Below are 56,267 nucleotides of genomic sequence, written 5' to 3' on the forward strand. Positions count from 1 at the left end.
TGATGCTGTCCAGAGACGATCAAGTCAGCATCTGGTTGCCCCGACCGGATTGCCCCTGCTCGTAGACGGATCGGCCGAAGTTCGGGCATCGCGAACATGCGCGCGCCAGTAATGCGCTTGTGGCCCACCCAAAGAACCTTCTGTGTTCCGTTGTCGCGCGTCTGCAACTCATCGCCTTCGCGCAACTCTTCGACGCAAATTTCGCTATCTGGCGTGCGCAGACGCGTACCATTTGAAAAGCAAATCACGCCCGAGGGTTGATCCATCAAACGATTTTGCCGGGTTGGGATCATGTTTTCCCGCACAACCCAGAAATCGGTGTTGGCTGGTGGCGTTTCCCCAACAAACATCAATAGTGTCTGGCCCTGCTGTCCAAATATCGCCGAAATCACATAGCTCGCGTATCCGTCTGTGACCTCGAACCCCAGATTTAGCTGTGCTTCATCAACTTGATGGGATCCCAAGGGTCGCGATGGGTCGACCGCCGCTCCGACCAGTTTGTGCACGCTATGTGCCGCGCGTTTGCGTAGGTCTTGTTCTCCGCTTGTGCTCTCTAGGTCCAGAATTTCGCGCGGCCCGTCGACGCGGAGCGGTTCACCCGTCCAGCGCCAATTCGATCCCACGCCAAGCGACGCCACCGGTGCTCCCGGCAATCCGTCCACTTCTGTTTGCGTCCAAGAGATGACAAACGTGCCATTAAAGCCCGTTTCCATGCCCGTTAACCTGCCATTTTTTGTTTTTTATTGCCGCCACGCTAGCACGGGTGATTCGCTTTGTTAAGAAATTTGTCCTGTGCCCGAATCGGCTCCAGCAAGGCGCGATCAAAACGCAACACCGCTACGCTGGAACAGTCCGCTAACGCTGTTTGCAATGGCGCGCCATTTAGATGGTCGGCTCAGAACAGACCCTGATTGCGTTGTATGAGCTCTAGTGGTAATAATTTCTTACCAATTTTTTCAGGAGCCACTCATGCCCGTCATCACCGAGATCGAAGACCTGCGCCGTATCTACAAACGACGGGTGCCGAAAATGTTCTATGACTACGCAGAAAGCGGCAGCTGGACTGAACAAACATTTCGCGAAAATAGTTCTGATTTCGACAAGCTCTATTTCCGCCAAAGGGTCGCTGTGGATATGGACAACCGATCCACACACACAAAGATGATTGGCGAGGACGTGGCAATGCCTGTTGCACTGGCGCCGGTTGGCCTAACGGGGATGCAATGCGCAGACGGCGAGATCAAAGCTGCGCGTGCCGCCGAGGCATATGGCGTGCCTTACACTCTGTCGACAATGTCTATCTGCTCGATCGAGGATGTCGCCGAGAACACGACCAAACCGTTCTGGTTTCAGGTTTACACCCTGAAAGATGATGATTTCATGCAACGGCTTTTTGATCGCGCACGCGCGGCCAACTGTTCCGCTATCGTTATCACAGTTGATCTTCAGGTGCTGGGCCAACGCCACAAAGATCTAAAAAACGGGCTTTCAGCCCCGCCCAAGCTGACAGCTGCCTCGGTTGCAAACATGATGACCAAAGTGAATTGGGGGCTGGGTATGTTGGGAACCAAACGGCGCTTCTTCGGCAACATTGTTGGACATGCCCAAGGGGTCGAGGACCCCTCTTCGCTCAGCACTTGGACGGCCCAAGCCTTCGACCCCTCACTGGATTGGGATCGCATTCGGCAATTCAAGAAGATGTGGGGCGGACCCATGATCATCAAAGGTATCATCGAGCCCGAAGATGCCATTGCCGCTGCAAATGTCGGCGCGGATGCCATCATCGTGTCAAATCATGGGGGGCGGCAATTGGACGGCGCGCTCAGTTCCATTCGGGCACTTCCGGCAATCCTCGATGCCGTTGGCGATAAGGTCGAGGTCCATCTGGACAGCGGCATTCGATCCGGCCAGGACGCCCTGAAGGCCATCGCAATGGGGGCTAAGGGCACTTATATTGGGCGCGCATACACTTACGGACTGGGTGCATTGGGCGAAGCGGGTGTGACCAAAGCGCTTGAAGTTATCCACAGAGAGATGGATGTCTCGATGGCATTCTGCGGCCATACCGACATAAACACGGTGGACCGATCTATCCTTCACGTTCCAAAAGGTTTCTCTGGGGATTGGGAATAACGGATCACCAACGTCGGCTAGAAATAGCTTCGAACCAGCGCGCCTGATATTAACGTCCACCCGTCTGCCACCACGAAAAACGCGAGCTTGAATGGCAGCGATACAATGGCGGGCGGCACCATCATCATGCCCATCGACATCAATACGGCCGCAACCACCAGATCGATCACCAGAAATGGTAGGAAGACAAGAAAGCCGATCTGGAAGGCGCGTTCTATTTCGGACAGTAGAAACGAGGGCACTAACAACGAAAGCGGGGCGTCCTTTGCCAAGGTGCTATCGGTTGTTTGCTCTCTCAGCAACGCCAGATGTTCAAAGGTTTCGGGATCAATGCGCGCCGCCATGAACACCCGAAACGGGTCAATTGCCGCCATGAAGGCGGGCTCAAGTTCCATTTGCCCCTCAGAAAACGGTTTGCCGCCCAGCGCCCAAGCATCGATGAAAACCGGCTCCATGATGAAATAGGTCAAAAACAACGCCAGACTGACGATCAACATGTTCGGCGGGGATTGTTGAAGCCCGATGGCTTGTCGCAAGATCGACAGAACTGTGACGATAAATGGAAAGCAGGTCACCATAACAGCCAAGCCAGGCACTAGGCTAAGAACCGTCAACAAAACGAATACTTGGATCGTCCGCGTGGCTAGCGACCCGTCATCGCCAAACGACATGGTGAACTCTTGCGCTGTAGCCAGCCCGGCCGAGCCAAAAACAATGCTGAGCAACAGCACAAAGCCCAAAATGATTTGGGAAGACGTCATCCGCACGCGCATTCAGAGGTCCGATTTTAGATCAGCGATTTCCGTCAGGCGGACGGCCATTTGGCCTTGTGTGTCCCCCTCCAGTTCTTCTAGCTGACCGCGTGCGATTAACTTGTCGCCGACATACAACTCCACTGGGTCTTCGATCCGTTTGTCGAGCGGCAGCACCTTGTCTTGCGACAATTGCAACAACTCGCGCACTGTTGGACGCGCTCGCCCGACCGAGACCGTGACTTCAATCGGCACTTGCACGAATGGGTTGTTTTCATTTGCGATATCTGGGGTCTCGTCGGGCTCAGCCATGTTCGAACGCCTTGTCATTGATGTCGTATAGGGCGGCCACTGCATCCCGAATTCGGGACAAGGCCGCAGAAAAATCGATGCATCGCTCCGCCGTTGCAGATCGGAGGAAAACCTGTCCATCAGGCAACGTATCATCCTCTCGAATTTCAAGCGGACTGGTTGGGACACGAATCATCAGCGGATCGAGCACACTGCGGCTTTTGCTCGAAACCCGAAGCTCGATTGGCCTGTCTGCGGCCTCAGCCGCCAGCGGCATGATCTCTTCGTTGACTACGTGTATTAGGGTGTCTTGCAGCACCTCAGGCAGCAGGGTCTCGACCAACGCGTTCAGCATAGGTTCAAGAGAACCAAGAACGTGGCTTCTGGCCTCGTGAAATGTGAAGCCGAGATCTTCTAGATTGCGCGCGAACGCAGCATCGATCCGGTCCTTATCTTCGTCCACCCCTTGCAGGGCATCATCCCATCCAGCGCTGTAGCCTGTTTCGTAAGACGCTAGCCTGGCGGCCTCGATCTCGGCAGCCGTGCGACTGGTCTGGCCGAGCACGCCCGAGACCTCGGCGAACTCAAAATCTTCGAGTGGTACTGGCTTGTTCATCGCGCCGTCTCCTCATCATCTTCCATCCATCCGCGCAGAATCTCGACCGTGTCTGATTGACGCTCCGCAATTAGATTACGCAATCGCTCAACTGGATCGGGTCGCATATCCTGATCGGCCTCGATTAGGTTGCTACCGGGGGTATTGGTAAGTGCGCCGGAAGAATTCATCGCGTTGGCCGCGATTGCCGGTAGCACGGTTGACCCTCTGTCCTGAGCCGCAGCCTCTGGTGCCACTTGCCGCTCTTCACCCGCGGGCAAAGCGAGTGCCCCCGCGGTAGAGGTCACAGATGTGGCGGGCTGGGATGCAAGGATAGGGCGCACGACAAACAACCCCAGCAAAAGTGCCACCAACGCTAGTATCCCCATTTGGGCAAGCAGCATGACATTGATATTTGCGCCATCAAATAATCCGGCGGCTGGGCCAGTTCCGTCGATGGCAATCGGCTCAAACTCCAATTGCTTGATGGTGATCGAGTCTCCCCGGTCCTCGTTGAACCCGACTGCCCCCGCAACAAGTTCGCGCAAGCTGAGCAATTCTTCCTCGCCACGCGGGGTCCAGACCATGGTGTTGTCATCTCCTTTTGAGCGGATGCCATCTACCAGAACGGCAACCGTCAAACGCTTCACGGCACCCGGTGAACGCACCACCTCGCGCGTCGTCTCGGACACCTCATAGTTTACCCGTTCCCGGGTCTCGGAATTGTTCGAAGAAGAGCTTCCACCCGCCGCCGCATCACCGTCGGGCAGGTTTGAGGCCACCGTGACGCCTTCGCTGTTGCTGTCTTTAGCGGTATTTGTAGTTTCCTGCGTGTCTGTCGACACCGCAACACGGCTTTCCGGATCAAACCGCCGCTCCAGTATCGATTCTTGTTCCGTAGCGGTTTCAAGATTCAACTCAACCACCGCGTTACCAAAGCCAACTCTTGCCTCGAGCAAACGCTCAACATTTTGCTTCAACGCTAACGCCCGGTCCGACGCCTGCCCGGACAGATCAATTTGTTCGTCCCCGCCAGCAACCAACCCGCCGCGACTGTCGATGATGGATACACGATCCGGAGACAGCCCGGGCACAGCCGACGCCACCAGAAACTTTAGCGCTTTGGCCTGTACACCCGGCAAGGTTCCACTTGTTGTTGTCACTGTCACCGAGGCGGTTGGCGCATTTCTTTGTCGGTATTGCTGCGCAGGCGATACGCTAATATGCACGCGCGCATTCTGAATAAGGGGGCTCGCCACGATTGTTCTGGCCAGCTCGCCTTCCTTGGCTCGCCAATAAGCCGCGTCGAACATCTGAGAGGTCGTACCGAAACCGCTGAGCCCGTCCAACAATTCATACCCTTTGCCGCTATTAGCAGGCAGGCCTTCGCTGGCAAGCGTCATACGCAGGCCGTCGCGTTGCGATGTGTCGACGAAGATAGAGCCACCCTTGATCTCGAACGGCACACCGCGCGCTTCGAGTGCCTTTACGACGTCTCCCGCAGCGCTACTGTCCAATCCCGCGTAAAGCAGTGTCATAGGCGTTGTGGCTGCCATACGCGACAGGCCAATGACGGCTGCGAACATCGCGAGCGTTGACACGACCACGATGAGGCGCTTCCGCATATCTAATTTTGCCCAAATCGAAGTGATCTGCTGCACGACGCAACTCCTTATACCGAGTGGGCTTCTGCCCCCGTCACACCCTCAGTCTTCGCCGATCGCCCTTAATAATTGGTTAGTGCCCGGCGGCTTATAACGATTCGAGCAAAATTCTATTGGACCCATCATGACCACAGTCGAAGACACCGATGCACTCGAGGCCGACGCGCCCAAGAAATCGTCCAAGAAGGGCTTCTTGATCGGCCTGATTCTAGCCCTGGTGCTTGGCGGGGGGGCGTTCTTCGCGACGTATTCCGGCATGTTGGGCGGTGGAAAAACCACCGAAGAAGACGCCGAGACAGAGCTGCCCGTAGCCGCACTTCCCGATGTCTCATTCGTTGATCTCGACCCGCTGGTGATCTCCTTAGGCACCCCAGGACGAAACCGCCACTTACGATTTCGCGGCTCGCTGGAGCTTGTGCCCGGCTACGAAGAAGAAGTCACCAAGCTGCTGCCGCGCGTGATCGACGTCCTCAACTCCTACTTACGCGCGGTCGACATTGAGGTGCTGGCCGACCCTCCAGCGCTGATTAAGCTGCGCGCCCAGATGCTTAGGCGTATTCAGCTCGTCACCGGCGAAGGCCGGGTACGCGACCTACTGATCCTAGAGTTCGTTCTCAACTAAGTAAGAAAGGCCATCACATGGATATTCTGGCTGACATAATGTTGGGCGTCGGCGCCATCGGCGCAGCGATCTATTGCATGGTTCTGTCTAGGCGGCTGAGACGGTTCAACAACTTGCAAAACGGCATGGGCGGCGCGGTCGCGGTCCTGTCTGCACAGGTGGATGATATGACCAAAATGCTGGACAATGCTCAGGACGCAGCAGGTCAAAGTGCGACCATCTTAACCGATCTGACGGAAAGAGCAGAAGCATCGGCACAGAAATTGGAATTGATGATGGCAAGCTTGCATGACCTGCCCGACATCCCCGCTCCGCTGGTGCCTACCAACGATGAAGGTCTGAACAGTGCCACCCCCCCTTCCCCGACGAGCAACGAGGCCGCTCAACCACTCTTCTTCAGCCACCGCGTCGCAGGAGCACCCCAACAATGAGCCGGCGCGACGGAAAACAAAGATATCGACGCAGCGCCGCCGGGCGTCGGGTGCTTGTCACAATTGCCCTGATGCTCGGCGTCTCGGGCGTCATGCGGTTGGGTGATTTAGGCATCGCAGTGGCCGACGATATGGGCGGACTGCTTGCGGGCACATCGGCCGAGAACGAGGCCAGTGCGGCGTGTACCAGCGAAGCGGATATCGAGATCGTCCTTGCAGCTTTGCGAGGCCGTGAAGCGAATATCGCAGAGCAAGAAAACCAGATTAGGGCTCGGCTAGACGCCTTGGCGCTGGCGGACACCGAGATTAATGAAAAGATGCAGGCACTCGAGGTGGCTGAAAGGAAGCTCGCAGCCACAATAGCCACCGCAGAAACGGCCGCATCAGATGACATGCAACGTCTGACCGCGCTGTATGAAAACATGAAGCCAAAACAAGCCATCCCGCTGTTTGCAACCATGGAGCCTCAATTCGCCGCTGGCTTCCTAGCGCGGATGAACCCTTCAGATGCGGCACAGATCATGGCAGGCCTAGATCCTCAAACGGCCTACGCCATCAGTGTCGTGCTTGTCGGACGCAACGCGCAAGTGCCAACAAACTGACGCTTGGTGGCAATTTATTAACTCCAAACCGCCATAGTCGAGCGTGTCTGTAACCGGTTGTCGAAGGTGAATTATGGTCGGAATAGTCGGTATTGCTCTGATCTTCGTAATGGTGTTCGGTGGCTACCTTGCTGCGGGTGGCAAAATGGGGATCATCCTCAAATCCCTCCCCTTCGAATTCACCATGATCGGGGGGGCGGCGGCCGGCGCGTTCGTCATTTCAAACGACGTTGCTGCGATCAAGCATACCCTCAAAGACCTCGGGAAGGTCTTTAAAGGCCCGAAGTGGAAGCCGGACGATTATCGCGATCTGCTGTGTCTATTGTTCGAATTGATCCGGCAAGCGCGCCAAAATGCAGTCGCGTTGGAAGAGCATATCGAAAACCCACAAGAAAGCGCGATCTTCGCGCGTTATCCGGCTATTTTAGCTGATCGTGAAGCAATTGAACTGATTTGCGACACTCTGAGGTCCGCATCGATGAATTACGACGACCCTCATCAAGTGGAAGAAGTGCTCGAAAAACGCATGGAGGCCAACCTACATCATGCGCTACATTCGAGCCACGCCCTTCAAACAGTCGCTGATGGACTACCCGCATTGGGAATTGTTGCCGCGGTTTTGGGCGTGATTAAGACGATGGGATCCATCGATCAGCCCCCAGAAATTCTTGGCAAGATGATCGGCGGCGCATTGGTCGGAACGTTCTTGGGCGTCTTCCTCGCCTACGGGTTGGTTGGTCCGTTTTCCTCTAAATTGAAAACCGTGGTAGAAGAGGACGCGCATTTTTATCAACTTATCCGAGAGGTTTTGATCGCCAACCTCCACAACCATTCGGTCAATATCTGCATTGAAGTTGGGCGCCAGAACACACCGGGCCATCACCGACCCAGTTTCTCGGATCTCGAAGGTGCGTTGAAAGAAGTTAAGCAGGCTGCATGATGCGTGTGCTGATCCATGCCTTTCTGCTTTGTTGCTTACTGCCAACCAGCTTGTCGGCCCGTGACATCCGCGTAAAGTCAGGCGAGCATGAAAGTTATTCACGCCTCGTTATCTACACTGATGGGCAGGACACCCCCAGTTTGAAACAATCTGGGCCCCAACTACGTGTCACGACAGGTAATCAATCAGACACATTCAACGTCTCGGGGGTCTTCGATCTGATCCCGAAGACGCGAATCCAGTCTGTCTCGACAGACAGTGAAGGCGCATTACGGATCGCTCTCGCTTGCGACTGCGAAATCGAAACACAACAACTGCCGGGCGGCCAATTCGTTGTGGACGTGGCAGACGCTTCATCACCATCCTCAAGGAGTACCCCAAAAGTGACGGAGGGCCCGACAACGCCTTCCGCTCGCCACCAACCACGCCACTCGCGGTTGGGTCTGCCGATTGCTCCAGGCATCGCGATGTCCGAAGATCGGATACCGTCTGAGCCGGACAATACCGTCGCAAGAAACAATCTGCCCCAAACCTCAATCCAAATCCTGGATGAAGAAAAACTACTCACACAATTGTCACGTGCGGCATCACAGGGTTTGTTATCGCCAAGCGTCAGCCCGCCGCCCGATAAAGTCGTCGTGACCATTCAAGGCGAAGACGTCGAAATCTTGGACGATGAGATGCCAACTTTGACCGATCCAGCGGCGAAGGATCACCTCAAAGTACAAACGGTTGTGGATCGCGACACTGCGCATCTTCGTTCATCCCAAGTGGCCGATATAGTGGATGTATCCTGCTTGCCGGACCAGTCCTTTTCTATCGCGAGCTGGGGAACTGGGAGCGATAACCGCCTCGATTTCTCCTTTGGTCATTTAGACTTAGTGACCGAGTTTGATAATCTGGACCCAGCAACCTTCTTGCGCTTCCTCAGGCACCAGCTTTACCTCACATTAGGTGCTGAAACTTTAACGCAGCTGAATGCATATACCGACGAGTTGCCCGAACGATCAAATCTGGCTCTGATTGCGCGGGTCATGGAGGGCACCGAACAACCGGCTGCACTTCGCATCGCCGACCAGATCCATTGCGACGGACCAAGCGCGCTTTGGGCGATACTGTCTGTTCCGCGCCTGCAACGTGATGCCTTGCCAAACACCGCTGCCATTCTGACAGAGTTTTCGGCGCTGCCGCGTCACCTGCGCTCGCATCTTGGCCCTATGCTCATGAGAAAGTACCTGTCCATAGGCGACACCGATAACGCGATGGAAATCAACAGGATAACGGAACGCGGTGCGACGTTAACTGCTGCTGTGGATTCTCTCTCAGATGCGCGGCTTTCGCTGGCCTCAAGCGAAGCGGATAAAGCAACGACCATTCTCGCCAAGATCGTCGACAATGACGATCAGGACGCAATTGACGCGGCCACACTTTTGATTGAAGCGAGCATTGAAAATCAACAGGGAATTCCCGACCGTACGCTTGAGCTGCTAGAATCGCTCGCACATGAACATAGAGCAACGCACGAAGGTTACCGCCTAGCCTTGGCGGAAATCGACGCCTTCGTCCACACTGCCCGCTTCATGGAACTTCCTGAGCGCATGGTTGCGCTGCGAGAGTTCGCGGATTTCGATCAAACTGACTATGTTACCCGCCTAGCGGCTTGGGGCGATGCTTTGGTCATGAATGCCTCAAACGCCTCCTTTCTGCGGAGCACCCTCGGGCAATCTATTTGGCCGGCTGCGCCAGAAAAAACACGCACTGGATTGGCCGAACGGCTGATCGACTTGGGCTTTGCATCTGAAGCCCGAAACCTCTTATTGACGGAAGCAAATCCGCCGGGTCGCACCGCCAGATTGCTGATCGCGCAAATCGCCTTGGCGCAGGACGACGCGAAGGTCGCGCTAGGCTATCTTGCAGGACTTGATAGCGAGCAGACGCAATCGTTGCGTGATGCAGCCCTGCACGAGCTAGACCTCAAATCAACGGCACAAGCCAAGCCCAAAGGGCAAATTGATGCAATCCAGAAAGTTCGCGAAGCTCCTCCCTCCCTTGCGGATTATCGTGCGCTGCTGGACCAAAGTGAAGTTACCAGACAACAAGTTGAAACCAGATTAGATTCAGCACCTGCTCCACTGGCTGGTTTGTAGTTACGGATTATTAAGCATGCGGCCCTAGGCTTCTGACAGTTAACATCAGAATGTGAGCCTATGCCCGAGAATTTATCTGCGCCACGCGCTGTCCCAGACAGTACATTTTACGTTCTCGGCTTCGATCGCTCCACGCATGGTCCGACAAGGCAATACGACACTGTTGAGCTAACGTAATGCCTGCGGTCAAAGATATATTTCACCCCACAATCTTGCTCGCGCTGGCCCTGATGGCGATCATCGTGATGATGATCTTACCAATGCCCGCCTGGGTGTTGGATGTAGGGCTGGCCGCGTCGTTTGCGTTGGCAATCCTAATGTTCACGGTCACTCTTTTCATCGAACGTCCGCTCGATTTTTCTGCGTTCCCAACCGTTCTTCTGGCATCGCTGATGCTGCGCCTGTCTTTGAATGTTTCATCGACGAAACTGATCATCGGCCAAGGTCATACTGGAACCTCGGCCGCAGGCAGCGTGATCGAGGGGTTTGCAAGTTTTGTCATGGGCGGCAGCATCTTGCTCGGCTTGGTGGTCTTCGGTGTGCTTTTGATCGTAAATTTCGTCGTGATCACCAAAGGTGCTGCACGCATGGCAGAGGTCGGGGCGAGGTTTGCGTTGGATGGCATGCCCGGCAAACAATTGGCCATTGATAGCGATATGTCAGCGGGCGCAATTGACCACGCCGAAGCGAAAGCTCGCCGCGAGAAAGAACAAGCAGAGACAACATTTTTCGGCTCTTTGGATGGTGCCTCCAAGTTCGTGAAAGGCGACGCTGTCGCTGGCCTGCTGATCACATTTTTGAACCTCGTCATGGGGTTGGTCATCGGCGTTGTAATCCACGATATGGAGATTGCGAATGCATTCCAGACCTATGCCATTCTAACCGTTGGCGATGGGTTGGTGACGCAGATTCCGGCCGTCATTATCTCGATCGCGTCAGCCCTTTTGCTGGCACGCGGTGGGACGTCCGGGTCCACCGATCTGGCCTTATTCTCTCAGCTCGGAAAATACCCTTCCGCACTGGCCACCGTGGCAGTTCTAATGGCACTTTTTGGCCTCGTACCTGGGCTACCCTTTGTGCCCTTTTTTCTGGGGTCAGCAGCGCTTGGGGCGGCGGCCTGGAAAGGTCTGAAAATCCAAAAAGCACATGCTCTCGCCGCAAAAACCGATGCATCGGAACCGGATACGGTTGCCCCGCAAGCCAGCATGGGCGACATTCTTGATCTAGATGACATCCATGTCGAGTTTGCCCCCGACCTAGTATCGATGGTGCTTGATCCGGCCACTGGGCTTGATGCACGGATCGCCAGTATTCGAAACCACATCGCCGGAACATTCGGTCTAATCCTTCCCGAAATTCGCCTGACCGATAACAGCTCCCTTCAACCGGGAACCTACACCGTCAAGATACAAGGCGTTGAGCAAGCGCGGAATGTACTTCGCGCTGACAAGGCGCTGGTCATTCTATCGGGCGATGATCTCGGCATTCCAGATGGTGAAGATGTCCAAGAGCCCGTATATGGCGCGCCAGCACGGTGGATAGATGAAAACGAGCAAGAGGAAGCCGCTCTTTCTGGTTGCGCCGTCGTTGTTCCAACCGAAGTACTGGCCACGCATTTGCTTGAGATCATGAAGCGCAATTTCTCGCGCCTTCTTGGGCTCAAGGCGCTGCGCCGGCTGTTGGACGAGTTCGTGAACCTGTCGGATGGCCCACGAGCAGAGGCAAATCGCCGCCTGCTGGAAGAACTCGTTCCAGAAAAGGTTCCGCTTGACCTGCTACATTCGGTCTTGCGTCTGTTGCTAGAGGAACGCGTGTCTATCCGAAACCTGCCACTGATCTTGGAAAGCGTCGCAGAGGCGCGTCCCGTGTTCTCTACCCCAGAAGCGATCTGTGAATATGTGCGCCAGCGGCTGGGGTTCCAGCTGATTGCCGATTTAAAGCGCGACGATGGTACGGTCCCGTTAGTTCAACTGGCACCGGAGTGGGAGGAGACATTTCTGGCCCACCAACTTGACGGAGATCGCGGGAGCGACGTGGCCTTGCCGCCCGAGGAGTTTAACCGGTTGGCGAACTCTACCGCAGACCGCATCGCCCGCGCCGGGGAAAACGGTATCTATCCCGCAATTGTGACCTCATCACGCCGACGGCGTTTTCTTAGGACAGTTCTGTCAGCAAAGGGCATCGCGAACCCGGTCCTGTCGTTTGAAGAAATTGGCACCGAGGCCAAACCCTCGCTTGTCGGGATGATCTCTGCATGACCGAGGCACTTATGCAAATTATGGAGTTTGCTACCTATGTACTACAGGCGGGGTTTGTTGTGTTTTTGCGCGTCGGGGCGGCAATGGCCGTGCTACCAGCATTCGGCGAGAAATCCGTTCCGGCTCGGGTCCGATTGTTCCTGGCATTGGGGTTTACGGTTATCGTGGCACCCAATGTCGTTCAGAACATCGAACCTGACGGATCAACACTGGCATTCGGACACATTCTGTTTACTGAAGCGATCATAGGGCTGGGCTTCGGCATCGCCATTCGTCTTCTGATTATGGCTCTTCAGGTCGCTGGAAGCATCGCTGCGCAATCCACCTCGCTTGCGCAGCTTCTGGGGGGTGCGAACGCGGACCCTCAGCCTGCAATCGGACATGTCTTGCTGGTCGCGGGCCTTGCGCTGGCGGTGATGCTGGGGCTGCATGTCAAGCTGGCTGAGGCCTTGATCCTGAGCTATCGCGTTTTCCCCGTGGGTGACTTTCCAACAGCAGAGGCCTTTTCGGATTGGGGCATCGCGCAGATCGCGCGGGCCTTTTCGCTGGCCTTCACGCTCGCTGCTCCGTTTGTCATCATTTCGTTGCTATACAACATTGCACTTGGCGTCATTAACCGCGCCATGCCACAACTGATGGTCGCCTTTGTCGGCGCCCCTGCAATAACGGCCGGCGGGCTCGTCCTGCTATTGCTAACGGCACCATTGCTACTTCCCGTGTGGCAAGCCGCCCTTGAGGCGACCCTTGCCCAGCCGTTTAGGGGGTGGTGATGTCAGACACGGAAGACGACGACAGCAAACAACACGAACCAACACAAAAGAAACTTGATGATGCGCGAAAGCGCGGCGAGGTCGTGCGATCAGCTGACCTGAACACCGCAATGTCGTACATGGCAATGCTTTTGGTCGCAGCTTCAATTGGCGCGGCATCACTTAAAGGAATGGGGTCCCTGCTGGCTGGTGTGTTGGCGCGCTCGGACCAAATGGCCGACCACGTATTTCAGACTGGCACACCTTTCTCAGCAACATTGTTGTTGGGCGTCGGAAAACAGATGGCACCGTGGTTGCTGACACCCGCGGTTTGTGTCGTGTTGTTGACCATCGCGACCAAGAGTTTTGTTGTCGCGCCCGAAAAACTGCAACCGAAGCTGAATCGGCTGTCACCGATGTCGAACGCGAAGAACAAGTTCGGGCGTTCAGGGTTGTTTGAGTTCTTCAAAAGCTTCGTCAAGTTAACAATCTACGCCATCGTTCTGGGCGTGTTCATTTGGATGAAGCTTCCCGAAATGCTGTCCACCCTGTCACTCAGCCCCGGCATGAGCACGGTGATCCTGCTGGAGCTCTGCGTGCACTTTCTAGCGCTGGTGCTACTCGTCGCACTGACGATCGGTGGCATCGACTATTTCTGGCAACAGCAAGAGCATCTGCGTAAAAATCGAATGTCTCACAAGGAACTGATGGACGAGATCAAGCAGAACGAGGGCGACCCACACATGAAGAACCAGCGCCGTCAGAAAGGCTATGATATTGCCATGAACCAGATGCTGGCAGACGTCCCCGAGGCCGATGTCATCGTCGTGAACCCCACACACTACGCCATTGCGCTGAAATGGTCTCGAATGCCGGGCGAGGCGCCAGTCTGTATCGCCAAAGGTGTTGACGAGATCGCCGCCCGCATTCGTGAAGTCGCCAATGAAAATGGTATTCCTATCCACAGCGATCCCCCCACCGCACGCGCCTTGCACGCGACCGTTGAAATTGGCAGTGAAATCCCGCCAGAGCAGTACCAAGCTGTCGCGGCAGCCATTCGGTTCTCTGAAAAAATGCGCAAGCGCGCGGGGAATATGGTGGGCAAGCCGACATGATTGAACAACTGACCTCGCTTCACGAACTTGCACAGGCTCGCCATGATGCAGCAATGGCTCGCATGGTCAGGCACAATAAGAAGATTGCAGAGATCGAACAGCGCATCGCCACCCTGCGGCAACGGAAACGTGCCCCTTACGAGGCCCCCGATCCAAGCCAATTATCACTGTCGTTGACAAGTGGGCACTACGATACGTGGCACCGATGGATTGAGCGAGAGCTTGCGTCTCTGAACTCTGGTCTGGCACAGGCACGCGCCGCGCGCGAGGATATCGCCACAGAAGCCCGTCTAAGCTTTGGACGCAGATCCGCAACACAGGCACTGTTGTCCCAGCATCAAGATGACAAACGGGCTGACCTTCGGAAACGCCTAGAACAGCTTTTCTCGAGCGGATAGCGGAAAGAATCCTCTTTTCTTTTCACCCCCACCGGTCTATAGGCACGGCTTCAACCGCGGGACTTACACCCTTGGAGGAATCCCGCTTCAACAAACTGGAGAATTTCCATGGCAAAACAGATTCCTGATCTCGAAGCCACGGTACGGACGGGGACAGGCAAGGGGGCCGCTCGTCAAGCTCGCCGCGAAGGCTTCGTACCCGGTATCGTGTATGGTGGTAGCGCAGATCCGCTGCCCATCAACATCCCCTTCAACGTGCTGCTGAAAAAGCTGAAAGCTGGCCGCTTCTTGTCGACCCTTTGGAACCTGAAGGTTGACGGCGAAGAAGACGTGCGCGTGATTTGCCGCAACGTACAGCGTGATGTCGTGAAAGACCTTCCGACCCACCTGGACCTGATGCGCCTGAAACGCACGACACGCATCAGCTTGTTCATTCACGTTGAATTCATCAACGAAGAAGAAGCTCCGGGCCTGAAGCGCGGCGGCGTTCTGACCATCGTACGTCCCGAAGTCGAACTGAACGTTCAAGCGGGTGAAATCCCCGAACAGATCGTCGTTGACCTGACAGGCCGTGACGTGGGTGACGTAATCCACATCTCGGATGTTGATCTGCCCAACGGCGCCAAAGTCACTGTTGACCGTGATTTCGTCATCGCCAACATCTCAGCGCCAAGCTCGCTGCGGTCGTCGGATGAAGAAGAAGGCGAAGAAACCGTCGAAGCAGATGAGGTCGAAGCGACCGAACAAGCTTCGGACGAGTAACTCCGACCTAGAAATATTTGAAAGCGGGTCCTTCGGGGCCCGTTTTTTTTGCGCGACGCTTTAGATTCTCTGAAACACGACCACATTCCCCCGCGACCCCCAGGGCATGTAGGCAAAACCGGCCGCTGACATCCCGTCAAAAATATCGCGGATTGTTGCGGGTGGGTACTGTTGCGGATGCGTTTCCATAATGATGGTTTGTACAAAATCCGGCCAGTGCTGCCGTGCCAAAGACACCTCGGCCCCCTCGACGTCCATGACCACCAAATTCGGTTGAACATCTTCAAGAAGCGCCCCTAGGCGAAGCGCCGGAACATCCACGCGCTTGGTATCATCGGCGGCTTTCCCATTGGCGATGGACGACGCCCAAAAGACAGGCTTCACGTCAAATCCGATCGCGTCGTCCTTGAAGTCATCAGGCACCACCGCTCCATGCATCACCCGAACGCCTTCAACATCGTTCAATGTTAAATTCTTACCGATCACCCGGACCATTTGTGGATTGGCCTCGACGGTGGTGACATTCGCTGCCCCAGCGATTATCGCCGCCTGAACGGCCAAATAGCCTGCGCCACCCCCCAGCTCTAACACTCGATCACCGGGCTTCAGATGGCGCTTCACCCCGGTGAGTTCTTTGATTTCGTATTCTCCGACAGCCAGAAGCTCTTCCAACTTGTCATTGACGCAGTCTCTTGGAATTTGCAGTTTGATCCCCTGCAGGGCATATCGAGGCATCGAAGTCTCCGCTCTGCGACGGGCAGCGCAACGATTGCGATGCAAGCCGACAGCCATTAACAAAGTCATCACCACCATGTTCTGTGCCATCGCGCATTGTCCAGCAAGAAAGGTCCGCCAATGAAAATGTTCGTGGGACTTGGGAATCCCGGTCCGAAATACGCCGGCAATCGTCACAATATTGGCTTCATGGCGCTGGACCGCATCGCTCAGGATCACGGATTTGCTCCGTGGAGGGGCAAGTTTCAGGGCGCTTTGACCGAGGGCCGCTTGGGGCGCGAGAAAGTGCTTTTGCTTAAACCCGAGACCTTCATGAATTTGTCTGGTCAATCAGTCGGAGAGGCGATGCGCTTTTATAAGCTAACCCCCGACGACATCATCGTTTTCCATGATGAATTGGACCTCGCCCCTGGAAAATGTCGCGTAAAGACCGGCGGGGGTCACGCGGGTCACAACGGGCTTCGCTCTCTTCACGCGCATATCGGGGCGGAGTACATGCGTGTACGGATGGGAATTGGGCATCCGGGCAACAAAAATGCAGTGTCGTCCTACGTTCTCCGGGATTTTGCCAAGGCGGATGCGGATTGGTTAGAGGATGTGTTGTCCGGCTGTTCGGACGGCGCTGGAGATCTGGCGGATGGGGACAGCGGCAGGTTCATGAACGCTATTGGAAGACGCGTGAACCCGCCACGTTCATCGACCTCAGAACCCAAGCCCAAGGCAGATCGCGCGCCAGCTGACAAATCCGCGCCGAGAGAGCCCACCAAGGATACCCGAAGCCCGCTGCAAAAACTGATGGATAAGTTTTCGTGACCCTGAACGAAGCCTTTGCGTTTCAGGCCGAGAGCAACCGACACCTAGGGTCGCCTTTTACCGGTCGTGTCCTTGATCTGTTGGCCAAACGGCTGGAACCTGGCACGCCGCTAACCGACCGCATGTTCGATTGGCAGGGCGATATCGGACCCAGTGGGCATTCCCTGCCCTTACGTTTCTTAGCGGGCTTGCATGCCTTGGTTCTTACGAGCGCCTGCCCAGAGCTGGTGGCCGTTTATCCACCAAACGAGGTTGCAGACAACGCGGTGCTCTGGGCCGCGATTGATCTGGCGATGACCGCCCATTCTGATCACCTGGACCACTGGCTTGATAACCCACCGCAAACGAACGAGGTTCGCCGCGCCGCTGTTCTGATTGCCGCCGGGCATTGGCTGGCTGGACAGTATGACCGACCCATCCAGATGTTCGAATTGGGGGCAAGTGCTGGGTTGAACCTCATGTGGGATCAGTTCGCACTGAAGCTGCCCACTGGCACACTGGGGCCAACCAATCCGATCATCACGCTGGACCCTGACTGGTCCGGCGATTTGCCATCGGGACCGACCCCTACCATCATAGACCGTGGCGGTGTTGACCTTAAGCCTGTCGATGTCAGCAACCCGGATGACGCGCTTCGATTGATCTCATACCTGTGGGCTGACCAGCCTGAGCGGTTGGCTAGAACGCGGGCAGTTGTCGCTGCGCTGGATGCGCAAGTTGATGCAGGCGACGCCGCAGAGTGGCTTGAGGCCAAGTTGGCATCCGTCTCGCCGGATCACCTGACTTTGGTGTATCACACAATCGCTTGGCAGTACTTCCCGCACGAAACCCAGCTGCGTTGCACCGCTGCGATCAAAGCCGCCGCCCATAATGGCCCGATAGCCCATCTCGCGATGGAAGCGGACAAGACCGAAGGGCGCGGCGCGGGCCTGACCCTAACGCTCTGGCCAGAGGGTCGAAAGTTGACGTTGGGTCGTGTCGATTTCCATGGACGTTGGGTGGATTGGACGGCACCTTAACCTCAAATTCGGAGGTCCCATGCGCAAATTCCTCAAACGCTCGTTGCAAATCCTGCTGGTCATCGTCGTCGTACTTGCCCTCGCAGGCATCTGGAAACGCGAAGAAATTGGCAGATTGCTGGCGGTAAACTCGCTCTTCTCAGAGGAAAAGATCGTCCAGAACTTTTCCCACATGGATCGCGCGTTTCTGACGAAGGAACTATCACGAGGTGACGGACCTGTCTCGGACCTACCCGCTGGCGCGCCAATCTTGTTGCCTGCCGGGGCGGAGCAGTGGATCAAGGACCGGGATGTGGCATCGTTGGTAGTCCTGAAGGATGGCAAGCTTCGCTATGAAGATTACTTCTTGGGCACCAATCCCGACGACCGCCGGATCAGTTGGTCCGTCGCCAAAAGCTTCTTGTCTGCCCTGACCGGTATTGTGGTCGCAGAGGGGGCAATCGCCTCGCTTGATGACCCGGTGGAAAAATATGTGCCCGAGCTGAATGGAAGTGCCTATGAGGGCGCCACGATCCGCAATGTGCTCAATATGTCCTCTGGCGTGGTCTTCAACGAAGACTATCTGGACTTCAACTCTGACATCAATCGCATGGGTCGTGTGTTGGCACTTGGCCAATCCATGGACGAGTTCGCCGCGGGCTTGACCGAGACTTTCGCAGACCCCGGCGAGACATGGAAATATGTCTCGATCGACACGCATATCATCAGCATGGTGATCCGAGGAGCAACGGGGAAATCGATCCCTGAATTGTTGGAAACTCGCATCATTGAACCCATGGGGTTAGAGGCCGATCCCTATTACCTGACCGACGGCTACGGGGTGGCCTTTGTACTTGGCGGTCTGAATCTGACGACCCGTGATTATGCCCGTTTTGGACAAATGTTCTTACAGGATGGGCAGTGGAACGGTCGTTAGATCGTCCCGGCAGATTGGGTCGCGGCGTCGACCGCACCTTCTGCCCGAACGGCGGATGGTGAACAGAAATACGGCTATCAATGGTGGATGGCCCCGGACGCGCCGGACGGCGAATATTTCGGGCGCGGCATTTATGGCCAGTACATCTATGTCGACACGGGTCGCGACGTGGTGATTGCCACGAATGGTGCGGATCGCAAATTTCGCGAGGATGGCGTCAATGACGCCAACATCGCTATGTTCCGCGAGATCGCAGCGTCGATGGACTAGTCTAGTCCGCGCTGCGCCCTTCAGTGTCAGACATATCGAAGCCCAGATACTTAGCGACGGTGAATATATCCTTGTCGCCCCGCCCACACATATTCATGCAAATGATGTGATCTTTGGGCAGTTCTGGTGCGATCTTGGCCACATGCGCCAGCGCGTGACAGGGTTCGAGCGCCGGGATAATACCCTCGGTCTCGCAACACAGCTGGAACGCATCCAAAGCTTCCTTGTCAGTGATCGAAACGTACTCGGCCCGCCCAATTTCGTGTAGCCAGCTATGTTCAGGACCGATCCCCGGATAATCCAGCCCTGCCGAAATCGAGTAGCCGTCGAGGATCTGCCCGTCATCGTCCTGCAGAAGGAACGTTCGGTTGCCATGCAACACCCCCGGACGACCACCTGTCAGTGACGCGCAGTGTTCCATATCGTCGTTCACACCTTTGCCACCGGCCTCGACGCCAATGATGTTTACGCTTTTATCATCAAGGAACGGATGGAACAGGCCGATCGCGTTTGAACCCCCACCAATCGCAGCGATGATTGTATCCGGCAGTCGACCTTCGGCGGCTTGCATCTGCTCTTTGGCCTCTTTGCCGATGATCGACTGAAAGTCGCGGACCATGGCGGGATACGGGTGCGGGCCAGCCGCGGTGCCGATGCAATAGAACGTGTCAGCGACATTCGTCACCCAGTCCCGCAGCGCGTCGTTCATCGCGTCTTTCAACGTACCCCGACCACTTTCGACCGCGATCACTTCGGCACCCAGAAGGCGCATGCGGAACACGTTCGGGGCCTGGCGCTGCACATCATGCGCACCCATGTAAACAATGCACTTCAAGCCGAACTTGGCGCAAACGGTGGCAGTCGCGACGCCATGCTGTCCAGCGCCCGTTTCCGCGATGATCCGGGTCTTGCCCATGCGCCGCGCCAGCAAAATTTGCCCGAGCACATTGTTGATCTTGTGTGCACCGGTATGGTTCAGTTCGTCACGCTTCATATAGACCTTGGCACCCCCAAGGCGCTGGGTCAGACCCTCGGCGAAGTATAGCGGGCTCGGACGACCAACGTAATGGGTCCACAAATGCTGCATCTCGGCCCAGAAACTGTCATCGGTCTTGGCATTCTCGTACTCGGCCTCAAGGTCGAGGATCAGAGGCATCAGGGTCTCCGAGACGAACCGCCCGCCGAAATCCCCAAACCGTCCCTTTTCATCGGGACCATTCATGAAGCTGTTGAATAGATCGTTGGCCATAGTGCCCCCAGAGAGCTGCGTGTTTCAGCCCTGAATAAAAGGGCCCGGCCAGCATTGCCAGCGGTTTTTACGTGTCACGCTGTGTTGTATCACGCGCCTTGATCCGGCGTCGGATTTCCCCGCGCAACCGCAAATTGTCACGAAGCTGCCGTTTATCCTGTATCTCAAGGAACAAAAGCGTTGCCAAAGCACCAATCAAAGCTGCTCCCATCTCGAATAATACATCGACAAAAACCGAGTTGATCAATGCATCAAGCCTGTCTGGCAGTTTTACTGCAATCAGCTTTGACGCCGCAAACAACGCTATCGCAAGGACAAGAAGGATGGCCAGACGCCCAAGCCGAAATGTTGTGCGCTGATCCAGAACCGAAAGTTCTTCGGGGTGTTCGCGAAAAAAATCAACGTCAGCATCTGTAAGTTCATAGCGATGATCATACAATATGCGTTCGTCGGGGAGCACATCTTCAAGACCTGATTGATCATCACCATGCATGCTCAGACCGCAGTCGCATTTTTTATGAATGCGCGGATCAGATCGGCGTCCTTCTGGCCGGGCGCGGTTTCAACCCCGGACGAGACATCAACCTGCTTCGCCCCGGTCAGGCGCGCAGCCTCAGCGACGTTTTCGGGCGTCAGCCCACCTGCCAACATCCACGGACACGGCCAGTATTTCCTTTGCACCAGGCGCCAATCGAACGGCACGCCGTTGCCGCCAGGCAAATCCGCGCCCTTAGGGGCTTTCGCGTCGATCAACAGTTGATCCGCCACCCCCGCAAAACGCTGGATCTGGCCGACATCGTCTGGCCCCCCGATCCCGATCGCCTTCATCACTGGCAAACCGAAGCGCGCCTTCACTTCAGCAACACGCTCAGGTGTCTCAGAGCCGTGAAGCTGGATCATATCGGTGGTCGTGTCAGCAACGATCCTCGCGATCCCTTCATCTGGCATGTCCACAACAAGGGCCACCTTGGCCACGCCAACAGGTACGTCCAGCATCAAAGCCGCCGCCTGTTCGACGGTTACGGACCGAGGACTTTTTGGGAAAAAGTTGAACCCGATATAGCGCGCACCCGCCTGCGCGGACGCAAGGATATCGTGCCGGTCTTTCAACCCGCAGATTTTCACGTTTACGCTCATTGTTACTCAGCTCGCGTCGTCGATCAGGGCAAGCACATCGTCGCCCGTGTTGGGCTTGGGCGCCCCTCGAAGCGTTTTAACCTCGTGTGCAAGTTGGTCGCGCTCTTTGCGGGTACGTGCCCCTTCTGCACGGATTTTGTGTTCGCGCAGCCATTCCCAAATGAATCCGATCAAAATGCCCGCAATCACACCGGCGAATATAACAACGAACAGGGGAAGGGTCAGTGACCAACTCCACCCCAAAAAGCCCGACAGCTCTTTGGGTAGCAAATTCAGCGTGACCGTATCACGGTTCGCCAAAGCCACAGTGATCAGAGCAACCCCAAGGGTCGCTAAAAAAGCATAACGGATGTACCGCATAGAAACCTCTTACTTGCCGTTTAAACGGTCCCGAAGAAGTTTGCCGGTTTTAAAGAAAGGCACGTGCTTCTCCTCAACGCTGACCGACTCACCTGTTCGGGGATTACGCCCCACTCGAGCATCCCGCTTCTTGACAGAAAATGCGCCAAAGCCGCGCAGTTCGACCCGGTCTCCCTTGGCCATCGCCTCGATAATTTCTTCAAAAATCGTGTTCACGATGCGCTCAACGTCGCGCTGATAAAGGTGCGGGTTTTCGTCCGCGATCTTCTGGATCAGTTCCGATCGGATCATTCTGGCCCCCCAAATTGGCTATGTAATGGATTTTGCATCCTTATTCCGTTGGATTATAGGAGCAAACCGACGCGCGAGATACAAGCATTGCTGCATCAAGTGGGTGAATTTGATGCAATTCTCGCCATTTTTGGGGGTTTTCGGGCGCGATGCCGCAACGGCAAATGGCCCAACTCTGGTCAAAGCGCGGTTGTTGCAGTGCAGCACAGCAGATTGATTCGAAACAAAACGGCCCCGTACAAGGTACGAGGCCGTTTCGAGTTTCAGCGGTGTCAGACTTAGTCGTCTTGCTTCAAAGCCGCACCAAGAATGTCGCCCAACGACGCGCCCGAGTCCGAGGAACCGTACTGTGCGACGGCTTCTTTTTCTTCGGCGATTTCGCGTGCTTTGATCGACAGACCAAGGCGGCGCGTTTTCGCATCAATGTTGGTTACGCGAACGTCCATCTTGTCACCGACCTGGAAGCGCTCTGGGCGCTGCTCGGCACGGTCACGCGACAGGTCCGAGCGACGGATGAAGGATTTCATGCCTTCATACTCGACTTCGATGCCGCCATCTTCGATGGATGTCACTTCAACAGTCACAATCGAGCCGCGCTTCACGCCGCCAACTGCATCTGCAAAGGGATCGCCGTCCAAAGCTTTGATCGACAGAGAGATACGCTCTTTGTCGGTGTCAACTTCAGACACAACAGCCTTGACGATGTCGCCTTTCTTGAAGTCCTGAATGGCTTCTTCGCCACGTTGGTCCCAAGAGATGTCCGACAGGTGAACCATGCCGTCGATTTCGCCTTCGAGGCCAATGAACAGACCGAATTCGGTGATGTTTTTGACTTCGCCTTCGACTTCGGTGCCCTCGGGGTGCGTTTCTGCAAACACTTCCCATGGGTTGCGCATAGTCTGTTTCAGGCCGAGAGATACCCGACGCTTGGCGCCGTCGATTTCCAGAACCATAACTTCGACTTCTTGGCTCGTGGACACGATTTTGCCTGGGTGAACGTTCTTCTTCGTCCAAGACATTTCTGAAACGTGTACCAGACCTTCAACACCCGGCTCCAGCTCAACAAACGCACCGTAGTCGGTAATGTTGGTCACGCGGCCAGTGTGTGTGCTTTCCAGCGGGTACTTGCCAGCAACCAGATCCCAAGGATCGTCTTGCAGCTGCTTCATACCAAGCGAGATACGGTGGGTTTCTTTGTTGATCTTGATGACTTGAACCTTGATGGTCTCGCCAATTGTCAGGATCTCAGAAGGATGGTTCACACGGCGCCATGCCATGTCGGTGACGTGCAGCAGACCGTCAACACCGCCAAGGTCAACAAACGCACCGTATTCGGTGATGTTTTTGACGACGCCGTCAACTGCTTGGCCTTCGGTCAGGTTGCCGATGACTTCAGCACGCTGTTCCGCACGCGATTCTTCCAAGATAGCGCGACGCGATACAACGATGTTGCCACGGCGACGGTCCATCTTCAGAACCTGGAACGGTTGCTTCAGACCCATCAGAGGGCCAGCGTCACGCACAGGGCGTACATCGACTTGGCTTCCTGGCAGGAACGCAACAGCGCCGCCCAGATCGACCGTGAAGCCGCCTTTGACGCGACCAAAGATTGCGCCTTCGACGCGCTCTTCGTCTGCGTATGCTTTTTCCAGACGATCCCAAGCTTCTTCGCGACGCGCCATCTCACGCGAGATAACAGCTTCGCCGCGGGCGTTTTCAGCCGCGCGAAGGAAGACTTCCACTTCGTCGCCAACAGCGATTTCAGGAGCTTCACCGGGATTTGCGAATTCTTTAATGTCGACGCGGCCTTCCATTTTGTAGCCTACGTCGATGATGGCTTGGCCTGCCTCGATGGCGATGACCTTACCTTTGACAACTGAACCCTCTTCGGGCGTGTCCATTTCGAAGCTTTCGTTCAGGAGGGCTTCGAATTCCTCCATGGTTGCTTTAGCGCACATATGCGTTTTGTTCCTTTACAAGTTCTATTCGGGCCATGCGGTTGTCTCCGCAGGTCTTGGATTGTCCAATTTGGTCAACAAGTTAGCCGCAAAACAAAGAGGGCCGGCATGTCCGACCCTGCTCGTATCTTTGTTATCGCGGTGTATTCACCTTATCGACAAGGGCGGGGATTACGCGGATTCTGTCAATAAAGCAAGGGGTTTCAAAGCGGAACGCCCTTCTTGGTAAGCTCGTCTAAAAGCTCTTGTTGCAACGCGCTGCTGTCACCGCCCCCAAACTGTATACCCCCGCCGGAAAATGCCGTCCCGAAGCTACGTGCGGCATTAATCGTCTGTGCGAGTCCCGAGACCAACTCTCGCGTTTCCAGCGGTGACAAGGGGTGAATGAATACTGACCAGATCTGACCACTTGCAACGGCATAGCGGGCATCCAGCACTGCGTCGAAATTTGCCTGTAACAACCGCATCTGCGTCTCTTCATCCAGTGCATCAGCCGGGCCTATTCGCACCATTGCACGCATCCGATCTGCTGCTGGGTCGGTGAAGACAAGAACGGGCACATCGCTTATCTTCAACTGGAAACCAAGCCCTTCGGGCTGCAGTTCGGGATCAATCGCGAACAGAATGCCGCCCAGTCGTTCATACGTCATAGGAAGTTCAGATTGCTGTGGTCTTTCTTGAGCAATGCCCTGCCCCGCACTTGCAATTCCAAGTGCCAGCAACAGTCCACATATCCACGAATAACGCATAAGCATCTCCTTCCCTTCAAAGCTAGAAGATCAGATGCTCAATTGCGATGCACAGCTTGGTGAGCGCGCCGTTAACGGTGCTGCTCGATTTCAGCCACAGCCTTTGCAACCGCTTCGTCAATCGACATCTCAGATGTATCGATAATCATCGCATCGTTTGCCGGTTTTAGGGGCGCCTCGGCCCGCTCGCTATCGCGTTTGTCGCGGGCGATTACGTCGGCCAATACCTGCTCGCGCGTATCGCCCTGACCTTTTTCACTCAGCTCCAGATACCGCCTTTCGGCGCGCACTTCTGCACTGGCGGTAACAAAGAGCTTCACTTCAGCCTCCGGGCAAATGACCGTGCCAATATCGCGCCCATCAAGGACGGCGCCTTCGTCACGGGCGGCAAAGTCACGCTGGAACAGTACGAGAGCGGCGCGAACGTCAGCCAGTACCGCAACCCGGCTTGCCGCTTGTGCCACCTCGGACGTACGAAGGTCACCGTGCAAGTCCTCAGGTGTCAATGTCTTGGCGGCTTGAACCGGATCGTCGCCCGCCAGAACTTTGGCACCGACAGCCCGGTACAACAGGCCCGTGTCCAAATGGGCAAACCCGAAATGTTCGGCAATTGCCTTGGAGATCGTCCCCTTTCCGGCCGCAGCGGGTCCGTCTATCGCAACTGTGAACTTCATTGTACTTGCCTCCTCCAGCGCCGCCATCCAGCCAAGATCAACCCAATAATTAAGATCGAAAGCGCCATCGTCACTGCTGCTGACTTAAGCACGGTGAATAGTGCGGCGATAGACACAACTTCCTCGTCAATCCCGCCTGCTCCAAGACGCAATAGATCTGCGACAGCGATGTTTTCGTTCCAATCAAAAACCGCCGCTAGCATCGCTAAGAACGAGAACCCAACCGCCCAGCGCCTTGGAAATAGTAGGAAATACGAAAGTACCAGCGACACGGCCAACAGGCCGGGATAAAACGTATCAAGCCAGTGCTGCGCACCCAAATATTGGGCCCGTCCGGTTTCCCCCAGCGCCGATAAGAACGCCCGGGCCTCGTTTGCGGAATAACCGGTTGGACGCAGATCAAAGGGCATCAACCCATTTGCGTCGTTCGATATGATGGGAAGCGACCACAAAACAATTGTCAGATAGACCACTATGGTCGCTGCAAACACCGCCCAAAAGATGCGCTTTAGGATCACGCGTTGTTACGCACGATCTGTGCACCCAGTCCGGCCATCAAGGGCTCAAACACCGGGAAGCTGGTCGCAATTGGGCCGCCGTCATCCAGATGGATCGGCTTTTGCGCGGCCATACCAAGGCAGGCGAAGCTCATGGCGATCCGGTGATCAAGCGCCGTGGCGACCGTCGCACCACCCGGCACCGCTTCTGGGCCAAGGCCTTCGACCGACCACCAATCCTCACCCTCGTCGACGGTGACACCCGCCGCGCGCAGGCCCTTGGCCATCGCGTCGATCCGGTCACTCTCTTTCACGCGCAACTCGTGCACCCCAGGCATGTCGGTTTTGCCGGTCGCAAACGACGCGACCACTGACAGGATCGGGTACTCGTCGATCATACTGGCGGCGCGTTCAGGCGGAACGGTGATGCCCTTCATGTTGGGCGAGTAACGCGCGCGCAGGTCTGCAACGGGTTCTCCGCCTTCGGTGCGCTCATTTTCAAACGTCAGGTCTGCGCCCATGTCTTGCAGCGTGAAAAACAGTCCCGCGCGGGTCGGGTTTAACCCGATGTTTGGCACCAACACGTCCGAGCCGGGCACAATCAAAGCCGCACAAACCGGGAAGGCCGCCGAACTTGGGTCACGTGGCACAACGATAGTTTGGGGTTGCAGCTCAGGCTGGCCGGTCAGAGTGATCTTGTGGCCTTCGTCTGTGTCCTCGACTGTGATGTCAGCCCCAAATCCTGCCAACATCCGTTCGGTATGGTCGCGGGTGGCTTCCTTTTCGATCACCACAGTTTGGCCGGGCACGTTCAGCCCCGCCAGCAGCACCGCTGATTTGACCTGAGCCGACGCCATTGGCGTCGTATAGGTCACATTTACAGGTTCGCGCGCGCCCACGATGGTCATCGGAATGCGCCCGCCGTCGCGACCATAGCTTGCCGCGCCAAAGAGTGCGATCGGGTCGGTTACTCGGCCCATAGGGCGCGAGCGAAGCGACGCATCGCCAGTAAAGGTCGCCGTAATCGGAGATGTTGCCATCGCCCCCATGATCAGCCGTACCCCAGTGCCGGCGTTGCCGCAGTCAATGACGTCTTCGGGTTCGGCAAAGCCGCCAACACCGACGCCATTCACCCGCCATTCGCCTTCACCAAGCCGCTCCACATCTGCCCCGAAGGCACGCATGGCATCCGCTGTCCCCAGCACATCTTCGCCCTCAAGCAGCCCGGTAATTTGTGTTTCGCCCACCGCCATCGCCCCAAGGATCAAGGATCGATGACTGATTGATTTATCGCCGGGCACGCGAGCCTCGCCTTTCAACGGGCCACACTTGCGCGATGTCATGGGGATGGCGGGACCGTGTCCGGACATGAGTATACTCCTGTAATCTGCGATTTCTGATAGCGCAGACATTGGCGCGAAACCAGACCCCGTTGTGTCAGATACGACGGAATGTCAGATAATGCGGCGTTCGATCTTCACGCAGGGCTTTTTGCTCGTACCGGGTTGAGATCCAATCACCCCAAGGCTCACGCCAATCGGCTGGCCGCTCGCCCAGCCACTCGAAACCCGCGCGCGGCACTTCTTCGAGCGTTTGGCGCACATAATCGGGAATATCAGTGGCCACGCGAAACTCAGCACCGGGTTTCAGGACACGGTAGAACGGCTCAAGATATTCGGGTGTAACAAAGCGGCGGCGGTGGTGCTTTTTCTTGGGCCATGGGTCCGGATACAGCAAGAACGCTTTGTCGATGCTTTCATCGGGGAGCACATCGAAAAGGTCACGTACATCGCCGGGATGGACTGCGACATTCTCGCAGCCAGCTTGGCGGATTTTACCCAGCAGCATCGCGACGCCGTTGATGTAAGGCTCGCAGCCGATGATCCCGATATCAGGATTGCTCGCGGCTTGATGTACCATATGCTCGCCCCCGCCGAAGCCGGTTTCAAGCCAGACAGGTTTGTCCCCAAATAAGGCCGTCAGGTCGAGGGGGGATCGATCCGGGTTATCTTCCCACGAGACCGCGCCGGGGCTCAGGGCGGTCAAATCCTCTTCAAGATAGCCTTGCTGGCTTTCGCGCAGGTGCTTGCCCTTGAGGCGGCCGTAGAAATTGCGCCATGGCGCGCCGGATTTGTGGTGGGAGGGAGTATCTTTGGTCATGTCCGCGCCTATGCCGTGCAAAGGGCGGCCGCGTCAAGTGACGGGCCGCCCAATAATCCAAGGTTTGCATACGAAACTGGCTTAGAGTTCTTTTTTCAACACATCGACCAAATCGGTTTTTTCCCAACCAAAACCACCATCTGCATCAGGTTCGCGTCCGAAATGGCCGTACGCGGCGGTGCGTTGGTAGATGGGTTTATTCATACCAAGATGCTCGCGAATGCCGCGTGGGGTCAGGTCCATGACCTGACCGACGGCGCGTTCGATCTCGGCCTCATCAACTTCGCCCGTGCGGTGGGTGTCGACAAGGATCGAAAGGGGATGCGCCACGCCGATGGCGTATGAAAGTTGCAGAGTGCAGCGTTTGGCAAGCCCGGCCGCCACGATATTCTTGGCAAGGTAACGGGCGGCATAAGCGGCAGACCGGTCAACTTTTGTTGGGTCTTTTCCTGAGAACGCACCGCCACCATGGGGGGCGGCACCGCCATAGGTGTCGACGATGATCTTGCGCCCTGTCAGACCCGCGTCACCATCGGGGCCACCGATGACAAATTTACCGGTCGGGTTCACGTGCCATGCGGTCTCATCCGTCAGCCAACCATCGGGCAGCACATCGCGGATGTGAGGCTCGACCGCTGCGCGGACATCGGCAGGGGTCATGCTTGCATCAAGGTGCTGGGTTGACAGAACCAAAGAGGTAACACCTACCGGTGTATCACCCTCATACCGCACAGAGAGCTGCGACTTGCTATCGGGGCCCATCCAGCCTTCGGTGCCGTTTTTGCGCAGTTCAGCAAGGCGACGCAGGATCGCGTGGCTGTAATGTACGGGCGCCGGCATCAAGGCGTCAGTCTCAACCGTCGCGTAGCCAAACATAATACCCTGATCGCCCGCGCCTTCATCTTTGTCATCCGTGGCATCCACGCCTTGCGCGATGTCGGCGGACTGAGCATGAAGATAGCTGTTCACCTTCATGTTGGCCCAATGAAAGCCCTCTTGCTCATACCCGATATCTTTAACGCATTCGCGTGCGATATCTTCAACACGTTGGATCACGCTGGCCGGGCCGCGCACTTCACCACCGATGACAACGCGGTCAGTCGTTGCGAAGGTTTCGCAGGCCACACGGGCCGCCGGGTCTTCGGCTAGAAAGGCATCAAGCACCGCATCCGAGATACGATCACAGACCTTGTCGGGGTGACCTTCGGACACACTCTCCGAAGTGAAAACATGGGATTTACGGGTCATGAAAATTGCTCCATTGGGTTTGCCCGCCACGTCAGGAAGCCGTTGTGGCAGGATTTATACTGGCGTTACAGCGCAACGACGATGCGGTCAATGTGCATTTCGCGAACGACCCGCCAACAGAGCACCAATTGCAACAATCACCAGCATCAATAGCGGCCAATCACCGAACCGCGCAAAGGGCGTCGGCGCGGCTGCGCCGGGCAGGCGCGCATCTATGAAACCCGCCTGCCCCAACGGTATCTCGGCGCGCAAGTCGCCGTGGGCGTCAATCACTGCCGACACGCCAGTATTGGCAACGCGAATGACCGGCAACCCGAACTCAATGGCCCGGAACCGTGCCTGTGCAAGATGCTGGTAGGGCATCGAATACTCGCCAAACCACGCGTCATTGGTGGCGTGCAAAATCCAGTCTGGTCGTTCCGGGGCCGATCGAATGTGCCTTGGGAATATCGCTTCGTAGCAAATTAATGGCAACACCTTACCCGCCGCACCTGTGTCCATCACCCGCGGGCCCGGCCCGGCCGAGTATCCGTGCCCTGCCCGCGCAGCAAAGGCCGAAATGCCAAAGCGTTCCAGCAGATTGCCAAGCGGGATATACTCCCCGAACGGGACGAGGTGATGCTTGTCATAGGTGTTTTGGACCTGGCCCTCCGCGCCCAAAAGGGCGAGGCTGTTGTAGTATCTTGGTTGCTCGCCACGCTGTACGCCGAAGATGACTGGGATGCCATGAGCAGCGTCCGCGATAGCGGCGGTGACGTCTCCGGCCCATTCCAACAGGGTCGGAACTGCCGTCTCAGGCCAAATAATCAAATCAGGTTCAGGCTGGCCAACGGCGGGTGGGGCGGCCGTGTACTCGATCTGTCGAGACACAAAGCTGAACGCATGGTCCGGATTCCACTTCAGATGTTGCGGTGCATTGGGCTGGACGAGGCGCAGCGTGACGTCAGTGTCTTCGGCTAATGTCTGGCCATTACGATAGGTACTTGAAAAGTAAGCCAGCCCTACAATCGCGACCCAAAGGGCCGAGAGCCTTATGGCGCGCATTGTTTCCTGCCTGCTCGCGCGCACGATCTCCGCCAGCAAAATCGCCACCAAGAGCGTCAATGCGCCAAGACCGCTTGCACCCAGATAGGCCGCGAGCGGTGCAAAGGGCGTGTCGATCCAGATATGACCGGGATTGCCCCATGGAAATCCGCCAAACAAGCGCGCGCGCATGTATTCGGCCATGATCAGGGCGAAGGCAACAGCCAGCCACCGATATCTGGGCAGCACGAGGCGGAACATCAGGCCCACAGGGATCGACCAAATCAACGAGAGGCCCGCGGCCATTAGCAACAAGGCGAACGGTGCCATCCACCCATGACGCGCGATGTCGACGAAAAAGGGCTCAACCAGCCACGATAGCGTGACACCGAAATACCCGATGCCCAGCGCCCACGCCCGAAGCGCAGCATGACGTGGCACATCCGCGGCCAATACGACATAACCTCCCGCGGCCAAACCAGCCAGAGTCAAGACGGGAAAGTAAAATGGCGCATGGCCCAGTGCGGCGATACACCCAACAAGAACAGAGACAACCGTCCCCCGGACCCAGGCCCAGCGCGCGTCAGCCATCAGTGGAGGTCGGGATACGCACACGAAGACGCTTGATCCGACGTGGATCGGCGTCGACGACCTCAATTTCTGGGCCTGCTGGGTGGGAAATCACCTCGCCCCGCGCCGGGACGTGACCGGAAAGTACGAAAACAAGCCCGCCGAGCGTGTCGACCTCTTCATCGTCAATGTCATCGCCACAGAGCGGCATGCCAATCTCGGCCTCGAACTCGTCCAACGGCGTTTTCGCCTCAACCAGATAGCAACCGGGCTTTTCCTCGATCCACAAGGCACCCTCTTCCAAGTCGTGCTCGTCCTCGATCTCGCCAATCACCTGTTCGATCAAATCCTCGATCGTGACCAATCCATCAACGCCACCATATTCGTCAATCACCAGCGCCATATGGGTCCGTTCGGTTTGCATTTTCTGCAACAGAACACCAATGGGCATCGAGGGCGGCGCGTAGATCAGCGGGCGCAGCAGCTCACTCAGGACGATGGTGGGCTTTTTGTCCTTCGTCGTCCCATTGAAACCGTAGTTCAACGCCAAATCTTTCAGGTGGACCAGTCCGATGGGCGTATCAAGCGTTCCATCAAAGACCGGAAGACGTGTCAGACCGCTTTCGCGGAACTGCGCGACAAGATCATCCATCCCGATATCAACCGGGACCGAGACGATCTCGGATTTCGGGATCATGACATCTTCTACCCGCATGCGGCGCAGGTTCATCATGCCGGGTGTCGTCAAGGCCAAGGCGCCGTTTGCGGCGGCGGGCGTGTCTTGCGGTACATCCTCTGGTGCATCCGTGGGGCTTAGCGCCCCGATGATGCGGCTGAAAAAGCCGCTTTTTTTGCTCTCGGTTTTACTCAGCGCGCCATGCGCTGCGTTAGAGGAACCCTCTGCGGTGTCGCCCATCTTTCCTTTTCCGTCATCGCGCGAAATTGCGCTGTCTAATCTTCATATGGGTTGGAAATGCTCATCTTGCCAAGGATTTCAACCTCTAACCCCTCCATTAGGGCCGCATCTTTGTCGCGAATGTGATCATATCCCAACAAATGTAACATACCATGAACCAATAAATGGCTGACATGAGCGGAAAATGTCTTGTTTTGCGCCACTGCTTCGCGGGCGCAGGTGTCGTAAGAAATCGCGATATCGCCCAATTCCGGATCATTTGGGACAAGCGGGACGCCACCGGCGGATTTTGCGGCCCGCTCTTCTGACGGCCAAGACAACACATTCGTTGGCTGCGACTTGTTGCGAAAGTCATCATTCAGAACAGCGATGCGGGCGTCGTCGCAGGCCAACAGGCTGACCTCAAATGCTTGATCCACAGGATCAGGCATCGCCAGATGAGCCATCGTTGCGCGGCAGGCATCAATCGCCAATGCCTCAAGCCCCGCCTCGATCCAGCGGTCGTCCTCGATCACAACATCCACGATCATGTCAGACGTCGCGGCCTTCTTGCCGCGCTTTTCGAACCATGGCCTTTTGGGCGGCATCGTCATACGCCTCGATGATTTTGGCGACCAGCGGATGGCGCACGACATCTTTCGACGTGAAATAGTTGAACGCGATCTGGTCAATGCCCTTCAGCAGCCCTTCGGCGTCGCGCAGGCCGCTATCGACCCCACGTGGCAAATCGACCTGAGACCGGTCGCCGGTAATCACCATCCGCGATCCTTCACCCAGCCGGGTCAGGAACATCTTCATCTGCATGGTCGTGGCGTTCTGGGCTTCGTCCAGAACAACGAAGGCGTTGGCCAGCGTGCGCCCGCGCATAAAGGCCAGCGGCGCGATCTCGATCCTTTTTTCTTCGATCAATTTCGCCACTTGCTTGCTTGGCAGAAAATCGTTCAGCGCATCATAAAGTGGTTGCATATAGGGATCGACCTTGTCCTTCATATCGCCCGGCAGATAGCCCAGCTTTTCGCCTGCCTCAACGGCGGGGCGACTCAGGATCATACGGTCCACATGTCCGCCAAGAAACATGTTCACGCCAACAGCAACCGCCAGATAGGTCTTACCCGTACCGGCCGGCCCGATGCCAAAGGCCAATTCGTTCTGAAACAGGTTCAGAACATAGGATTTCTGCGCCTCGGTGCGGGGTTCAATGGTTTTCTTTCGGGTCTTGATCTCGACCGGGCCACCTTTGAACATCTCGATCTGGTCGCCGTCACGCGTGCCGGTGTCTTCATCCGAGCCACCCATGCGAATCTCACCATCAATATCGCCGGGTTCAATGGCTTTACCGCTTTCCAACCGCTGATAAAGCGCCGCCAGAACCTCGCTCGCTTTTTCGCGCGCGCTGGCTTCACCAAACACAGACAGTTGATTGCCACGACGCACGATCTGCACGCCAAGATGGCTTTCTATATGGGTAAGGTTTTTGTCAAACTCGCCGCAGAGATCGATCAGCAGCCGATTGTCGGGAAATTCAAGCAACACTTCTTCGGCAGAGTTTGCGTCCGGGGTTGCAGTCAGATTTTCAAATCCCAATAGGGGTCTCCAATTCAGGTCCTATAAGGTGATGGTGCCAAGTGCGGCGAGCGGGTGCAAGCCCTCATCTCGTTTCTTTGCAAAGCGGACATAATTGCGCACGAGGTTTCGGCATCCAATTTCGATCTTGCTCAAGTCTTAGCTCAGCAGTTCACCGGCCAGTGAATTCGTACTGCTTTCAACAATTCTGACTTTGCGCAGATCACCAACCGCGGCGTTCGGGGCCGCAACATGGACAGCATGGAGGTGATCCGATTTGCCAACCATTTGCCCATCAAGGCGACCCTTCTTCTCGAACAAAACACCAACTTCTTTACCGACCATAGCGTGCTGGATAGCGCGCTGTTGTTCTGTAAGTAGCGCCTGCAACCTATGCAGACGCTCTGTAGCGACCGCATCGTCCACCAACGCGCGTTCGGCCGCAGGCGTGCCCGGGCGCGTGGAATATTTGAAGCTATATGCCTGCCCGTAATTCACCTCACGGATCAGGTTCATCGTGCCTTCAAAATCCTGATCGTCTTCTTCAGGGAAGCCGACGATAAAATCGCCAGACAAAAGGATATCCGGGCGCGCCTCGCGGATGCGTTCAATCACGCGCAGGTAGCTTTCGGCGGTGTGGCTGCGGTTCATCCGCTTCAGGATCTTGTCCGAGCCAGACTGCACCGGGAGGTGCAGGTAAGGCATGAGCTTGTCGCACGTCCCGTGCGCTTCGATCAGATCGTCGGTCATGTCATTTGGGTGGGAGGTGGTGAAACGGATACGCTCCAACCCATCGACGTCGTTCAAAGCCCAGATGAGACGCGCCAGTGACCAGTCACCGTCTGTGCCAGCGCCATGATAGGCGTTTACATTCTGGCCCAAGAGGGTGATTTCGCGAACGCCACGTTCGACCAGATCACGGGCTTCGTTCAGGATACGGTCGACCGGGCGGCTGACTTCGGCGCCACGGGTGTACGGTACAACACAGAAGGCACAAAACTTGTCACACCCTTCCTGAACCGTCAAAAACGCGGTTGGATTGCGCTTGGCTTTTTGCGCGTTTTGGCGCAGCGGCAAGTGTTCGAACTTGTCTTCTTCTGGAAAATCAGTGTCGAGCGCCTTTTCCCCTTTCGCCACCTGCTCCATCATCTGAGGCAAGCGGTGATAGGTTTGCGGCCCAACCACCAAATCGACCAGCGGCTGGCGACGCATGATCTCTTCGCCCTCGGCTTGGGCCACACATCCAGCGACCCCGATTTTCAAATCCGGGTTCTCGGCCTTCAGACCTTTGAACCGCCCAAGCTCGGAATATACCTTCTCCGCCGCTTTTTCGCGGATGTGGCAGGTATTGAGCAAGATCATGTCCGCATCATCCGGCGTGTCGGTTTCAACGTAACCGTCCGCACCCAACGCCTCGGACATGCGTTCACTGTCATAGACGTTCATCTGGCACCCGTAGGTCCTTATGAAGAGCTTTTTCTTATCAGACATGGCGCAGGTTCCTGCTGGATTGGGCTGTTGATCAGGGCCTGTGTCCTATACCAAAGTGTCTTCTGCCGCAACGCTTGCAAAAACCTTTGAAATAACGGCACTTTAACCCGAAAGTGGCAGAATCTAATGGAAAGAAAGTGTGGGTGATGCGGTATAAGGATCTGGCAGATTTTCTAAGCAAGGGCGCTGCAGCGTTGGCCAAAGGGCCTGTTGCGATGATCTTTGTCGAAGATCTGGTCGAGGTCGAGAGCACGATCCTACATCATCAGAAGGCCGGATTTGCCGCGCTTTTGGTATTTGCACCAGATGCGCTCCAACTGCCCAGCGCGCTCGAGGATACAATCCACCGCATCACCTATGCGGTCATCGAGATCGGTGCAGTGCAGCGGGCGGTCAATCAGGTCATCGCGGCCGCTCCGGGGATCTGGATGTATTATTGCTACAATGCTGAGTACCTGTTTTATCCCTTTTGTGAGACCCGCTCGATCGGGGAACTGTTGGCCTTTCAAACCGAAGAACGGCGCGACGCCGTTCTGAGCTATGTGGTGGACCTTTACGCAGATGATCTGAGCCAGCATCCTAACGCCGTTTCGCTTGAGCCTGCCTATCTCGATAAGTCGGGATATTATGCGCTGGGGCGTGAAGATGAAGTTTATCAGCTGCGGGATCGGCAACTTGATTTTTTCGGAGGATTGCGTTGGCGGTTCGAGGAACACATCCCCGCAGCACGGCGCAAAATCGACCGAATATCTCTATTTCGAGCCAAAAAGGGACTGGCCCTGCGAGATGATCACACGTTCAGCGATGAGGAATATAACACCTATGCCTGCCCTTGGCACAACAATATTACGGTCGCCATTGCAAGCTTCAGGGTTGCTAAGGCATTGAAATTAAATGCCGCCTCAAAGGACAACATTCAATCTTTCAAATGGCACAATTCTGTCGAGTTCGAATGGACATCTCAGCAGTTGCTGGATTTGGGGCTGATGGAGCCGGGGCAATGGTTCTAAGCGCTTGACGCGCCCCGCTTTACATCGACGTACAATCGGCTAGGCTTTCTTGCTCAATCGAGCACCCGCAAGGACTGCGGCCTCGGCATTCAATCACGACAATACGAGGCCATTATGAGCGAAGTAACCTCTGGCGCGACTGTGCGCATTCATTACACTGGCACCTTGGAGGACGGATCCGTCTTCGACAGTTCTGAAGGCCGGGAACCTTTGGAATTCACCGTTGGGTCCGGCATGATCATACCCGGATTGGACAAAGCTCTGCCGGGAATGAGCGTGGGTGAAAAGAAGAAAGTAACCATCGCACCTGAAGAGGCATACGGCCCGCGCCAAGACGATGCTTTGCTACAGGTGCCACGTGACGACATTCCGGCGGAGATCCCGCTTGAAGTTGGATTGCAACTTCAGATGACCGGACCGCAGGGTCAGCCCGTGCCGGTGACCGTGGTCGAAATGACGGATGACAGTGTTACGCTGGACGCCAATCACGCCTTGGCCGGCCGGACCTTGATCTTCGACTTCGAAGTAGTCGGCATCAACTAGGCTGGTGATCTGCAACCGGGGTTTGAGGGGCCTTGCCCCTCTGCCTGCGGCATTCACCCCAGGATATTTCAAACAAGAAAAACGCTGTGTGTTGGCTTACTTGCGGCGCAAACGAATGACGACATCCACCTTTGCAATCTCGGTGCCTTTGGGTGCGGTAGGAAGGCGCGAGATTTTAAGATCTTCGTCCGGTGCGTCCATCAGCTCTTCGGTATCTTCCCAGAAGAAGTGCGGGTGATTTGTGACGTTGGTATCGAAGTAGCTGCGCGCGCCATTCACCGTAATTTCGCGCAAAAGGCCTGCGTCCGAAAATACCCGAAGAGTGTTGTAGACCGTGGCAAGCGACACGCTGTCTGCACTGTCACGCGACGCATCATAGAGACTTTCAGCGGTAACGTGACGGTGCTGACCGTCACCAATCAACAATTGCGCCAAGGCGAGTCGCTGACGTGTTGGGCGAAGACCCGCGCTGGCAAGCCAGGCGGCCTCGGTCTCGTGATCCTGAAAATCCGTCATTGGGTGTCTGGTCCGCAATATTTCGCAAGTCTGTCGGGAATATAAGGCGCGACAAGCCAAAGCGCCAATTATTTTTGCTTTAGACTGTGACCTCGATGCCGCGCTGGCCCGCCCTGCCCTTGCGTCCGGCTTTAACCGGGTGATAGAGGGTGAAGGGAAGGAAAAGACTGATACGGGGCGGAGTGAATGGCGGATTATCCGACGAGTTTTGACAAAGAAGGTCTGTTGAAATGCGCGCGCGGCGAGTTGTTTGGCCCGGGCAATGCGCAGCTTCCGGCCCCTCCCATGCTAATGATGGATCGCATCACCGACATCTCGGGCGATGGTGGTGCCCATGGCAAAGGCCATGTGTTGGCCGAGTTTGACATCACGCCCGACCTTTGGTTCTTTGACTGTCACTTCCCTGGCAACCCGATTATGCCCGGCTGCCTTGGTCTTGATGGCCTTTGGCAGCTGACAGGCTTCAACCTTGGCTGGCGTGGCTGGCAGGGGCGCGGATATGCACTGGGTGTGGGCGAAGTCAAACTGACCGGAATGGTGCGCCCAGATCGTAAAATGCTGACTTACAAGATTGATTTCACCAAGGCGATCCAGACCCGCCGCCTGACCATGGGTGTGGCTGACGGTATTGTGGAAGCCGACGGAGAGGTTATCTATCAGGTCAAGGACATGAAAGTCGCCCTGTCAGAAAGCTGACGGGCCCACATGAGTTCTGGTGCTGCCCAGCAGCGCCACCATGCGAAGGAGTGCGCATATGCGTCGTGTCGTCGTTACCGGTCTGGGCATCGTCTCGGCCATCGGGAACAACAAAGACGAGGTTCTGACCTCGCTTAAGGCTGGTGCGTCCGGCATCACCGCCAATGAAGACATGGTTGAACATGGTTTTCGCAGCCAAATTGCGGGCATGCCCGATATCGACATTGCCGCCCATGTCGACAAGCGCACGTTGCGATTCATGGGGCCAGGTGCCGCATACGCACATATCGCGATGACACAAGCAATCGCGGATGCCGGTCTTGGTGAGGATGACGTGGTGAACCCACGCACTGGCTTGGTGGCTGGTTCAGGCGGCCCGTCTACCAGCGCGATGTTTACTGCACACCAAACCGCGCTGAAATCGGGCGCGACCAAGCGGATTGGACCGTTTGCAGTTCCCAAATGTATGGGGTCAACCATCTCGGCCAACCTTGCGACAGCCTTCAAGATCAAGGGCATCAATTACTCTATCACGTCTGCATGCTCGACATCTCTGCACTGCATAGGCAATGCAGCCGAACAGATCATGATGGGCAAACAGGATGTGATGTTCGCGGGTGGCGGAGAAGAGCTGGATTGGACATTGTCCTGTCTCTTTGATGCGATGGGGGCAATGTCGTCGAAGTATAACGACGCACCCGAAAAAGCATCTCGGGCATTTGACGCGGATCGCGATGGGTTCGTCATCGGCGGTGGCGGCGCCATCCTTGTGCTTGAAGACCTTGACCACGCCAAGGCGCGCGGTGCGAAAATCTATGCCGAAGTGACCGGTTATGGTGCGACATCGGATGGCCACGACATGGTCGCTCCATCCGGTGAAGGTGGCGAGCGCGCGATGCGGATTGCGCTGCAAACCCTGCCCGATGATCGAAAGGTGGGCTATATCAATGCCCATGGCACTTCGACCCCCGTAGGTGATGTCGGAGAAGTGGAAGCCGTGCGCCGTGTGTTCGGCGAAGGCACGACCCCTCCGATCAGCTCGACCAAATCGATGACAGGGCACAGCCAAGGGGCCACTGGTGCGCAAGAGGCCGTCTATTGCCTGTTGATGCTGGAACATGATTTCATCACACCATCGATCAACGTCGAGACGCTCGACCCAGGCATCAATGAAGGTGAGATTGCCACCTCGCTGGTGGAGGATGCCGGGCTTGATACCGTGATGACCAACAGTTTTGGGTTCGGCGGGACCAATGGCTCGATGCTTTTGAGCAAATACCGCGATTGATAACGACAACAAATTCGACGGACTGGGAGAGACTGGCATGGCAGGGCTAATGCAAGGCAAACGCGGCCTCATCATGGGGGTTGCCAATAACCGTTCGATCGCTTGGGGCATTGCGCAGGCGATGGCAAACGAGGGCGCAGAATTGGCGTTTTCCTATCAGGGTGACGCGTTTGGACAACGTGTGGCACCGCTCGCGGCCTCGCTCGGGTCAGACCTGCTTGTCGATATGGATGTGACGGACGACGAAGCACTGGACAGAGGGTTCAACGATTTATGGTCGAAATGGGACTCAATCGACTTTCTGGTCCACGCGATCGCCTATTCCGACAAGAACGAATTGACCGGTCGGTTTGTCGACACCAGCCGTGCCAACTTCAAAAACTCGATGGATATCAGCTGTTATTCACTGATTGAGGTTGCCCGCCGCGCCGCGCCGAAAATGACAGATGGCGGGACGATCCTGACGCTGACCTATGGCGGCTCGAACCGCGTGACGCCATTTTACAACGTAATGGGTGTGGCCAAGGCCGCGCTTGAGGCGTCGGTCCGCTATTTGGCAAATGATCTTGGCCCGGACGGTATCCGCGTCAATGCGATCTCACCCGGCCCGATGAAAACACTGGCGGGTGCAGCCATCGGCGGGGCGCGCAAAACCTTCCGCCACACCGAGGCAAACTCGCCTATGCGCCAAAACGCGACCTTGGACAGTATTGGCGGAACAGCGGTTTATCTGGCATCCGACTATGGCAACTGCACCACGGGCGAAGTGATCACCGTTGATTGTGGGTTCCATGTTCTTGGAATGCCGCAGCCCGAAAACCTTTAGGCCGCGTTCAATCGGTCAGATTTTTTCAAACACCCGCCCCTTGTGGCGGGTGTTTGCTTTGCAATGCTCTGGGCTTCTGCTTGCACCGCTTTCTGATCCGGTGCTTACTTCCAGAAAACAGCGAACGAACGAGACGATAGATGCAGCATTTCACCGCAAGGGATGGTCTGACGCTTGCCTACCGGGACGAAGGCGAAGGCCTGCCGATTCTGGCTTTGGCCGGGCTGACACGCAACTCGGATGATTTCAGTTTCGTAGCACCACATTTATCGCGTATCCGGCTGATCCGTATGGATTATCGCGGGCGCGGACAGTCTGATTGGGGGCCATATCAGACCTACACCGTTCCGCAAGAAGCTGACGATGCGCTGATGTTGCTCGACCATCTTGGCATTGACCAGGCTGCCATTCTGGGCACCTCGCGCGGCGGGCTGATCGCCATGGGGCTTGCAGCGACGGCCAAAGACCGGCTTTTGGGCGCATGCCTGAATGATATTGGTCCAGTGATCGACCCACAGGGCCTTGACTTCATCAAAGGTTTTTTGGGGCGCCGCCCGTCGGCACGCTTCTTCAAGGACGCATCAGATGCACGCGCACAGATTATGGAGGCGTCCGGCTTCCATGGCGTGCCGCCAGAACGTTGGGAGGCAGAAGTTCGCCATCTTTACACGCAAACGGAAAACGGGCTTCAAAACCGCTATGACCCAGCCCTGCGCGAGGCTGTTTTGGAAGCTGGCGCGCAGCCCATTCCGGACCTTTGGCCCTATTTCGATGCGTTGCAGGGCTTGCCACTGGCTTTGATCCACGGCGAAAACTCCGACATTCTCACCCCTGACACCGTCAACGAAATGCAGCGCCACAACCCGAAAATGCGCTATGCGCGTGTGCCTGATCGTGGGCACGTGCCGTTCCTGGATGAACCTGAAGCGCTTGAGGTCATCCACGACTGGCTGGAGGATATGCGTTGAACATCAACGAGATACGAGCCGCTGCAAGACGCAACGCAGGCCATGTCAGACGCACACCCCTTTTGACGTCCCCATTCCTTGACCAGATTGCCGGGCGGCAGGTGTTCATCAAACCGGAATGTCTACAGCACACTGGCAGTTTCAAATATCGCGGCGCGCATAATGCAATCGCCTCACTGGATGCAGCAAGCCGCCAACAAGGTGTGATCGCCTTCTCATCGGGCAACCATGCGCAGGGCATTGCCCTTGCCGCGCGCCAAAACGAAACCCCGGCAGTTGTCATTATGCCCAGTGACGCACCACAGCTAAAAATACGCAACACACGCGACTTGGGTGCTGAGGTCGTATTGTATGATCGTGCGTCAGAGGATCGGGACGCGATTGGTGCCAAAATCGCGCGCGAACGTAACCTCACCCTGATCAAGCCATTTGACAACGCGGACGTCATCGCCGGGCAAGGCACCGTCGGGCTTGAGATCGCCAATCAGGTGCGAGAGGCAGGTATTCAGGATACCGAGGTTCTTGTCCCCTGCGGCGGGGGCGGCTTAACGGCCGGGGTTGCATTGGCTCTTGAAACCGACGCACCAGATCTTCGCGTGCGTCCGGTGGAGCCTGCCGGGTTTGATGATGTGGTTAGATCGCTCGACAGCGGGAGGATTGAGAAAAATGCGCAGCTGTCTGGATCGGTCTGTGACGCAATCCTGACCCAATCCCCCGGAGAGTTAACTTTCCCCATCATCAAACGCCTGTGTGACAGTGGCTTAGCGGTTGCGGACGATGACTGTTTGCGCGCCATGGCACATGCCTTCACGCGCCTGAAACTGGTGATCGAGCCGGGCGGCGCGGTGGCTCTGGCTGCGGCACTTTTTCACCCATCGCTTATCACTGGCGATGCGGTTATCGTGGTTGTGTCGGGTGGCAACGTGGACGCCCCCGTTTTTACCAACGCCCTTAATCGTTTCGCCTGATCGGAGGCCCAAATGACCGACTTCACCATTGCTTCGTTTAACGTCAAAAACCTGATCGGAGCGGATCAGGAATACTATGAATTCCAGCGCTACACGCCCGAGGAATATGCCTGGAAACGGGATTGGATGGCCGATCAGATGATGTCTCTGGACGCCGATATTATCGGTTTTCAGGAGATTTTCGAAGAAGACGCCCTGTTGGATGTGATTGGCGAGGCGAATAACCGCGCGAGCGAATTGAACGCCGCGACGATCCCGGATGAAAGCAAGCGCTATCACCGCAAGGCAATTTTCCGCAAGCTTGCGGTGAAGCCATGGCCCAAGGATGGCCTTGCTTTTGCGCCGAACACTGCTGACGGAGAACCCGGCCATCGCCGCCCTGGCGTTGCGATCCTGTCGCGGTTTGGCTTTGTCGGCACGCCCGAAATCATTCAGGACTTGCCGGAGCCTTTGACCATCCCATTTACCGCGCTGCGCGGGCTGGAAGGCGAAGCTGGGCAATACGTCTTGAACCGTTTGTCCCGACCCGTTTTGAAAGCACGCATCCCAATTGGCGACAAGGTGGTCACCGTATTCAACTGCCATCTCAAATCCAAACTGGGCGAGTTTATCCGGCCTGACGGCGCAGAGTTCGCGCCCGAAGTTGATCTGACCAACTATGACGCGGTGGGGCGGGCTTTGGGGGCCGCGAGAGCCGCCATGCGCCGGATGGCCGAGGCTTGGGTTCTGCGCAAACTGGTCGTCGAGGAACTAAACGCTGGCAACCCCGTCGCCGTGTTGGGCGATTTCAACGACGGTGAACATGCGGTGAGCTCCGAGATCATCTCGGGCGAGGTGCCGTTTAAGAACTACGCTTGGATGCTGCGACATGACGCGAAGACCGACCGGGACAGGTATTCCAGGGAAGAAAGCAAGCAGATCACCCGCGATATTGAGGCTGTGCGCCTGCACTCTGCCGAGAAGCTCTTTGTGCGGAAATCCTTGCGTGACATGGTTTATACCTCGGCCTTCGGCGGTGTGTTCGAAAGCATCGATCAGATATTCCTGAGTCAACACTTCCATCCGGACAACACGGACCGGATCGCGGATATGACTTATTTCAGCGTGCTGAACGACCACATCACCGATGGGTCGCACCCAGAGGCCCCGTATAACAAACTCGCCTCTGATCACGGACAAATCATGGCTCATCTGACACTTCGTGATGGCCACGAATGATCGTCATTCCCGGCGAAGACAGTGTCGCGCTTAACGTTGATGTCACAGGGCCTGTTGACGGGCCTACGGTAGTTTTTGCCCACGCGCTGGGATCCGATCTGACGATGTGGGATGGCGTGGTCAACTTACTGCCTGCCCACCTTCGTCTGATCCGCATGGACATGCGCGGGCACGGTCAAAGCCCCTGCCCTGTCGGCCCTTACCCGATGGGTGATCTTGTTGGTGATGCCGCGCGCGCGCTCGATCAGTTGGGTGTTAAAGACTGCGTCTTCGTCGGCTTGTCCATTGGCGGCATGATCACGCAGGGACTTGCGGCAGAGCGGCTGGACCTTGTGCGCGCCATGGTCATCTCGAATACCGCAACGAAAATCGGCACACCTGCGATCTGGGCTGATCGGATCGACACCGTGCGCACAGGCGGGATCGAGGCTGTCATCGATGCCAACCTTGATCGCTGGTTTGCGCGTGCAACCAAGCACGATCACCCCGAGCTGCTGGACCAAGCCGCAGCCAAAATGCGCGCCACGCCACTGGACGGGTATCTTGGCTGTATGGAAGCCATCGCTGAAACCGATCTGTTTGAAAGCACCGCTCGCCTGCGCCTTCCAACGCTTGCCATCGCTGGGTCCGAAGACGGATCAACCCCGGCCGATCTGGTGCGTGAAACCTCAAATCTGATCCCCGGCGCGCGGTTTGAGCTGATGCGCGGCACAGGCCACATGCCGCCGGTCGAGAAACCAGAAGCCTACGCGGCCCTTTTGACAGATTTCTTGCGAAGCATCGGGCATATTAATTCCTGAACCTGTCGTTTTCGGCCCCTCATGTCGCTACTCGGTCGGCAAGCTCTGAATTTCCGCGCAAGCTTTGGTCAAACGCCTATGCTGACAGGAGCACCGCATGGACAAGATCAAAGCCGCCGTCTGCCATTCATTCGCAGAACCTCTTGTGATCGAAGAGATTTCGATCCGCGCACCTGAAGGCAGCGAGGTTGAGGTCACGCTGGATGCCGTCGCGATCTGCCACAGCGACATCTCGTATATTGACGGGGCATGGGGCGGCTCCCTGCCTGCCGTCTATGGCCACGAAGCGGCTGGCCGGATCACCAAGACCGGCGATCATGTAAAAGGACTGTCAGTCGGTGACCCGGTCGTGGTCACCCTGATCCGCGCGTGTCAGACTTGCCCAAGCTGTGCCTCCGGCTCGCCAGTAACTTGCGAAACATCTTATGACGGCGACCATGGCCCGATTAAGACCGCAGATGGTGGAAAACTGCATCAGGCCATGGCCACCGGCGGGTTTGCTGAACGTGTGGTGGTCGAACAAAGCCAAGTCGTGAAGCTGCCCGAGGGCTTTGCGATGGACGTCGCTTCACTTCTGGCTTGCGGAGTGATTACCGGCGTTGGGGCGGCCGTGAATGCGGCGAATATCCGTCCGGGTGATACTGTTGTGGTGATCGGCGCTGGCGGTGTGGGTCTGAACGCCATCCAAGGCGCGCGCATTGCCGGTGCTGCCCGTATCATCGCGGTCGATATGACCGAAGACAAACTGGACGCTGCTATCGAATTCGGTGCAACCGATGGCGTGCTCGCGACCGGGGACGCCCCGTGGAAGGCCGCCTTCAAGGCTGCGGGCCGTGGCGCGGATGCCGTGATGGTCACCGTGGGCGCGATCCCCGCTTACGACACCGCCCCGCGCTATCTTGCACCGGGCGGTAAGGTCATCATGCTCGGCATGCCCCATTCCGGTGATATGTCGACATACGAGCCCGTGGTGCTGGCCGCGCTTGGTCAGGGTATGGTCGGCTCGAAAATGGGAGACGTGGTGATCCAGCGTGACATCCCTTGGATGATCGACCTTTACCAACAGGGCCGACTAAAACTGGACGAGCTGATTTCGAACCACTGGCGTCTTGACCAGATTAACGAGGCCATCGCCGACACCAAATCAGGCGCGGCCCGGCGCAACGTCATCGTGTTTGATCGGAGCAAGTAGATGCGCCTGCAGGATCTTGAAATCTTCGTTGTCGCACCGCCCGCACCCGGCTGGGGCGGGCGCTATTGGATCTTTGTGAAAGTCACCACGGACACTGGTATCACCGGCTGGGGCGAGGTTTACGCCGCCTCCGTCGGGCCGGACGCCATGCTCACCGTGATTGAGGATGTTTTCATCCGCCACATGCGGGGCGAGAACCCAGAGAACATCGAACTGATGTACAGACGCGCGTACTCCGCCGGTTTCACACAGCGGCCAGACCTCACCGCCATGGGCGCGTTCTCGGGGTTAGAGATCGCGTGCTGGGATATCTTGGGCAAGGCACGGGACCGCCCTGTTTGGGCGCTTCTAGCCGGCAAAATGAACGAACGCCTGCGCTCCTACACCTATCTCTACCCCGATCCACACCACGCGCTGCCGGAGTTCTGGACGTCGCCCGAAATGGCCGCCGAAGCCGCGCTGACGCGTGTCGAGCAAGGCTTCACCGCGCTGAAATTCGACCCTGCAGGGCCATACACCATCCGGTCCGGCCACATGCCGTCGATGAAGGACATCACGCGTTCGGTCGCCTTTTGCAAAGCGATCCGCGAGGCCGTGGGCGACCGCGCAGACCTGCTGTTCGGCACCCACGGACAGTTCACAACGGGCGGCGCGATCCGCATGGCAGAAGCCATCGCGCCTTATTCGCCGCTGTGGTTCGAAGAACCCATCCCGCCAGACAACATCGCCGAAATGGCCAAGGTCGCACGCGCAAGCTCGACCCCTGTTGCCACAGGTGAGCGCTTGTCTACCAAAACCGAGTTTGCCGAGGTGCTTCGCCAAGGCGCCGCCTCGATCCTGCAACCCGCATTGGGCCGCGTCGGCGGCATATGGGAGGCCAAGAAGATCGCCGCCATCGCTGAGGTCCACAACGCCCTGATCGCCCCCCACCTTTACGCAGGCCCCATCGAATGGGCCGCAAACCTGCAACTCGGAGTCTCGATCCCCAACCTGCTGATGGTCGAAACCATCGAACAAGGCGGTGACTTCCACCTTGCCCTGATCGGAGGCACCATCCGCTGGGAAGGCGGCTTCGTGATCCCGCCTGAGGGACCCGGGCTGGGGATCGAACCAGACGAGGATCTGATGCGCGCTCATCCCTATACTGGCGACGGTCTACACCTTGAGGCGCAGGAGGAGCCGTGTAGCTATACCGACGAGAACTGTTTTGAGGGTGGGGCGCCGTCGAAACGGGGGTGATGCGCCGCAGCCGTTTAGAATAGCGAACTGGAGGCGACGTGCCCACCGATCGACAGGCAAGTCTGCGCCACGCGCCGGTCTTAGATGTCCGACGTTGGCGGTTGCGCGTCGATTGGTTCGACAACCGGCGCCTCAACTGTGCCAAAAATAGCTTCGCGCGCGGCGTTGAGATTTTCTAACCGACTCTTCATGCCAACTGTATCACCCGAGATCATCCAGACTGCGCCAAGCATCGCGGCATACATCTTCCAATCACCGAGGCTCTTTCCCGCTTGCGCCTTCAAAGCCTTCCTGAACGCGGGGTCGCCAGTGGCTTGCAGATTTGCGATCTGCGTTTCCAGTTCCAAGACATGCGCATTGAGCCGTCCAATCTCCTGCCGAAGTTCCTTTTCCAATGAAGGCGACAGTGAACTTTCCCTTACCTTTCCGCTGACCATCAGAAGAGACTGGGAAATCGCAGGCAAGCTTTGAAATGCGTCGGGCAAGTCATTGGCGCCTGTGTCATTAAGATAGCGACAGGTCGCTTCCCGGATGTCATGCGCGGCCGCCTTAATTTGGCTGGCGCTGATCGCGGGTGCACTTAGCAGGTGATCAACGGAAGATGGTTCCAGCTCCTTGTGACGCTCTTGTTTGGCAGCCCTTCCTAAGTCGAATTGTTCTCGGATCTGCCTGATCTTCTCCGCCATATGCTCGGGTCCCTTCTCCCAATCCTCATCGGGAATAAGGGCCACGCGGCGCTGAAGCTCCCAGTCGAGCGGTTTGCCGTCGAGAAAGCCTTGGTACCAGTCTCTCCAGAAGGACCAAGTGTGATTACGGTTTAATAGACGGTTATGGGTGGGCGCTGCTACAGCGATCCAATCAGGTTCGAACGGTTGGTGCCAAATCGGGCTCTCTCTTAGGTTTGCCAGTTCAATTTGCGCATCTTCTTGGGCGACAGCTCGAAAACTAGCGTCTGAATCTGAATTCTGCGCAATCACAAGCGCTGCAAATGCGGCGCTCAGACAGGCATCTGACGCGCTATCTTCTGTTTGCATTGCTTGAACGGCGGCTTTAGCAGCTGCATACGATGACCCCGCAGTACTGGCCGATAACTCCAATCCGAGTGAAATTTTCTCTATAGCAAAACTTGCTAGCCTGAGAACCTCGCGCATTTCACTCGACTTAGGAAATTTCGAGGCTACGAACGAAACCAATATTGCCCGTGCGCATTTCAGCGCGTAAGGCTCGAAATAGAATTCTATGGATGGTGGAATCAGTTCTTGCGTCGTTACTAATGGAAATACCCGAATTGCCGCACGAGAAGCAATAACAACCCTAAGCCGATCCGGCTGATGGTCAAGCCAACGCAGGAACTCCTCCTCTCCTTCAATCGCCAAGTTGGGCTCTCCATTAGGCTAAGACACACTTATTTTGGCGTGTCTGTGTTTGGGTGGTAGTTCAACGGTGCTTGACCGCCCCTCAAATCCCTTTAATACGCTGCACTATGACTGACCTAAAACACATCCGCAATTTCTCCATCGTCGCACATATCGACCATGGGAAATCCACGCTTGCTGACCGCTTGATCCAAGAGACGAACACCGTCGCGGATCGGGATATGAAAGAGCAGATGCTCGACAGTATGGATATCGAGCGGGAGCGCGGGATCACCATCAAGGCCAACACGGTGCGGATTGACTACACCGCCGACAGCGGGCAGGAATATGTCCTGAACCTGATCGACACCCCCGGCCACGTGGATTTCGCCTACGAGGTCAGCCGCTCCATGCGCGCCGTTGAAGGATCGCTGCTGGTTGTGGACTCGACCCAAGGGGTTGAGGCGCAGACGCTGGCGAATGTTTATCAAGCCATCGACGCGGACCACGACATCGTGCCGATCCTGAACAAGATCGACCTGCCCGCGTCCGATTGTGACCGCGTGGCAGAACAGATCGAAGACGTCATCGGTATCGACGCGACGGGTGCCATTCAGGTCTCGGCCAAAACCGGGCAAGGCATCCACGAAACCTTGGAAGCCATCGTCAACGAACTGCCCGCCCCGCAAGGTGACGCCGACGCGCCGCTGAAAGCGATGTTGGTGGACAGTTGGTATGATGCGTACCTTGGCGTGATCGTCTTGATCCGTGTGATCGACGGCAAGCTGAAGAAGGGCGACCGCATCCGCATGATCTCGACCAATGCTGTTTATCCTGTGGACCGTATAGGCGTATTCACGCCTGCCATGACGCCGATCGACATTCTGGGGCCGGGTGAAATCGGGTTCCTGACGGCCTCGATCAAGCAGGTGCGCGACACGCGGGTGGGCGACACGATCACCCATGAGCGCAAAGGGACCGAGGACGCATTGCCGGGCTTCAAACCGGCGCAACCCGTGGTGTTCTGTGGCTTGTTCCCTGTTGACGCGGCCGAGTTCGAGGACCTGCGCGACAGCATCGAAAAGCTCGCCCTGAACGACGCGTCTTTTAGTTACGAGATGGAGACCTCCGCCGCGCTGGGCTTTGGTTTCCGTTGCGGCTTCTTGGGGCTTTTGCACCTTGAGGTGATCCGCGACCGGATCGAGCGTGAATACAACATCAATCTGATCACCACCGCGCCGTCGGTGATCTATCACGTCTTCATGAAAGACGGCTCGCAGATCGAGCTGCACAACCCCGCCGACATGCCTGACCTGTCGACCGTCGACCATATGGAAGAGCCGCGCATCAAGGCGACGATCCTTGTGCCGGACGAGTATCTGGGCGACGTGCTGAAACTGTGTCAGGACCGCCGGGGCATTCAGCTGGACCTGACATACGCCGGATCACGCGCCATGGTCGTCTATGACCTGCCGTTGAATGAAGTTGTGTTCGACTTCTATGATCGCCTGAAATCCGTAACAAAGGGTTACGCGTCGTTTGACTATCAGATGGAGGGCTATCGCGAGGACAATCTGGTCAAGATGTCGATCCTTGTGAATGACGAACCCGTCGACGCGCTGTCCACCATGGTTCACCGTGACCGCGCCGAAATGCGTGGCCGCGCGATGGTTGAAAAGCTGAAAGATCTGATCCCGCGTCACATGTTCAAAATCCCGATCCAAGCGGCGATTGGCGGCAAGGTGATCGCGCGCGAGACCCTCTCCGCCCTGCGCAAAGACGTGACCGCGAAATGCTACGGCGGCGACGCGACCCGGAAGAAAAAACTGCTGGAGAAGCAGAAGGCGGGTAAGAAGAAGATGCGCCAGTTCGGGAAAGTGGATATTCCTCAGGAGGCGTTTATCAGCGCGCTTAAGATGGATGATTAGAACAAAATTGGCCGCGTATGCGGTGGGTCATTCGCTACCGCGCACGTCAACTCTGAACTCGAATTAGCTTGCAATGAATTCAAGCGCTTGTGGGCAACTACTTTGAAGCTTCAATTTCGTCTGATATCGAAAACTTCGCTTCTTTAGATATCTCTTCGATCCATTCGAGTTGCCGCCTGAAAACAAAGAAATCGAGGTCAAGGTCGAGTTTTTCAATCACAGAGTTATTTGCTCGCGATCTTCTGCTTGGACAGTAAGTTCCACTATGTAGTTCTTTTAGGAATAATGCTGTGTTTGGCAGGAATGACTCGTCAAAAACATAGTAAACTGGGTTGTCCGAACCCAACGAAACGGTTCTTTTTTTTGCATCTTTAAGTTCTTGCGGTGGGGATTTCCACGGAATTAAACCAACCCGTTTGAATTTTTCATGCTGGGTTTCGTAATTTTCTGGATCAATGGTCGCAAAGAAATAGTCCGGGAAGTCGCCTTCTTCGCCAAGATATTTTTCGAAAAGTAGATTAAATGCGGCAACAGATATGAAGATGTCTTGGAGGTCAAAGCCGCCTAATCCAGCGGCGCCCGGAACTCTAATCGAACCAATTTCGACATACTTGGCGTCCATCAGATCGTACTGCAGTGCACATCCTGACACCGCCGCATTGTGATTTGCTGGATGCTCAGCAAGCAGAGCGCGTCCATTTTCAAGTACAAGTTCAATCGCTTCTTTTCTTCGCTTGGCAACCATGCCATGGCGATATTTTGTTAAAAATTTCTCGATTGCTTTGAAAGTTGGTGTGACGTCTTCAATCTTCGCAGCCGCTGAGCGCATTCGCGCGCTTATACTTGTTCCGTTAATCAATTTCCGCCCCGCTAATACCTCGCGAGTAAGCATGGCAAATTCGAGATTGACTGACAACACAAATAGGTGAACACGCAATAATTGTCACGTGCTGTGGTTGAAACTTTATGTGCTAACATCGACATATTGCCTTGAAGTGAACAAAATGTCAAGATATCGACATTAGTGTACCGCTTATCACTAATGGCTGATTCTATGCATCGGCCTTGGATCATGTGCACACAGGAGTTTATTATGGAACCCGATTTTTTTCAATGCGAGGCCGTTGACGTAACGGTTGATCACCTAACAAAAGTTAGGGGCTTGTTTCAGCGTTTCGAACCTGGGAACGACGCACAATTCATAACCTTCCTTAAGTTATGTCCGAGTGTTGAAGTTTCGCATAGGCAACTAGCTGATCTTGCGGATAAATCGCCTGTAACAATTAAACGCTGGTTGGATGGTTCCAAAGCGGGGAAATATACACAACGTGGTCTTGTTGCAGATGTCGTGGAATTGCTAAATGCGCGGCTATCAAATTTGACTGAGGCGGCTTAACCACTGTCTACCTGCCCCCTCTGCGCCTCAGACGCCCCTCTTTCATCCGTCCCCGGCGGACCTGAGGGCGCGTCCGTGGACATTTGCGCCACCTGTGCCGCTCAGATCGACGGCACACCTGACGAGACCCATTGGCGCGGGCTTGCGTCCTCGATGTGGTCCGAGGATGTGGCGGTTCAGGTGGTGTCTGTGCGGATGTTGAAGCGGTTGGACGCCTCTTGGGCGCAGGATTTGCTGGACCAAGTGTATCTGGACGAGGACACGCAGGCGTGGGTCGACAATGTCGCCGCGGCCTCCAATCACAAAGATGCCAATGGGGCGGTGCTGAACCAAGGTGACAACGTGGTGTTGATCAAAGACCTGCCCGTGAAGGGCGCGGGGTTCACGGCGAAGCGCGGCACGGCGGTGCGGGGGATCAGCCTTGTGGCGGACAACCCGGACCATATCGAGGGCCGCGTTGAAGGGCAGCGCATTGTCATACTGACGCAGTTCGTGAAGAAGAGGTAGGCAGGGCAGGGTCTGTCGGCTATGTCGCCTGGCAAGGAGGCCCCTCATGCGCTCACCGCTATTCAAAATCGTCATGACATTTTACGGGATCATCGGGTCCACATTGGCCTCGGTTCTGGTGGTGATCGCGTTGGTGAACGGCGTATCGGGTCTGTGGCCATTGCTGGGCGCGGCGGCGGTTGGCTTCGTCGTCGGATTGCCGGTGAGTTACTATGTCGCGCGCGCAATGATGGGTGATTGATCCGGATCAAAGTGGCGCGGCAGGATTGGGTGCACAACACTTGCGAATATTTGCAAGGAGAATGTCATGTTCCGTCTCGCCGCCGTTATCTACATCCTGCTTAGTGCTACGCTGGCCGGGATCTTCATCATCGTCGCCTTGACGCTGGGCATGGGGACGCTTCAACCCATCCTGTGGGCAGCATTGGCGGGTTTTGTGGTCGCTTTGCCAGCCTCGTGGGTGGTGGCGCGCCAGATCAACGGCTAACCGGTCGTTTTCCTGTTGAAAGGGGACGTGCACCAAGGGTAAGGATTTGGTGTGCGGTCCCGTAGCTCAACTGGATAGAGCATCTGCCTTCTAAGCAGAGGGTTGGGGGTTCGAGTCCTCCCGGGATCGCCAGTCGCCATACGCCAACGGGGGTACTCATCAAATTGCCGCCTCACTGGAATTGGAAGTCTCCCTCGGTCATGTCGATGGCAAGCGTATTCTCAACCAAGATTGTATCTCCACTCCCATAGTCAATAATTGCGCCGGCTGAGCTGTCAGAGATGTTGAGGTCGCTATATCTGATGTTACCCCCGGTGAAGCGAATCACTTCGGCATTCTGTTGGAAGTTGCGGATCGTATCGTCACCGTCAGCGGCCTCTCCGCGAATAGCCGTTGTCCCGTAATTCGACCGCACAACATGGGTGTCATTTCCGCCAGAGCCGCAAATCCGAGCAAAGCCCCCGGCTATAGCAAACCAAATCATATACGGGTGGAAAAGAAAAAAGGCCGACACAAAGAGTGGTGTCCATGAGACATCCATCACCGCTGGCGACGCTCAGAAAGCACGTACCGCTTCTACGTCCTGCAAACCACGCGCCGCCGCTTTCGAGGCGGATCTTGGGGCGGTCAACATGGCAAGAAAGATGTCCTCGCCAAGTCGCATATCCAAGTCCGTGCCGATTCTGGTGTTAATGCGCTCGCGAACATAATCCAGAAGTCCACATGCGACATAAAGGACAATGAGCAAGGCAAAAAGCACCAGAAGCGTAGCCTCCGAGCGGCTACTCAATACCCGATCGTAAACCTGAAGCATAAAAAGGGGCCGGTCTGGAAAAGCAGGTTTGCGAAGAAACCAAACACAAATGACCAGGACAGGACAGCGCGACGTCAGCTCGGACCAACATAATAGGTGCGACGTTCACACACCCTCATATCGCTATACCCGTCGGTTACAACGCTGACAAACCAGCATTGGTATCCAAAAGAAACTGCCGGAAAACCGGGCTGCTAGCGGCCCCTATCTCGCGGGCGTGCGTGCCAATACTACCGGCCTCTATCCGCGGAGGAATGAGACCTCGCGTGTCTTGGTTGACGATGTATCGTCGTACCCTCTCGACGAGTTCGTCGCGGATTTCGGCGGGGAATGCGCCATCGACCAGAATTGCCTCAAAGTCGAAGACAGAACATACAGAGAGAGACGCCTTCGCGAGCTCTTGTGCAGTTTGCCCAATCCAAGGTTCGACATATCGTGACAGCGCCCGCCAGTCTTGCGGCTGCTGCCAAAGCAGGTTGGCATCCAGACCCGCGTCGACAATACGGCTTTCAAGAACGTGGATAGATGCAACATCAATCAACTGCCGGCTTTCACCCAACGGGCCCGTGGCGCGCATCGAGCCAAGCGCGCCAGCATTGCCTTGGTTTCCCTCGAACACCGTATGGTTCATCACGATACCACCACCGATAAATGAGCCGATGAAAAAATATGCATAGTCCTGAAATTCTTTACCACGACCAAACAGATGCTCTGCGCGGCAGGCCGCCGTGGTGTCATTAACCATGAGCACTGGCAGGTCGCTAAATCCAGCGATCTCACGGGCGAAGTCGACATCTCGCCAAGAGCGGAACTTCTTGGCCGGTGCTCCTACCAAATCATTCCACTTCCAAAGTTCGAACGGCGCTGCGATCCCAATCCCACAAACGCGTGATCGCGCGTCTTCGCTCAAGCCCTCGACAAGCGTGGACATACCCTCTTGGATAAATCCAAATACCATTTCGGGCAGCGGGTAGTCATAGGCAGTATGCAACCGAGCATGCACCTGACCTGCAAAATCAAGCAACAAGAGATCGGCACTACGGCGCCCGATCTTCAAGCCCAGCGAAAACACCCCATTGGGATTAAGGTCCATGGGTATTGATGGCTTCCCAACCTTACCGCGTACCGGGTCCCCGCGTAGCAGCAGACCATCGGTTTCCAGCTTGCGTAAGATGGTGGAAACAGCCGGTGGCGAAAGCCCCACACGTCGCGCAAGGGCAACGCCGGACATCGCGCCATGTCTCTGCAAAACAGACAAAATAAGACGCTCATTATGGTCGCGAACCCCGCTCTGGTTCACGCCACTGCTGAAGACTCTGATCTTACCGCCATCCATACGGCCCACCATATTCATCTCCTATCGCAATAGGAAGATAGCGCGCCCTCATTAATTAATAAAGTTTATTTATATATTGACAGGTGCATGAGAATCGGACTTCCTTAACGGCAACTTGTGGCAGCTTTTGCACAGGTGTGGTTCGGGTCGATCCCGACCAAATAGATTAACAGTTCCAAGGGAGGATACTATGAAGTCATTGCTAACCACATCAGCGCTGATCTTGTCGACGCTTGCTACCACGGCCGCAGCCGAGGACGTCAGTGCATGCCTAATCACCAAAACAGACACGAACCCCTTCTTCGTCAAAATGCGTGAGGGCGCGACTGCTAAGGCAGAAGAGTTAGGCATCAAGCTGAACAGCTATGCCGGCAAGGTCGATGGGGATCACGAAACGCAGGTGGCAGCGATCGAGACCTGCATCGCCAACGGCGCAAAGGGCATTCTTCTGACCGCATCTGATACAAGCTCCATCGTGCCAGCCGTACAGCAGGCACGCGATGCGGGCTTGTTGGTCATCGCGTTGGACACGCCGTTAGAGCCAATCGATTCGGCCGACATGACCTTCGCCACCGATAACTTCCTGGCCGGGGAACTGATCGGCAAGTGGGCGGCCGCCGCCCTTGGCGACGAAGCAGCAAATGCCAAAATCGGCATGCTGGACCTTGCAGTTAGCCAGCCAACAGTGGGCGTGCTGCGCGATCAAGGCTTTTTGCAGGGCTTTGGCATCGACCTTGGAGATCCCAGCAAGTGGGGTGATGAAACCGACCCACGTATCGTGGGCAACGATATTACCGCGGGTAACGAAGAAGGTGGCCGCAAGGCGATGGAAAACCTGTTGGCCAAGGATCCGATGATCAACGTGGTTTACACGATCAACGAACCCGCCGCCGCTGGTGCCTATGAGGCGTTGAAATCCATCGGGCGCGAAAACGACGTCCTGATCGTATCAGTCGATGGTGGTTGCCCCGGTGTGGCCAATGTCAAAGACGGGGTGATCGGTGCGACATCGCAGCAGTATCCACTTCTGATGGCCTCCAAAGGCATTGAGGCGATTGCGGCTTGGGCCAACGATGGCACCAAGCCACAAGCCAGCGAAGGAAAAGAGTTCTTTGACACTGGTGTCACCTTAATCACGGACAAACCAGTGGACGGTGTCGACAGCATTGACTCGGCCAAGGGCACTGAGCTTTGCTGGGGTTAACGACCCCGCATCGTTAAACAATTAGGGATTTGGGCGGAATTACAACCGCCCATCCCGAATTTCCGTGATATTTCGAAAGAGAAGTCCCCATGCCCCAAACCGCCGAACATGAGGCCGTGGTCAAAAGCGCGGCGACCGAAATCGCAAAATTTGACGATCACGGAAAGGGCCTGATGAACCGGTTCCATCACGCACTCCACACAACGCCTGCGCTGGTGCCTCTGATCGTGCTGATTCTCGCTGTTGCCGTATTTGGGTTGCTTCTGGGCAGCAAATTCTTCTCTCCTTTCGCGCTGACACTGATACTGCAACAAGTGCAAATCGTCGGCATCGTGGCGGCCGCGCAAAGCCTTGTGATATTGACCGCAGGTATCGACCTGAGTGTAGGGGCAATAGCCGTGATCTCCTCCGTGATCATGGGACAGTTCACGTTCCGTTATGGTCTGCCCCCAGCGGTGTCGGTCGTATGTGGGTTGGCCTTCGGTACAGCGATAGGTGCCTTGAATGGTTGGTTGGTCGCGCGAATGAAACTACCCCCATTTATCGTAACGCTTGGAATGTGGCAGATCGTGTTGGCAGCCAACTTTCTCTACTCGGCCAACGAAACCATCCGATCGCAAGACATTGCCGCACAAGCCCCACTGTTGCAGCTTCTCGGGGCAAAGTTCAAAGTGGGTGGTGCCGTCTTCACACTTGGTGTTGTGCTGATGGTCGCGTTGGTGATCGTGCTCGCCTATGTACTGAAACACACAGCTTGGGGGCGCCATGTCTATGCGGTGGGCGACGACCCCGAGGCAGCAGAGCTTTCAGGCGTAAACGTCAAGGGTGTGCTGATCTCAGTGTATGCCATGGCTGGCCTGATCTGCGCGCTGGCGGGG

At 56.2% G+C, this 56,267-nt stretch carries 60 protein-coding genes, 1 tRNA gene, 1 pseudogene and 1 riboswitch (2 of these 63 running past the window's edge); of the genes and pseudogenes, 33 read left to right on the forward strand and 29 right to left on the reverse strand.

From position 1 onward, the window contains the following. On the reverse strand, positions 1-713 hold the 5' portion of the coding sequence (locus tag V6N04_RS01110; RefSeq protein WP_371168270.1) for a Hint domain-containing protein. Its footprint begins 349 nt before the window's first position; the window shows 713 of its 1,062 coding nt (coding positions 1-713); the start codon lies at positions 711-713; the stop codon falls past the left edge of the window. 256 nt (positions 714-969) lie between these two features. On the opposite strand from V6N04_RS01110, the gene V6N04_RS01115 reads away from it, so the two are divergent. Then, the gene (locus V6N04_RS01115) at positions 970-2,133 is read left to right on the forward strand and encodes an alpha-hydroxy acid oxidase (RefSeq protein ID WP_371168271.1); all 1,164 of its coding nucleotides are present in this window, start codon (positions 970-972) and stop codon (positions 2,131-2,133) included. Positions 2,134-2,150: 17 nt separating this feature from the next. Here the strand turns inward: V6N04_RS01115 and fliP are convergent, their stop codons facing one another. Genes fliP through fliF form a run of 4 tightly spaced genes read right to left on the reverse strand, consistent with a single transcriptional unit; the run spans position 2,151 to position 5,432 of the window. Then, positions 2,151-2,894, reverse strand: coding sequence for a flagellar type III secretion system pore protein FliP (fliP, locus tag V6N04_RS01120; protein ID WP_371168272.1), 744 nt, complete (start codon positions 2,892-2,894; stop codon positions 2,151-2,153). 12 nt (positions 2,895-2,906) lie between these two features. After that, positions 2,907-3,197, reverse strand: coding sequence for a FliM/FliN family flagellar motor switch protein (locus V6N04_RS01125; RefSeq protein ID WP_371168273.1), 291 nt, complete (start codon positions 3,195-3,197; stop codon positions 2,907-2,909). Beyond that, positions 3,190-3,792: a FliH/SctL family protein gene (locus tag V6N04_RS01130; protein WP_371168274.1), complete on the reverse strand. Its 603-nt coding sequence runs from the start codon at positions 3,790-3,792 to the stop codon at positions 3,190-3,192. The genes V6N04_RS01125 and V6N04_RS01130 overlap by 8 nt, the downstream gene beginning before the upstream one ends. Continuing rightward, complete coding sequence (gene fliF / locus V6N04_RS01135; RefSeq protein WP_371168275.1) at positions 3,789-5,432, reverse strand: flagellar basal-body MS-ring/collar protein FliF; 1,644 nt, start codon at positions 5,430-5,432, stop codon at positions 3,789-3,791. The genes V6N04_RS01130 and fliF overlap by 4 nt, the downstream gene beginning before the upstream one ends. A gap of 127 nt (positions 5,433-5,559) precedes the next feature. On the opposite strand from fliF, the gene V6N04_RS01140 reads away from it, so the two are divergent. From V6N04_RS01140 to V6N04_RS01185, 10 genes are all read left to right on the forward strand, one after another. Beyond that, complete coding sequence (locus V6N04_RS01140; RefSeq protein ID WP_371168276.1) at positions 5,560-6,057, forward strand: flagellar basal body-associated FliL family protein; 498 nt, start codon at positions 5,560-5,562, stop codon at positions 6,055-6,057. A 17-nt stretch (positions 6,058-6,074) separates the two neighbouring features. Continuing rightward, on the forward strand, positions 6,075-6,488 hold the full coding sequence (locus V6N04_RS01145) for a hypothetical protein (RefSeq protein ID WP_371168277.1): 414 nt from the start codon (positions 6,075-6,077) through the stop codon (positions 6,486-6,488). Next, entirely contained in the window at positions 6,485-7,090 is a 606-nt protein-coding gene (locus tag V6N04_RS01150; protein ID WP_371168278.1) for a MotE family protein, read from the forward strand. Before V6N04_RS01145 ends, V6N04_RS01150 begins: the two co-directional genes overlap by 4 nt. Positions 7,091-7,163: 73 nt before the next feature. After that, positions 7,164-8,030, forward strand: a complete 867-nt coding sequence (gene motA, locus V6N04_RS01155) for a flagellar motor stator protein MotA (protein ID WP_371168279.1) — start codon at positions 7,164-7,166, stop codon at positions 8,028-8,030. Further along, positions 8,027-10,177: a hypothetical protein gene (locus V6N04_RS01160; protein WP_371168280.1), complete on the forward strand. Its 2,151-nt coding sequence runs from the start codon at positions 8,027-8,029 to the stop codon at positions 10,175-10,177. Before motA ends, V6N04_RS01160 begins: the two co-directional genes overlap by 4 nt. 176 nt (positions 10,178-10,353) lie before the next feature. Continuing rightward, entirely contained in the window at positions 10,354-12,435 is a 2,082-nt protein-coding gene (gene flhA / locus V6N04_RS01165; RefSeq protein ID WP_371168281.1) for a flagellar biosynthesis protein FlhA, read from the forward strand. Then, complete coding sequence (locus tag V6N04_RS01170) at positions 12,432-13,205, forward strand: flagellar biosynthetic protein FliR (RefSeq protein ID WP_371168282.1); 774 nt, start codon at positions 12,432-12,434, stop codon at positions 13,203-13,205. The genes flhA and V6N04_RS01170 overlap by 4 nt, the downstream gene beginning before the upstream one ends. Further along, complete coding sequence (locus V6N04_RS01175) at positions 13,205-14,299, forward strand: EscU/YscU/HrcU family type III secretion system export apparatus switch protein (protein WP_371168283.1); 1,095 nt, start codon at positions 13,205-13,207, stop codon at positions 14,297-14,299. The genes V6N04_RS01170 and V6N04_RS01175 overlap by 1 nt, the downstream gene beginning before the upstream one ends. Beyond that, the gene (locus V6N04_RS01180) at positions 14,296-14,697 is read left to right on the forward strand and encodes a hypothetical protein (RefSeq protein WP_371168284.1); all 402 of its coding nucleotides are present in this window, start codon (positions 14,296-14,298) and stop codon (positions 14,695-14,697) included. Before V6N04_RS01175 ends, V6N04_RS01180 begins: the two co-directional genes overlap by 4 nt. A 108-nt stretch (positions 14,698-14,805) precedes the next feature. Further along, positions 14,806-15,459: a 50S ribosomal protein L25/general stress protein Ctc gene (locus tag V6N04_RS01185; RefSeq protein WP_371168285.1), complete on the forward strand. Its 654-nt coding sequence runs from the start codon at positions 14,806-14,808 to the stop codon at positions 15,457-15,459. A gap of 60 nt (positions 15,460-15,519) precedes the next feature. On the opposite strand, the gene V6N04_RS01190 is transcribed toward V6N04_RS01185, so the two are convergent. Then, entirely contained in the window at positions 15,520-16,194 is a 675-nt protein-coding gene (locus V6N04_RS01190; protein ID WP_371168286.1) for an FkbM family methyltransferase, read from the reverse strand. Positions 16,195-16,314: 120 nt separating this feature from the next. Between V6N04_RS01190 and pth the strand changes: the two genes are divergently transcribed. The 3 genes and pseudogenes from pth to V6N04_RS01205 all read left to right on the forward strand — a co-directional run bounded on the left by pth (position 16,315) and on the right by V6N04_RS01205 (position 19,212). Then, the gene (gene pth, locus V6N04_RS01195) at positions 16,315-17,007 is read left to right on the forward strand and encodes an aminoacyl-tRNA hydrolase (RefSeq protein ID WP_371168287.1); all 693 of its coding nucleotides are present in this window, start codon (positions 16,315-16,317) and stop codon (positions 17,005-17,007) included. Continuing rightward, positions 17,004-18,026: a DUF2332 domain-containing protein gene (locus V6N04_RS01200; protein ID WP_371168288.1), complete on the forward strand. Its 1,023-nt coding sequence runs from the start codon at positions 17,004-17,006 to the stop codon at positions 18,024-18,026. The genes pth and V6N04_RS01200 overlap by 4 nt, the downstream gene beginning before the upstream one ends. Positions 18,027-18,045: 19 nt before the next feature. Next, positions 18,046-19,212, forward strand: a pseudogene (locus V6N04_RS01205) (serine hydrolase domain-containing protein). A 1-nt stretch (position 19,213) separates the two neighbouring features. On the opposite strand, the gene trpB reads toward V6N04_RS01205, so the two are convergent. The 17 genes from trpB to miaB form a co-directional block, all read right to left on the reverse strand. Then, positions 19,214-20,461, reverse strand: a complete 1,248-nt coding sequence (gene trpB, locus V6N04_RS01210; protein ID WP_371168289.1) for a tryptophan synthase subunit beta — start codon at positions 20,459-20,461, stop codon at positions 19,214-19,216. Positions 20,462-20,528: 67 nt separating this feature from the next. Continuing rightward, positions 20,529-20,954 (reverse strand): hypothetical protein, encoded by a 426-nt coding sequence (locus V6N04_RS01215; protein ID WP_371168290.1) that lies wholly within the window; start codon positions 20,952-20,954, stop codon positions 20,529-20,531. Positions 20,955-20,956: 2 nt separating this feature from the next. Further along, positions 20,957-21,598 carry a phosphoribosylanthranilate isomerase gene (locus V6N04_RS01220; RefSeq protein WP_371168291.1) on the reverse strand — a complete coding sequence of 214 codons (642 nt, stop codon included), beginning with the start codon at positions 21,596-21,598 and terminating at the stop codon, positions 20,957-20,959. Positions 21,599-21,604: 6 nt separating this feature from the next. Further along, the gene (locus V6N04_RS01225) at positions 21,605-21,958 is read right to left on the reverse strand and encodes a LapA family protein (RefSeq protein ID WP_371168292.1); all 354 of its coding nucleotides are present in this window, start codon (positions 21,956-21,958) and stop codon (positions 21,605-21,607) included. Between the two features lie 9 nt (positions 21,959-21,967). Next, positions 21,968-22,249 (reverse strand): integration host factor subunit beta, encoded by a 282-nt coding sequence (gene ihfB, locus V6N04_RS01230; protein WP_371168293.1) that lies wholly within the window; start codon positions 22,247-22,249, stop codon positions 21,968-21,970. 278 nt (positions 22,250-22,527) lie between these two features. Continuing rightward, on the reverse strand, positions 22,528-24,207 hold the full coding sequence (gene rpsA / locus V6N04_RS01235; protein ID WP_371168294.1) for a 30S ribosomal protein S1: 1,680 nt from the start codon (positions 24,205-24,207) through the stop codon (positions 22,528-22,530). Positions 24,208-24,410: 203 nt separating this feature from the next. Further along, positions 24,411-24,956, reverse strand: a complete 546-nt coding sequence (locus V6N04_RS01240; protein WP_371168295.1) for a hypothetical protein — start codon at positions 24,954-24,956, stop codon at positions 24,411-24,413. Positions 24,957-25,027: 71 nt separating this feature from the next. Beyond that, a complete protein-coding gene (gene cmk / locus V6N04_RS01245; protein WP_371168296.1) occupies positions 25,028-25,630 on the reverse strand; it encodes a (d)CMP kinase in 603 nt (200 codons plus the stop codon). Beyond that, positions 25,627-26,148, reverse strand: coding sequence for a hypothetical protein (locus V6N04_RS01250; RefSeq protein ID WP_371168297.1), 522 nt, complete (start codon positions 26,146-26,148; stop codon positions 25,627-25,629). Before V6N04_RS01250 ends, cmk begins: the two co-directional genes overlap by 4 nt. Then, a complete protein-coding gene (gene aroA / locus V6N04_RS01255; RefSeq protein ID WP_371168298.1) occupies positions 26,145-27,497 on the reverse strand; it encodes a 3-phosphoshikimate 1-carboxyvinyltransferase in 1,353 nt (450 codons plus the stop codon). Before aroA ends, V6N04_RS01250 begins: the two co-directional genes overlap by 4 nt. Before the next feature lie 67 nt (positions 27,498-27,564). Next, positions 27,565-28,287, reverse strand: coding sequence for a tRNA (guanine(46)-N(7))-methyltransferase TrmB (trmB, locus tag V6N04_RS01260; RefSeq protein ID WP_371168299.1), 723 nt, complete (start codon positions 28,285-28,287; stop codon positions 27,565-27,567). An 81-nt stretch (positions 28,288-28,368) separates the two neighbouring features. Further along, positions 28,369-29,535, reverse strand: a complete 1,167-nt coding sequence (gene metK / locus V6N04_RS01265) for a methionine adenosyltransferase (protein ID WP_371168300.1) — start codon at positions 29,533-29,535, stop codon at positions 28,369-28,371. Positions 29,536-29,541: 6 nt separating this feature from the next. Next, positions 29,542-29,589, reverse strand: a riboswitch (SAM-SAH riboswitch). Positions 29,590-29,622: 33 nt separating this feature from the next. Further along, the gene (lnt, locus tag V6N04_RS01270) at positions 29,623-31,149 is read right to left on the reverse strand and encodes an apolipoprotein N-acyltransferase (protein ID WP_371168301.1); all 1,527 of its coding nucleotides are present in this window, start codon (positions 31,147-31,149) and stop codon (positions 29,623-29,625) included. Beyond that, positions 31,142-32,044: a hemolysin family protein gene (locus V6N04_RS01275; RefSeq protein ID WP_371168302.1), complete on the reverse strand. Its 903-nt coding sequence runs from the start codon at positions 32,042-32,044 to the stop codon at positions 31,142-31,144. The genes lnt and V6N04_RS01275 overlap by 8 nt, the downstream gene beginning before the upstream one ends. Before the next feature lie 35 nt (positions 32,045-32,079). After that, positions 32,080-32,574 carry an rRNA maturation RNase YbeY gene (gene ybeY / locus V6N04_RS01280; RefSeq protein WP_371168620.1) on the reverse strand — a complete coding sequence of 165 codons (495 nt, stop codon included), beginning with the start codon at positions 32,572-32,574 and terminating at the stop codon, positions 32,080-32,082. A gap of 1 nt (position 32,575) precedes the next feature. After that, complete coding sequence (locus V6N04_RS01285) at positions 32,576-33,628, reverse strand: PhoH family protein (RefSeq protein ID WP_371168303.1); 1,053 nt, start codon at positions 33,626-33,628, stop codon at positions 32,576-32,578. A gap of 138 nt (positions 33,629-33,766) precedes the next feature. After that, positions 33,767-35,098: a tRNA (N6-isopentenyl adenosine(37)-C2)-methylthiotransferase MiaB gene (miaB, locus tag V6N04_RS01290; RefSeq protein ID WP_371168304.1), complete on the reverse strand. Its 1,332-nt coding sequence runs from the start codon at positions 35,096-35,098 to the stop codon at positions 33,767-33,769. Positions 35,099-35,244: 146 nt separating this feature from the next. On the opposite strand from miaB, the gene V6N04_RS01295 reads away from it, so the two are divergent. Further along, positions 35,245-36,108, forward strand: coding sequence for a hypothetical protein (locus V6N04_RS01295; protein WP_371168305.1), 864 nt, complete (start codon positions 35,245-35,247; stop codon positions 36,106-36,108). 114 nt (positions 36,109-36,222) lie between these two features. Continuing rightward, positions 36,223-36,651: an FKBP-type peptidyl-prolyl cis-trans isomerase gene (locus V6N04_RS01300; RefSeq protein ID WP_371168306.1), complete on the forward strand. Its 429-nt coding sequence runs from the start codon at positions 36,223-36,225 to the stop codon at positions 36,649-36,651. A 96-nt stretch (positions 36,652-36,747) separates the two neighbouring features. Here the strand turns inward: V6N04_RS01300 and irrA are convergent, their stop codons facing one another. Then, positions 36,748-37,167 carry an iron response transcriptional regulator IrrA gene (gene irrA / locus V6N04_RS01305; RefSeq protein ID WP_371168307.1) on the reverse strand — a complete coding sequence of 140 codons (420 nt, stop codon included), beginning with the start codon at positions 37,165-37,167 and terminating at the stop codon, positions 36,748-36,750. A 186-nt stretch (positions 37,168-37,353) separates the two neighbouring features. Here irrA and fabA point away from each other — a divergent pair, with 186 nt between their 5' ends. From fabA to V6N04_RS01350, 9 genes are all read left to right on the forward strand, one after another. After that, positions 37,354-37,863: a bifunctional 3-hydroxydecanoyl-ACP dehydratase/trans-2-decenoyl-ACP isomerase gene (gene fabA, locus V6N04_RS01310; RefSeq protein ID WP_371168308.1), complete on the forward strand. Its 510-nt coding sequence runs from the start codon at positions 37,354-37,356 to the stop codon at positions 37,861-37,863. Between the two features lie 58 nt (positions 37,864-37,921). After that, positions 37,922-39,151: a beta-ketoacyl-ACP synthase I gene (fabB, locus tag V6N04_RS01315; protein WP_371168309.1), complete on the forward strand. Its 1,230-nt coding sequence runs from the start codon at positions 37,922-37,924 to the stop codon at positions 39,149-39,151. 37 nt (positions 39,152-39,188) lie between these two features. Continuing rightward, complete coding sequence (locus V6N04_RS01320; RefSeq protein ID WP_371168310.1) at positions 39,189-39,977, forward strand: enoyl-ACP reductase FabI; 789 nt, start codon at positions 39,189-39,191, stop codon at positions 39,975-39,977. Between the two features lie 140 nt (positions 39,978-40,117). Then, positions 40,118-40,945 carry an alpha/beta fold hydrolase gene (locus V6N04_RS01325; protein WP_371168311.1) on the forward strand — a complete coding sequence of 276 codons (828 nt, stop codon included), beginning with the start codon at positions 40,118-40,120 and terminating at the stop codon, positions 40,943-40,945. Continuing rightward, the gene (locus V6N04_RS01330) at positions 40,942-41,913 is read left to right on the forward strand and encodes a threonine ammonia-lyase (RefSeq protein WP_371168312.1); all 972 of its coding nucleotides are present in this window, start codon (positions 40,942-40,944) and stop codon (positions 41,911-41,913) included. The genes V6N04_RS01325 and V6N04_RS01330 overlap by 4 nt, the downstream gene beginning before the upstream one ends. A 12-nt stretch (positions 41,914-41,925) precedes the next feature. Beyond that, the gene (locus V6N04_RS01335; RefSeq protein ID WP_371168313.1) at positions 41,926-43,131 is read left to right on the forward strand and encodes an endonuclease/exonuclease/phosphatase family protein; all 1,206 of its coding nucleotides are present in this window, start codon (positions 41,926-41,928) and stop codon (positions 43,129-43,131) included. Next, positions 43,128-43,931, forward strand: a complete 804-nt coding sequence (gene pcaD, locus V6N04_RS01340) for a 3-oxoadipate enol-lactonase (RefSeq protein WP_371168314.1) — start codon at positions 43,128-43,130, stop codon at positions 43,929-43,931. Before V6N04_RS01335 ends, pcaD begins: the two co-directional genes overlap by 4 nt. A gap of 97 nt (positions 43,932-44,028) precedes the next feature. Beyond that, positions 44,029-45,123, forward strand: a complete 1,095-nt coding sequence (locus tag V6N04_RS01345) for an alcohol dehydrogenase catalytic domain-containing protein (RefSeq protein WP_371168315.1) — start codon at positions 44,029-44,031, stop codon at positions 45,121-45,123. Next, positions 45,124-46,362: a mandelate racemase/muconate lactonizing enzyme family protein gene (locus tag V6N04_RS01350; protein WP_371168316.1), complete on the forward strand. Its 1,239-nt coding sequence runs from the start codon at positions 45,124-45,126 to the stop codon at positions 46,360-46,362. It abuts the gene before it with no gap. A gap of 80 nt (positions 46,363-46,442) precedes the next feature. Here V6N04_RS01350 and V6N04_RS01355 read toward each other — a convergent pair whose 3' ends face one another. Further along, positions 46,443-47,738: a hypothetical protein gene (locus V6N04_RS01355; protein ID WP_371168317.1), complete on the reverse strand. Its 1,296-nt coding sequence runs from the start codon at positions 47,736-47,738 to the stop codon at positions 46,443-46,445. A gap of 107 nt (positions 47,739-47,845) precedes the next feature. Here V6N04_RS01355 and lepA point away from each other — a divergent pair, with 107 nt between their 5' ends. Continuing rightward, on the forward strand, positions 47,846-49,645 hold the full coding sequence (gene lepA / locus V6N04_RS01360; protein WP_371168318.1) for a translation elongation factor 4: 1,800 nt from the start codon (positions 47,846-47,848) through the stop codon (positions 49,643-49,645). A 97-nt stretch (positions 49,646-49,742) separates the two neighbouring features. Here lepA and V6N04_RS01365 read toward each other — a convergent pair whose 3' ends face one another. After that, positions 49,743-50,537 (reverse strand): hypothetical protein, encoded by a 795-nt coding sequence (locus tag V6N04_RS01365; protein WP_371168319.1) that lies wholly within the window; start codon positions 50,535-50,537, stop codon positions 49,743-49,745. A 201-nt stretch (positions 50,538-50,738) separates the two neighbouring features. Here V6N04_RS01365 and V6N04_RS01370 point away from each other — a divergent pair, with 201 nt between their 5' ends. The 5 genes from V6N04_RS01370 (at position 50,739) to V6N04_RS01390 (ending at position 52,167) form a co-directional block, all read left to right on the forward strand. Next, positions 50,739-51,041, forward strand: a complete 303-nt coding sequence (locus V6N04_RS01370) for a hypothetical protein (protein ID WP_371168320.1) — start codon at positions 50,739-50,741, stop codon at positions 51,039-51,041. Positions 51,042-51,044: 3 nt separating this feature from the next. Then, positions 51,045-51,548: a PhnA domain-containing protein gene (locus tag V6N04_RS01375; RefSeq protein ID WP_371168621.1), complete on the forward strand. Its 504-nt coding sequence runs from the start codon at positions 51,045-51,047 to the stop codon at positions 51,546-51,548. 46 nt (positions 51,549-51,594) lie between these two features. Then, positions 51,595-51,789, forward strand: coding sequence for a CTP synthetase (locus tag V6N04_RS01380; RefSeq protein ID WP_371168321.1), 195 nt, complete (start codon positions 51,595-51,597; stop codon positions 51,787-51,789). Between the two features lie 66 nt (positions 51,790-51,855). Beyond that, positions 51,856-52,035 carry a CTP synthetase gene (locus tag V6N04_RS01385; RefSeq protein WP_371168322.1) on the forward strand — a complete coding sequence of 60 codons (180 nt, stop codon included), beginning with the start codon at positions 51,856-51,858 and terminating at the stop codon, positions 52,033-52,035. Positions 52,036-52,090: 55 nt separating this feature from the next. Beyond that, a tRNA-Arg gene (locus tag V6N04_RS01390) sits at positions 52,091-52,167 on the forward strand. Positions 52,168-52,207: 40 nt separating this feature from the next. Here the strand turns inward: V6N04_RS01390 and V6N04_RS01395 are convergent. The 3 genes from V6N04_RS01395 to V6N04_RS01405 all read right to left on the reverse strand — a co-directional run bounded on the left by V6N04_RS01395 (position 52,208) and on the right by V6N04_RS01405 (position 54,185). Beyond that, the gene (locus V6N04_RS01395; protein ID WP_371168323.1) at positions 52,208-52,549 is read right to left on the reverse strand and encodes a hypothetical protein; all 342 of its coding nucleotides are present in this window, start codon (positions 52,547-52,549) and stop codon (positions 52,208-52,210) included. Positions 52,550-52,591: 42 nt separating this feature from the next. Then, positions 52,592-52,825 (reverse strand): 6TM ABC transporter family protein, encoded by a 234-nt coding sequence (locus tag V6N04_RS01400; RefSeq protein WP_371168324.1) that lies wholly within the window; start codon positions 52,823-52,825, stop codon positions 52,592-52,594. Between the two features lie 160 nt (positions 52,826-52,985). Further along, the gene (locus V6N04_RS01405; protein WP_371168622.1) at positions 52,986-54,185 is read right to left on the reverse strand and encodes an ROK family transcriptional regulator; all 1,200 of its coding nucleotides are present in this window, start codon (positions 54,183-54,185) and stop codon (positions 52,986-52,988) included. 190 nt (positions 54,186-54,375) lie between these two features. Here V6N04_RS01405 and V6N04_RS01410 point away from each other — a divergent pair, with 190 nt between their 5' ends. Next, positions 54,376-55,389: a sugar ABC transporter substrate-binding protein gene (locus tag V6N04_RS01410; protein ID WP_371168325.1), complete on the forward strand. Its 1,014-nt coding sequence runs from the start codon at positions 54,376-54,378 to the stop codon at positions 55,387-55,389. An 89-nt stretch (positions 55,390-55,478) separates the two neighbouring features. Then, positions 55,479-56,267 carry the 5' portion of an ABC transporter permease gene (locus tag V6N04_RS01415; protein ID WP_371168326.1) on the forward strand. Its footprint extends 273 nt past the window's final position, so 789 of the gene's 1,062 nt are visible here — the first part of the coding sequence; it begins with the start codon at positions 55,479-55,481; its stop codon lies beyond the right edge, outside the window.

The sequence above is a fragment of the Aliiroseovarius conchicola genome (assembly GCF_041403445.1).
Taxonomy (GTDB): Bacteria; Pseudomonadota; Alphaproteobacteria; order Rhodobacterales; family Rhodobacteraceae; genus Aliiroseovarius; species Aliiroseovarius conchicola.

Bases quoted from the DNA above. Each gene is read 5' to 3' on its own strand.
- V6N04_RS01115 (WP_371168271.1), top strand. From the start codon at position 970: ATGCCCGTCATCACCGAGATCGAAGACCTGCGCCGTATCTACAAACGA.
- fliP (WP_371168272.1), bottom strand. From the start codon at position 2,894: ATGACGTCTTCCCAAATCATTTTGGGCTTTGTGCTGTTGCTCAGCATT.
- V6N04_RS01125 (WP_371168273.1), bottom strand. From the start codon at position 3,197: ATGGCTGAGCCCGACGAGACCCCAGATATCGCAAATGAAAACAACCCA.
- V6N04_RS01130 (WP_371168274.1), bottom strand. From the start codon at position 3,792: ATGAACAAGCCAGTACCACTCGAAGATTTTGAGTTCGCCGAGGTCTCG.
- V6N04_RS01140 (WP_371168276.1), top strand. From the start codon at position 5,560: ATGACCACAGTCGAAGACACCGATGCACTCGAGGCCGACGCGCCCAAG.
- V6N04_RS01145 (WP_371168277.1), top strand. From the start codon at position 6,075: ATGGATATTCTGGCTGACATAATGTTGGGCGTCGGCGCCATCGGCGCA.
- V6N04_RS01150 (WP_371168278.1), top strand. From the start codon at position 6,485: ATGAGCCGGCGCGACGGAAAACAAAGATATCGACGCAGCGCCGCCGGG.
- motA (WP_371168279.1), top strand. From the start codon at position 7,164: ATGGTCGGAATAGTCGGTATTGCTCTGATCTTCGTAATGGTGTTCGGT.
- V6N04_RS01160 (WP_371168280.1), top strand. From the start codon at position 8,027: ATGATGCGTGTGCTGATCCATGCCTTTCTGCTTTGTTGCTTACTGCCA.
- flhA (WP_371168281.1), top strand. From the start codon at position 10,354: ATGCCTGCGGTCAAAGATATATTTCACCCCACAATCTTGCTCGCGCTG.
- V6N04_RS01170 (WP_371168282.1), top strand. From the start codon at position 12,432: ATGACCGAGGCACTTATGCAAATTATGGAGTTTGCTACCTATGTACTA.
- V6N04_RS01175 (WP_371168283.1), top strand. From the start codon at position 13,205: ATGTCAGACACGGAAGACGACGACAGCAAACAACACGAACCAACACAA.
- V6N04_RS01180 (WP_371168284.1), top strand. From the start codon at position 14,296: ATGATTGAACAACTGACCTCGCTTCACGAACTTGCACAGGCTCGCCAT.
- V6N04_RS01185 (WP_371168285.1), top strand. From the start codon at position 14,806: ATGGCAAAACAGATTCCTGATCTCGAAGCCACGGTACGGACGGGGACA.
- V6N04_RS01190 (WP_371168286.1), bottom strand. From the start codon at position 16,194: ATGCCTCGATATGCCCTGCAGGGGATCAAACTGCAAATTCCAAGAGAC.
- pth (WP_371168287.1), top strand. From the start codon at position 16,315: ATGAAAATGTTCGTGGGACTTGGGAATCCCGGTCCGAAATACGCCGGC.
- trpB (WP_371168289.1), bottom strand. From the start codon at position 20,461: ATGGCCAACGATCTATTCAACAGCTTCATGAATGGTCCCGATGAAAAG.
- V6N04_RS01215 (WP_371168290.1), bottom strand. From the start codon at position 20,954: ATGCATGGTGATGATCAATCAGGTCTTGAAGATGTGCTCCCCGACGAA.
- V6N04_RS01220 (WP_371168291.1), bottom strand. From the start codon at position 21,598: ATGAGCGTAAACGTGAAAATCTGCGGGTTGAAAGACCGGCACGATATC.
- V6N04_RS01225 (WP_371168292.1), bottom strand. From the start codon at position 21,958: ATGCGGTACATCCGTTATGCTTTTTTAGCGACCCTTGGGGTTGCTCTG.
- ihfB (WP_371168293.1), bottom strand. From the start codon at position 22,249: ATGATCCGATCGGAACTGATCCAGAAGATCGCGGACGAAAACCCGCAC.
- rpsA (WP_371168294.1), bottom strand. From the start codon at position 24,207: ATGTGCGCTAAAGCAACCATGGAGGAATTCGAAGCCCTCCTGAACGAA.
- V6N04_RS01240 (WP_371168295.1), bottom strand. From the start codon at position 24,956: ATGCGTTATTCGTGGATATGTGGACTGTTGCTGGCACTTGGAATTGCA.
- cmk (WP_371168296.1), bottom strand. From the start codon at position 25,630: ATGAAGTTCACAGTTGCGATAGACGGACCCGCTGCGGCCGGAAAGGGG.
- aroA (WP_371168298.1), bottom strand. From the start codon at position 27,497: ATGTCCGGACACGGTCCCGCCATCCCCATGACATCGCGCAAGTGTGGC.
- trmB (WP_371168299.1), bottom strand. From the start codon at position 28,287: ATGACCAAAGATACTCCCTCCCACCACAAATCCGGCGCGCCATGGCGC.
- metK (WP_371168300.1), bottom strand. From the start codon at position 29,535: ATGACCCGTAAATCCCATGTTTTCACTTCGGAGAGTGTGTCCGAAGGT.
- lnt (WP_371168301.1), bottom strand. From the start codon at position 31,149: ATGGCTGACGCGCGCTGGGCCTGGGTCCGGGGGACGGTTGTCTCTGTT.
- V6N04_RS01275 (WP_371168302.1), bottom strand. From the start codon at position 32,044: ATGGGCGACACCGCAGAGGGTTCCTCTAACGCAGCGCATGGCGCGCTG.
- ybeY (WP_371168620.1), bottom strand. From the start codon at position 32,574: ATGATCGTGGATGTTGTGATCGAGGACGACCGCTGGATCGAGGCGGGG.
- miaB (WP_371168304.1), bottom strand. From the start codon at position 35,098: ATGTCTGATAAGAAAAAGCTCTTCATAAGGACCTACGGGTGCCAGATG.
- V6N04_RS01295 (WP_371168305.1), top strand. From the start codon at position 35,245: ATGCGGTATAAGGATCTGGCAGATTTTCTAAGCAAGGGCGCTGCAGCG.
- V6N04_RS01300 (WP_371168306.1), top strand. From the start codon at position 36,223: ATGAGCGAAGTAACCTCTGGCGCGACTGTGCGCATTCATTACACTGGC.
- irrA (WP_371168307.1), bottom strand. From the start codon at position 37,167: ATGACGGATTTTCAGGATCACGAGACCGAGGCCGCCTGGCTTGCCAGC.
- fabA (WP_371168308.1), top strand. From the start codon at position 37,354: ATGGCGGATTATCCGACGAGTTTTGACAAAGAAGGTCTGTTGAAATGC.
- fabB (WP_371168309.1), top strand. From the start codon at position 37,922: ATGCGTCGTGTCGTCGTTACCGGTCTGGGCATCGTCTCGGCCATCGGG.
- V6N04_RS01320 (WP_371168310.1), top strand. From the start codon at position 39,189: ATGGCAGGGCTAATGCAAGGCAAACGCGGCCTCATCATGGGGGTTGCC.
- V6N04_RS01325 (WP_371168311.1), top strand. From the start codon at position 40,118: ATGCAGCATTTCACCGCAAGGGATGGTCTGACGCTTGCCTACCGGGAC.
- V6N04_RS01335 (WP_371168313.1), top strand. From the start codon at position 41,926: ATGACCGACTTCACCATTGCTTCGTTTAACGTCAAAAACCTGATCGGA.
- pcaD (WP_371168314.1), top strand. From the start codon at position 43,128: ATGATCGTCATTCCCGGCGAAGACAGTGTCGCGCTTAACGTTGATGTC.
- V6N04_RS01345 (WP_371168315.1), top strand. From the start codon at position 44,029: ATGGACAAGATCAAAGCCGCCGTCTGCCATTCATTCGCAGAACCTCTT.
- V6N04_RS01350 (WP_371168316.1), top strand. From the start codon at position 45,124: ATGCGCCTGCAGGATCTTGAAATCTTCGTTGTCGCACCGCCCGCACCC.
- lepA (WP_371168318.1), top strand. From the start codon at position 47,846: ATGACTGACCTAAAACACATCCGCAATTTCTCCATCGTCGCACATATC.
- V6N04_RS01365 (WP_371168319.1), bottom strand. From the start codon at position 50,537: ATGCTTACTCGCGAGGTATTAGCGGGGCGGAAATTGATTAACGGAACA.
- V6N04_RS01370 (WP_371168320.1), top strand. From the start codon at position 50,739: ATGGAACCCGATTTTTTTCAATGCGAGGCCGTTGACGTAACGGTTGAT.
- V6N04_RS01380 (WP_371168321.1), top strand. From the start codon at position 51,595: ATGCGCTCACCGCTATTCAAAATCGTCATGACATTTTACGGGATCATC.
- V6N04_RS01385 (WP_371168322.1), top strand. From the start codon at position 51,856: ATGTTCCGTCTCGCCGCCGTTATCTACATCCTGCTTAGTGCTACGCTG.
- V6N04_RS01405 (WP_371168622.1), bottom strand. From the start codon at position 54,185: ATGGATGGCGGTAAGATCAGAGTCTTCAGCAGTGGCGTGAACCAGAGC.
- V6N04_RS01410 (WP_371168325.1), top strand. From the start codon at position 54,376: ATGAAGTCATTGCTAACCACATCAGCGCTGATCTTGTCGACGCTTGCT.